This window comes from Escherichia sp. MOD1-EC5189 (genome assembly GCF_002966045.1).
Taxonomy (GTDB): Bacteria; Pseudomonadota; Gammaproteobacteria; order Enterobacterales; family Enterobacteriaceae; genus Escherichia; species Escherichia coli_F.
On the sequence record NZ_PTRX01000010.1, the window covers coordinates 115,343 to 163,283 of the forward strand.

The 47,941-nt window shown below is 50.5% G+C and carries 44 protein-coding genes (1 of these 44 only partly in view); 26 read left to right on the forward strand and 18 right to left on the reverse strand.

Annotated features, from left to right (window positions below; translation table 11 throughout):
* Together ATB02_RS11190 and yeiP are read right to left on the reverse strand one after the other, a co-directional pair.
* A protein-coding gene (locus ATB02_RS11190) for a mannitol dehydrogenase family protein (RefSeq protein ID WP_105271578.1) crosses the window boundary here: on the reverse strand, positions 1-730 show its 5' portion. It extends 737 nt beyond the left edge of the window; only the first 730 of its 1,467 coding nucleotides appear in the window; it begins with the start codon at positions 728-730; its stop codon lies off the left edge, out of view.
* Between the two features lie 222 nt (positions 731-952).
* A complete protein-coding gene (yeiP, locus tag ATB02_RS11195) occupies positions 953-1,525 on the reverse strand; it encodes an elongation factor P-like protein YeiP (RefSeq protein WP_001136827.1) in 573 nt (190 codons plus the stop codon).
* 154 nt (positions 1,526-1,679) lie between these two features.
* On the opposite strand from yeiP, the gene ATB02_RS11200 reads away from it, so the two are divergent.
* Positions 1,680-1,934: a YkgJ family cysteine cluster protein gene (locus ATB02_RS11200; RefSeq protein WP_001354771.1), complete on the forward strand. Its 255-nt coding sequence runs from the start codon at positions 1,680-1,682 to the stop codon at positions 1,932-1,934.
* Here the strand turns inward: ATB02_RS11200 and setB are convergent.
* The gene (gene setB / locus ATB02_RS11205; protein ID WP_000551973.1) at positions 1,931-3,112 is read right to left on the reverse strand and encodes a sugar efflux transporter SetB; all 1,182 of its coding nucleotides are present in this window, start codon (positions 3,110-3,112) and stop codon (positions 1,931-1,933) included. The genes ATB02_RS11200 and setB overlap by 4 nt on opposite strands.
* A 367-nt stretch (positions 3,113-3,479) precedes the next feature.
* On the opposite strand from setB, the gene fruB reads away from it, so the two are divergent.
* The 6 genes from fruB to ATB02_RS11240 all read left to right on the forward strand — a co-directional run bounded on the left by fruB (position 3,480) and on the right by ATB02_RS11240 (position 10,891).
* The gene (gene fruB, locus ATB02_RS11215) at positions 3,480-4,610 is read left to right on the forward strand and encodes a fused PTS fructose transporter subunit IIA/HPr protein (protein ID WP_105271579.1); all 1,131 of its coding nucleotides are present in this window, start codon (positions 3,480-3,482) and stop codon (positions 4,608-4,610) included.
* Positions 4,610-5,548, forward strand: coding sequence for a 1-phosphofructokinase (gene fruK, locus ATB02_RS11220; protein WP_000091263.1), 939 nt, complete (start codon positions 4,610-4,612; stop codon positions 5,546-5,548). Before fruB ends, fruK begins: the two co-directional genes overlap by 1 nt.
* A gap of 16 nt (positions 5,549-5,564) precedes the next feature.
* Positions 5,565-7,256, forward strand: coding sequence for a PTS fructose transporter subunit IIBC (fruA, locus tag ATB02_RS11225; protein WP_000854458.1), 1,692 nt, complete (start codon positions 5,565-5,567; stop codon positions 7,254-7,256).
* Positions 7,257-7,679: 423 nt separating this feature from the next.
* Positions 7,680-8,621, forward strand: a complete 942-nt coding sequence (locus ATB02_RS11230) for a pseudouridine kinase (protein ID WP_032171598.1) — start codon at positions 7,680-7,682, stop codon at positions 8,619-8,621.
* On the forward strand, positions 8,609-9,547 hold the full coding sequence (gene psuG / locus ATB02_RS11235) for a pseudouridine-5'-phosphate glycosidase (protein WP_001292440.1): 939 nt from the start codon (positions 8,609-8,611) through the stop codon (positions 9,545-9,547). The genes ATB02_RS11230 and psuG overlap by 13 nt, the downstream gene beginning before the upstream one ends.
* 93 nt (positions 9,548-9,640) lie before the next feature.
* Positions 9,641-10,891 (forward strand): NupC/NupG family nucleoside CNT transporter, encoded by a 1,251-nt coding sequence (locus ATB02_RS11240; RefSeq protein WP_105271580.1) that lies wholly within the window; start codon positions 9,641-9,643, stop codon positions 10,889-10,891.
* Between the two features lie 68 nt (positions 10,892-10,959).
* On the opposite strand, the gene ATB02_RS11245 is transcribed toward ATB02_RS11240, so the two are convergent.
* A complete protein-coding gene (locus ATB02_RS11245; protein WP_000658615.1) occupies positions 10,960-11,658 on the reverse strand; it encodes a transcriptional regulator YeiL in 699 nt (232 codons plus the stop codon).
* Between the two features lie 129 nt (positions 11,659-11,787).
* Between ATB02_RS11245 and rihB the strand changes: the two genes are divergently transcribed.
* Entirely contained in the window at positions 11,788-12,729 is a 942-nt protein-coding gene (gene rihB, locus ATB02_RS11250; protein ID WP_105271581.1) for a ribosylpyrimidine nucleosidase, read from the forward strand.
* Between the two features lie 99 nt (positions 12,730-12,828).
* Entirely contained in the window at positions 12,829-14,079 is a 1,251-nt protein-coding gene (locus ATB02_RS11255; protein ID WP_032171594.1) for a NupC/NupG family nucleoside CNT transporter, read from the forward strand.
* 55 nt (positions 14,080-14,134) lie between these two features.
* On the opposite strand, the gene ATB02_RS11260 is transcribed toward ATB02_RS11255, so the two are convergent.
* The 3 genes from ATB02_RS11260 to ATB02_RS11270 all read right to left on the reverse strand — a co-directional run bounded on the left by ATB02_RS11260 (position 14,135) and on the right by ATB02_RS11270 (position 17,206).
* The gene (locus ATB02_RS11260) at positions 14,135-15,223 is read right to left on the reverse strand and encodes a sugar kinase (RefSeq protein WP_001064991.1); all 1,089 of its coding nucleotides are present in this window, start codon (positions 15,221-15,223) and stop codon (positions 14,135-14,137) included.
* A gap of 2 nt (positions 15,224-15,225) precedes the next feature.
* Positions 15,226-16,083, reverse strand: a complete 858-nt coding sequence (gene nfo / locus ATB02_RS11265) for a deoxyribonuclease IV (RefSeq protein WP_032303368.1) — start codon at positions 16,081-16,083, stop codon at positions 15,226-15,228.
* A 73-nt stretch (positions 16,084-16,156) separates the two neighbouring features.
* A complete protein-coding gene (locus ATB02_RS11270) occupies positions 16,157-17,206 on the reverse strand; it encodes a YeiH family protein (RefSeq protein ID WP_032303367.1) in 1,050 nt (349 codons plus the stop codon).
* A gap of 98 nt (positions 17,207-17,304) precedes the next feature.
* Between ATB02_RS11270 and yieE the strand changes: the two genes are divergently transcribed.
* From yieE to cirA, 3 genes are all read left to right on the forward strand, one after another.
* Entirely contained in the window at positions 17,305-18,186 is an 882-nt protein-coding gene (yieE, locus tag ATB02_RS11275) for a DNA-binding transcriptional regulator YeiE (protein WP_000548286.1), read from the forward strand.
* A 204-nt stretch (positions 18,187-18,390) separates the two neighbouring features.
* Positions 18,391-19,860: a lysine-specific permease gene (lysP, locus tag ATB02_RS11285; RefSeq protein ID WP_000253276.1), complete on the forward strand. Its 1,470-nt coding sequence runs from the start codon at positions 18,391-18,393 to the stop codon at positions 19,858-19,860.
* A 292-nt stretch (positions 19,861-20,152) separates the two neighbouring features.
* Entirely contained in the window at positions 20,153-22,132 is a 1,980-nt protein-coding gene (cirA, locus tag ATB02_RS11295) for a catecholate siderophore receptor CirA (RefSeq protein WP_105271582.1), read from the forward strand.
* A 58-nt stretch (positions 22,133-22,190) separates the two neighbouring features.
* Here the strand turns inward: cirA and ATB02_RS11300 are convergent, their stop codons facing one another.
* Together ATB02_RS11300 and serB are read right to left on the reverse strand one after the other, a co-directional pair.
* Positions 22,191-23,513, reverse strand: coding sequence for an MFS transporter (locus ATB02_RS11300; RefSeq protein WP_000053687.1), 1,323 nt, complete (start codon positions 23,511-23,513; stop codon positions 22,191-22,193).
* Positions 23,514-23,545: 32 nt separating this feature from the next.
* Positions 23,546-24,433, reverse strand: a complete 888-nt coding sequence (gene serB, locus ATB02_RS11305; RefSeq protein WP_000152722.1) for a phosphoserine phosphatase SerB — start codon at positions 24,431-24,433, stop codon at positions 23,546-23,548.
* Between the two features lie 210 nt (positions 24,434-24,643).
* On the opposite strand from serB, the gene ATB02_RS11310 reads away from it, so the two are divergent.
* On the forward strand, positions 24,644-25,996 hold the full coding sequence (locus tag ATB02_RS11310) for an L-serine ammonia-lyase (protein ID WP_105271583.1): 1,353 nt from the start codon (positions 24,644-24,646) through the stop codon (positions 25,994-25,996).
* A 1-nt stretch (position 25,997) separates the two neighbouring features.
* A complete protein-coding gene (locus ATB02_RS11315; protein ID WP_001353094.1) occupies positions 25,998-26,387 on the forward strand; it encodes a helix-turn-helix domain-containing protein in 390 nt (129 codons plus the stop codon).
* Here ATB02_RS11315 and yeiG read toward each other — a convergent pair whose 3' ends face one another.
* Positions 26,388-27,224: an S-formylglutathione hydrolase gene (yeiG, locus tag ATB02_RS11320; RefSeq protein WP_105271584.1), complete on the reverse strand. Its 837-nt coding sequence runs from the start codon at positions 27,222-27,224 to the stop codon at positions 26,388-26,390.
* 257 nt (positions 27,225-27,481) lie between these two features.
* Between yeiG and folE the strand changes: the two genes are divergently transcribed.
* The 6 genes from folE to mglC all read left to right on the forward strand — a co-directional run bounded on the left by folE (position 27,482) and on the right by mglC (position 34,391).
* Positions 27,482-28,150 (forward strand): GTP cyclohydrolase I FolE, encoded by a 669-nt coding sequence (gene folE / locus ATB02_RS11335; protein WP_001139613.1) that lies wholly within the window; start codon positions 27,482-27,484, stop codon positions 28,148-28,150.
* Positions 28,151-28,166: 16 nt separating this feature from the next.
* A complete protein-coding gene (gene yeiB, locus ATB02_RS11340; RefSeq protein ID WP_105271585.1) occupies positions 28,167-29,324 on the forward strand; it encodes a DUF418 domain-containing protein YeiB in 1,158 nt (385 codons plus the stop codon).
* 141 nt (positions 29,325-29,465) lie between these two features.
* Complete coding sequence (galS, locus tag ATB02_RS11350) at positions 29,466-30,506, forward strand: HTH-type transcriptional regulator GalS (RefSeq protein ID WP_105271587.1); 1,041 nt, start codon at positions 29,466-29,468, stop codon at positions 30,504-30,506.
* Between the two features lie 279 nt (positions 30,507-30,785).
* Positions 30,786-31,784 (forward strand): galactose/glucose ABC transporter substrate-binding protein MglB, encoded by a 999-nt coding sequence (gene mglB / locus ATB02_RS11355; protein ID WP_001036981.1) that lies wholly within the window; start codon positions 30,786-30,788, stop codon positions 31,782-31,784.
* Positions 31,785-31,844: 60 nt separating this feature from the next.
* Positions 31,845-33,365: a galactose/methyl galactoside ABC transporter ATP-binding protein MglA gene (gene mglA / locus ATB02_RS11360; protein WP_000255032.1), complete on the forward strand. Its 1,521-nt coding sequence runs from the start codon at positions 31,845-31,847 to the stop codon at positions 33,363-33,365.
* Between the two features lie 15 nt (positions 33,366-33,380).
* Complete coding sequence (gene mglC, locus ATB02_RS11365) at positions 33,381-34,391, forward strand: galactose/methyl galactoside ABC transporter permease MglC (protein ID WP_001275118.1); 1,011 nt, start codon at positions 33,381-33,383, stop codon at positions 34,389-34,391.
* A gap of 70 nt (positions 34,392-34,461) precedes the next feature.
* On the opposite strand, the gene preA is transcribed toward mglC, so the two are convergent.
* The 8 genes from preA to ATB02_RS11405 form a co-directional block, all read right to left on the reverse strand.
* A complete protein-coding gene (preA, locus tag ATB02_RS11370; protein WP_105271588.1) occupies positions 34,462-35,697 on the reverse strand; it encodes an NAD-dependent dihydropyrimidine dehydrogenase subunit PreA in 1,236 nt (411 codons plus the stop codon).
* Positions 35,691-36,929, reverse strand: coding sequence for an NAD-dependent dihydropyrimidine dehydrogenase subunit PreT (preT, locus tag ATB02_RS11375; protein ID WP_105271589.1), 1,239 nt, complete (start codon positions 36,927-36,929; stop codon positions 35,691-35,693). The genes preA and preT overlap by 7 nt, the downstream gene beginning before the upstream one ends.
* A 286-nt stretch (positions 36,930-37,215) precedes the next feature.
* Positions 37,216-37,455 carry a DUF2542 family protein gene (locus tag ATB02_RS11380; RefSeq protein WP_105271590.1) on the reverse strand — a complete coding sequence of 80 codons (240 nt, stop codon included), beginning with the start codon at positions 37,453-37,455 and terminating at the stop codon, positions 37,216-37,218.
* A gap of 2 nt (positions 37,456-37,457) precedes the next feature.
* Positions 37,458-38,177, reverse strand: a complete 720-nt coding sequence (sanA, locus tag ATB02_RS11385; RefSeq protein ID WP_105271591.1) for an outer membrane permeability protein SanA — start codon at positions 38,175-38,177, stop codon at positions 37,458-37,460.
* Between the two features lie 189 nt (positions 38,178-38,366).
* Positions 38,367-39,251 (reverse strand): cytidine deaminase, encoded by an 885-nt coding sequence (gene cdd, locus ATB02_RS11390; protein ID WP_032161724.1) that lies wholly within the window; start codon positions 39,249-39,251, stop codon positions 38,367-38,369.
* A gap of 129 nt (positions 39,252-39,380) precedes the next feature.
* Entirely contained in the window at positions 39,381-40,076 is a 696-nt protein-coding gene (locus ATB02_RS11395) for a CidB/LrgB family autolysis modulator (RefSeq protein ID WP_000968208.1), read from the reverse strand.
* Positions 40,073-40,471 carry a CidA/LrgA family protein gene (locus ATB02_RS11400; protein WP_001353095.1) on the reverse strand — a complete coding sequence of 133 codons (399 nt, stop codon included), beginning with the start codon at positions 40,469-40,471 and terminating at the stop codon, positions 40,073-40,075. The genes ATB02_RS11395 and ATB02_RS11400 overlap by 4 nt, the downstream gene beginning before the upstream one ends.
* Positions 40,472-40,601: 130 nt before the next feature.
* A complete protein-coding gene (locus tag ATB02_RS11405) occupies positions 40,602-41,510 on the reverse strand; it encodes a LysR substrate-binding domain-containing protein (protein WP_105271592.1) in 909 nt (302 codons plus the stop codon).
* Between the two features lie 126 nt (positions 41,511-41,636).
* Here ATB02_RS11405 and mhbT point away from each other — a divergent pair, with 126 nt between their 5' ends.
* The 6 genes from mhbT (at position 41,637) to dusC (ending at position 47,720) form a co-directional block, all read left to right on the forward strand.
* Positions 41,637-42,995: a 3-hydroxybenzoate transporter MhbT gene (gene mhbT / locus ATB02_RS11410; protein WP_105271593.1), complete on the forward strand. Its 1,359-nt coding sequence runs from the start codon at positions 41,637-41,639 to the stop codon at positions 42,993-42,995.
* An 11-nt stretch (positions 42,996-43,006) separates the two neighbouring features.
* The gene (gene gtdA / locus ATB02_RS11415; RefSeq protein WP_105271594.1) at positions 43,007-44,035 is read left to right on the forward strand and encodes a gentisate 1,2-dioxygenase; all 1,029 of its coding nucleotides are present in this window, start codon (positions 43,007-43,009) and stop codon (positions 44,033-44,035) included.
* Between the two features lie 15 nt (positions 44,036-44,050).
* Complete coding sequence (locus ATB02_RS11420) at positions 44,051-44,752, forward strand: fumarylacetoacetate hydrolase family protein (protein WP_105271595.1); 702 nt, start codon at positions 44,051-44,053, stop codon at positions 44,750-44,752.
* An 8-nt stretch (positions 44,753-44,760) separates the two neighbouring features.
* Positions 44,761-45,405 carry a maleylacetoacetate isomerase gene (gene maiA / locus ATB02_RS11425; RefSeq protein ID WP_000781197.1) on the forward strand — a complete coding sequence of 215 codons (645 nt, stop codon included), beginning with the start codon at positions 44,761-44,763 and terminating at the stop codon, positions 45,403-45,405.
* A 14-nt stretch (positions 45,406-45,419) separates the two neighbouring features.
* Entirely contained in the window at positions 45,420-46,613 is a 1,194-nt protein-coding gene (locus ATB02_RS11430; RefSeq protein WP_105271596.1) for a 3-hydroxybenzoate 6-monooxygenase, read from the forward strand.
* A gap of 159 nt (positions 46,614-46,772) precedes the next feature.
* Positions 46,773-47,720 (forward strand): tRNA dihydrouridine(16) synthase DusC, encoded by a 948-nt coding sequence (dusC, locus tag ATB02_RS11435; RefSeq protein WP_001264874.1) that lies wholly within the window; start codon positions 46,773-46,775, stop codon positions 47,718-47,720.
* The last annotated feature ends 221 nt before the right edge of the window (positions 47,721-47,941 follow it).

Sequence of the window (47,941 nt, forward strand, 5' to 3'; positions counted from 1 at the left end):
GATGTTGGCTGATTTCCGCCAGTGATTCGTCGGTTGCTGCCGGAACAATACGGTCGACCATGGTTCCCGGAAAACTGACGTGTTCTTTTATCCACCCGGCGAGTTCTGGTGAACGTTTTTCCGCCATCCCCTGCACCGCGTTTTTCACCACATGGCCATTGTCGGGAATATTGTCGCAGGAGAGTACGGTAAACGGTGCAAGGCCGCGTTCACGGCGTCGTTTCAGTGCTTCGACGAGAATACCCGGCGCGGAGTGAGGTTCTTCAGGATTTTGAAGATCGTGAATAATCCGCGGATTGCTGGTGTCGAGTGCACCGGTGGCCGGGTCAATACAATAGCCTTTTTCGGTAATCGTCAGGGAAACAATTGCCACCTGTGGCTCGCAAAATTTCTCAATAATTGCCGCTAAGGAATCCAGTTTTGCATTCAGGCATTCGTGAACGGCACCGACAATTATCGCCTGATTGCCGTCCGCACCTTTCTCCAGCACGGTATATAAATGGTTCTGTGCGCGGAGCTGGCTCATCAGTTGATCGCCGCTGAACAAGCTGATCTCACAGATCCCCCAGTCGCCGCCCTGGGCATTCAGCACACGATCGGTCAGTAACGCCTGATGTGCGCGGTGAAAGGCTCCGAAGCCAAAATGAACGATACGTGATTGCAACTGCTGGCGATCGTAGCGTGGAGCGTGTACCTGAGGCGGGAGCGTAGCGGAGGCGATTGTATTCATAGGAGTCACGTCTTAGTAACGATTGATTAACAATGACAGTGTAAAGTTATATGACAGAAATTGAAATTGGTCTGGATTGTTAATGCGATGAAGTGTGAGGGCGATCAATGAACTGGTGAATATTACGGGAGAACTATATTCAGGAAGCGCAAAATAGAAGATTGGTATAATAAATTAAAAAAGGGACAGCCTGAGCTATCCCTTTTCTGCATGCGGCTGAAGTTAGTCAGCACGACCCATATAACGGCGTTCTTCGATATGGATACGAATTTTTTCGCCCGGGCTTAAGTATTCTGGTACCTGAATCACCAGACCAGTGCTCAATGTCGCCGGTTTGTTACGGGCGCTGGCAGATGCCCCTTTGATGCCTGGTGCGGTTTCAACGATTTCCAGATCAACGGTCTGCGGCAGCTCAAGTGCCAGCAGTTGACCGTCCCAGGTCAGCACCTGCATGTCCGGCATGCCGCCCTCAGGCATAAACAGCAACTCTTCTTCAATCTGATCTTTGGTGAAGGTATACGGGGTATAGTCTTCTTTATCCATAAAGACATATTCGTTGCCATCGACATAGGAGAAGTCAACGTAACGGCGGGTCAGCGTCACGGTGTCAACGATATCATCTCCTTTGAAACGCTCTTCTACTTTCAGCCCGGTACGGACATCAGAAAAACGCATTTTGTACAGCGTAGCGGCACCACGGGCAGTGGGCGACTGAATATCAATGTCCTTAACCAGCAGCAGTTTGCCGTTGTAATTCAGTACCATACCCTTTTTAATTTCGTTCGCTCTTGGCATCGAAGAATTCCTGTAGTCGAAAATGTCAAAAATATCGCGACAAAGTACTCGCGACGGGCCTTTCGGGCAAGTGGTATTCGCACTTTTGCTGGTGCAAAAAAGGTGGTACTGTGCGCGCTCATCAATCCGGTGGTTAACCTTAAGAGAACAACGTATGGAATGCCGTCCGGGTTGCGGGGCGTGTTGCACTGCCCCCTCAATCTCCAGCCCTATTCCCGGTATGCCAGATGGCAAGCCCGCCAATACGCCCTGCATTCAGCTAGATGAGTATCAGCGCTGTAAAATTTTCACCTCGCCACTACGACCGAAAGTCTGTGCAGGGTTACAAGCCAGCGCTGAAATGTGCGGTAACTCGCGTCAGCAGGCAATGACCTGGCTTATCGATCTGGAAATGCTGACCGCGCCTTAAACATCTTTAATCCGCAGTAAGCAAAACAGAGTGGCGATAATCATCACCATCGCAAACCAGAACACAGCGTGATAATTCCAGATCTCGGCGACGATGCCCGCCACAGATCCTGCGATGATCCAGCCCACGCGCGACGTGTTGGTATAGAGCGTGGTGGCTGAACCTGCCTGACCGGGCATCAAATCCTGAAAATAGAGCATCCCGATGCCGCCCAGAATGCCAATAAAAATAGCATTTAGCAGCTGCAAGCCCAACAGAATGGCAGGTGAATGCGCCATCAGCATTCCTGCGTAAAAACAGACGCCACCCACGGCAGCAACGCGCATTAAGAAACGCTTACCCAGACGTTTGGCAAAATATCCGGCAATCAACATGGTCGGGATTTCCAGCCCGGCGGCGGTCCCCATCATCACGCCGGCCAGTTTCTCGGGAAGATGCAGTTCGTTGATAATAAATAGCGGCATGTTGATGATGTACAGGCTGTTCGAGCCCCACATCAATGTACAAATGACAAACAGCAGAAGCGTATCGCGACGGTTACGGCGCGGCGCTTCAACCGTGCCGGTCGCCAGCGGAAGCTCTTTTTGCATCGACGGTAAAAACAGCCACACCATCACGCCGCAAACAATAAACGCTACCGCTGCGCTCAGATACATTACCGTAAAGCTGAAACCCATCGCTAAGGCATAAGCCAGCGGCGGGCCAATGACCCATGCCAGTGAAACCTGAGCGCGTAAAAAAGAGCTGAACATCACCGCCTCACGTCCGGTTTTGTCGGCATGTTCACGTGCAAGGGCAAACATTTGCGGGTTAGCGGTCGAGCCAAAGCTGCTAAGAAAGACGCCAACGAATAGCAAAACAAAGTAGTTGCGATTCCAGGCAAAAAGGGTGCAGGCCAGCACGCCTAACAGGCAGCAAAAGACAATCAGCGATTTGCGATCGCCGCGCTTATCAGAGCGCCCGGCGAGAAACTGACTGACCAGAATCCCAATGACAGCGCTGCCGGTAAAGAAGAATCCCACCATCGCCGGACGGGCATGTACTTCATCGGTAAGGAAAATACTGAGTGTCGGGGTTTGCAGAGCGCCCGCAATACCGGTGAGAAAGGCAACGATTAAAAACGCCGTCGAGGTCAGGTCAAACGATTTCGCGCTGGAGACTGCGGGGGAGTTATGCATGCTGGTCGATCACTGGAAGATGAAGACGCGGAGTTTACGCTGCTTGTCAGTAAATAAACAGACAGCAAAATCAAAAGCGCCACGAATAATCAAAATGCCATTTCACTCTTGCTGATTGTCTGCTGACGCTGCTGAATTGAAATTACTGACCACGGATTTTCCCATCAGCAATTAGGAAAAATGACAAAAAATTGTGCAGCACATCAAACTTTTGCTCATTACTTTACGGCTTTCCTTGCGTGCTGAAACAGAAGTATTATGCTTTCTTGAAACGTTTCAGCGCGATCTTGTCTTTAACCCTAAGCCAGGTTGGCGCTTTTTTTCTCATAGAAGCTGAATCGTTTCAATTCAGCAAGAGAGGAGAACTATGTTCCAGTTATCCGTACAGGACATCCATCCGGGCGAAAAGGCCGGAGACAAAGAAGAGGCGATTCGCCAGGTCGCTGCGGCGCTGGTGCAGGCCGGTAATGTAGCTGAAGGCTACGTCAATGGCATGCTGGCGCGCGAACAGCAAACCTCTACGTTCCTCGGCAATGGTATTGCTATTCCACATGGCACTACCGACACCCGCGATCAGGTGCTGAAAACCGGCGTTCAGGTATTTCAGTTCCCGGAAGGCGTCACCTGGGGTGACGGCCAGGTAGCGTACGTGGCGATCGGTATTGCTGCCAGCTCGGATGAACATCTGGGTCTGTTACGCCAGCTGACCCACGTACTGAGCGATGATTCCGTTGCTGAACAGCTGAAGTCAGCAACGACAGCAGAAGAACTTCGCGCATTGCTGATGGGCGAAAAGCAGAGTGAGCAGCTGAAGCTCGATAACGAAATGCTGACGCTGGATATTGTCGCCAGCGATCTACTGACGCTTCAGGCGCTTAACGCTGCGCGTCTGAAAGAAGCAGGGGCAGTTGACGCCACCTTCGTCACTAAAGCCATCAATGAACAACCGCTGAACCTCGGACAGGGCATCTGGCTGAGCGATAGCGCTGAAGGCAATTTGCGTAGCGCGATTGCGGTAAGCCGTGCGGCAAATGCTTTAGATGTGGACGGCGAAACGGCAGCCATGCTGGTGAGTGTGGCGATGAATGACGATCAGCCCGTCGCGGTTCTTAAGCGTCTCGCTGATTTGTTGCTCGACAATAAAGCTGACCGTTTGCTGAAAGCGGATGCGGCAACGTTGCTGGCGCTGCTGACCAGCGATGATGCGCCGACCGACGACGTGTTAAGCGCGGAGTTTGTGGTGCGCAATGAACACGGCCTGCATGCTCGTCCAGGTACCATGCTGGTCAATACTATTAAACAATTTAACAGTGATATTACCGTGACAAACCTTGATGGCACCGGCAAACCGGCAAACGGACGTAGTCTGATGAAAGTTGTGGCACTTGGCGTTAAGAAAGGTCATCGCCTACGCTTTACCGCCCAGGGTGCAGATGCTGAGCAGGCGCTGAAAGCCATTGGCGACGCTATCGCTGCTGGTCTTGGGGAGGGCGCATAATGAGCAGACGTGTTGCTACTATCACCCTTAATCCGGCTTATGACCTTGTTGGTTTCTGCCCGGAAATTGAACGCGGCGAAGTGAACCTGGTGAAAACCACCGGTCTGCATGCGGCGGGTAAAGGCATCAACGTGGCCAAAGTATTAAAAGACCTGGGAATTGATGTCACCGTTGGCGGCTTCCTCGGTAAAGACAATCAGGATGGTTTTCAGCAACTGTTCAGCGAGCTGGGCATTGCCAACCGTTTCCAGGTTGTACAGGGGCGCACCCGAATTAACGTTAAGCTGACGGAAAAAGACGGCGAAGTGACCGACTTCAACTTCTCGGGTTTTGAAGTTACCCCCGCCGACTGGGAACGCTTTGTGACTGATTCTCTGAGCTGGCTCGGTCAGTTCGATATGGTCTGTGTCAGCGGAAGCTTACCGTCAGGCGTCAGCCCGGAAGCGTTCACCGACTGGATGACTCGCCTGCGTAGTCAGTGTCCTTGCATTATCTTTGATAGTAGCCGTGAAGCGTTAGTGGCAGGTTTGAAAGCGGCACCGTGGCTGGTGAAACCTAACCGCCGCGAGCTGGAAATCTGGGCGGGCCGTAAACTGCCTGAAATGAAAGATGTGATTGAAGCTGCGCATGCGCTGCGTGAACAAGGTATCGCGCATGTCGTTATTTCACTGGGTGCCGAAGGCGCGCTTTGGGTTAATGCCTCCGGCGAATGGATCGCCAAACCACCGTCAGTCGATGTCGTAAGCACCGTTGGCGCAGGGGATTCTATGGTTGGTGGCCTGATTTATGGCTTGCTGATGCGTGAATCCAGTGAACACACACTGCGTCTGGCGACAGCTGTTGCAGCCCTGGCGGTAAGTCAAAGCAATGTGGGTATTACCGATCGTCCGCAGTTGGCCGCAATGATGGCGCGCGTCGACTTACAACCTTTTAACTGACAGCAGGAGAGGCATAATGAAAACGCTGCTGATTATTGACGCTAATCTCGGTCAGGCACGCGCCTATATGGCGAAGACCCTGCTGGGCGCGGCGGCGCGAAAAGCAAAACTGGAAATCATCGACAATCCGAACGACGCTGAAATGGCGATTGTTCTCGGTGATTCCATCCCGAACGACAGCGCGCTGAACGGTAAAAATGTCTGGCTGGGCGATATTTCCCGGGCAGTTGCGCACCCTGAGCTGTTCCTGAGTGAAGCCAAAGGCCATGCGAAACCTTACACTGCACCGGTCGCTGCGACAGCACCAGTTGCCACCAGCGGTCCGAAACGCGTAGTTGCGGTGACAGCTTGCCCGACTGGCGTAGCACACACATTTATGGCGGCTGAAGCCATTGAAACCGAAGCGAAAAAACGTGGCTGGTGGGTGAAAGTTGAAACCCGTGGTTCTGTTGGCGCGGGTAATGCGATCACCCCTGAAGAAGTAGCCGCAGCGGATCTGGTGATTGTGGCGGCAGATATCGAAGTGGATCTGGCGAAATTTGCTGGTAAACCGATGTATCGCACCTCTACCGGTCTGGCGCTGAAGAAAACCGCGCAGGAACTGGATAAAGCGGTTGCTGAAGCAACGCCGTATGAACCGGCGGGCAAAGCTCAAACAGCGACCACTGAAGGTAAGAAAGAGGGGGCAGGCGCTTACCGTCACTTGCTGACGGGCGTCTCTTACATGCTGCCGATGGTCGTTGCAGGTGGTCTGTGTATCGCGCTTTCTTTTGCTTTTGGTATCGAAGCGTTTAAAGAGCCGGGTACGTTGGCAGCGGCGCTGATGCAGATTGGTGGTGGTTCAGCCTTTGCGCTGATGGTGCCGGTACTGGCAGGTTACATTGCCTTCTCCATTGCCGATCGTCCGGGTCTCACGCCGGGTCTGATTGGCGGTATGCTGGCGGTCAGCACCGGTTCTGGCTTCATTGGGGGTATTATTGCGGGCTTCCTGGCTGGTTACATTGCGAAGTTAATCAGTACGCAACTGAAACTGCCACAGAGTATGGAGGCGCTGAAACCGATCCTGATCATTCCGCTAATTTCCAGTCTGGTGGTCGGTCTGGCGATGATCTATCTGATCGGTAAACCGGTTGCTGGCATTCTCGAAGGGTTGACTCACTGGCTGCAGACCATGGGGACTGCGAATGCGGTTCTGCTGGGGGCGATCCTCGGTGGCATGATGTGTACTGACATGGGCGGTCCGGTAAATAAAGCAGCGTACGCATTCGGTGTGGGTCTGCTGAGTACTCAAACCTATGGCCCGATGGCGGCGATTATGGCGGCAGGTATGGTGCCACCGCTGGCAATGGGTCTGGCAACAATGGTGGCGCGTCGCAAATTCGACAAAGCGCAGCAGGAAGGTGGCAAAGCCGCTCTGGTTCTTGGTCTGTGCTTTATTTCGGAAGGTGCAATTCCGTTTGCTGCTCGTGATCCGATGCGTGTGCTGCCGTGTTGTATCGTTGGTGGGGCGCTGACTGGCGCAATCTCAATGGCGATTGGTGCGAAACTGATGGCACCGCACGGTGGTCTGTTTGTTCTGCTGATCCCTGGCGCTATTACGCCGGTACTGGGTTACCTGGTAGCAATTATTGCCGGTACGCTGGTGGCGGGTTTGGCCTATGCCTTCCTGAAACGTCCGGAAGTGGACGCAGTAGCGAAAGCAGCGTAATAAAAGGTGTGTTACAGGGCAGAAATTTCCTGCCCTGTAACATTTGATGAGCGCAAAGGGAATGACCAGTTTGTGAATGTAATTTTATGAATTTAAATGGTTTTATCTTTCAGTAGAAACCTGAAATGTTCATCAAACACTAAGGTTATTTCCTCAAGGGCAGATTATTTTCTGCCCTTTTTTAGTGTTCCTGTTCTGTGCATCCCGTCACAAATTCCTCACTTTTGTAATTCAGGCATTTAATCGCATTTTGTGAGCCTGCTCAAATCTGCCCATTTTGCCTCTCTGGCGGCAATTTACTTTACGTAGAACATGCATACTATGAGCACATGTTTAAATATGAACACATGTTTAAACCGTCTTTGCAGCATCTATTTTCTTGTGGATTGACAGGGTTGGTAATTTTTTACCAGAGGACGTGCTATGCGCGAAAAGGATTATGTCGTAATTATAGGCTCGGCGAATATTGATGTCGCCGGATATTCACATGAATCATTAAATTATGCGGATTCAAATCCAGGTAAAATAAAATTTACGCCTGGTGGGGTAGGGCGCAATATTGCACAAAACCTGGCGTTGCTGGGTAATAAAGCCTGGCTACTGAGCGCCGTAGGCAGTGATTTTTATGGTCAATCGCTGCTAACGCAAACCAATCAATCTGGCGTTTATGTCGATAAATGCCTGATTGTGCCGGGAGAAAATACGTCGAGCTATTTATCATTACTCGATAATACCGGTGAAATGCTGGTTGCTATAAATGACATGAATATTAGCAACGCTATTACAGCTGAATATCTCGCACAGCACCGTGAATTTATTCAGAGGGCAAAGGTCATTGTCGCGGACTGTAATATCAGTGAAGAGGCACTGGCATGGATTCTGGATAATGCCGCCAACGTACCCGTATTTGTCGATCCTGTTTCTGCGTGGAAATGTGTCAAAGTGCGCGACCGTCTAAATCTGATCCACACTCTCAAGCCAAACCGCCTTGAAGCGGAAACCCTGAGTGGGATTGCGTTGTCAGGGCGTGAAGATGTGGCAAAGGTTGCCGCCTGGTTCCATCAACATGGCCTGAACCGACTGGTATTGAGCATGGGCGGCGACGGCGTTTATTACAGTGATATCAGCGGTGAAAGTGGTTGGTCTGCGCCGATTAAAACCAATGTCATTAATGTTACCGGAGCGGGCGATGCCATGATGGCGGGACTTGCTTCGTGTTGGGTAGACGGAATGCCGTTTGCCGAATCTGTTCGTTTCGCACAGGGATGTTCGTCAATGGCGCTCTCCTGTGAATACACCAATAACCCCGATTTATCGATTGCCAACGTTATATCGTTAGTGGAGAACGCAGAATGTCTGAATTAAAAATTTCCCCTGAATTATTACAAATTTCTCCGGAAGTGCAGGACGCTTTAAAAAACAAAAAACCGGTTGTGGCACTGGAATCGACCATTATTTCTCACGGGATGCCATTCCCGCAAAATGCTGAGACGGCAATTGAAGTAGAAGACACAATTCGTAAGCACGGTGCTGTACCTGCAACAATCGCCATTATTGGTGGTGTCATGAAAGTAGGTTTGAGCAAAGAAGAAATTGAATTGTTAGGCCGTGAAGGACATAACGTGACGAAAGTCAGTCGCCGTGATTTACCTTTTGTCGTTGCCGCAGGAAAAAATGGCGCGACCACCGTTGCTTCAACGATGATTATCGCGGCACTGGCAGGAATTAAAGTATTTGCAACGGGGGGTATTGGTGGTGTGCATCGCGGTGCGGAACATACATTCGATATTTCTGCCGATTTACAGGAACTGGCAAATACTAATGTCACCGTTGTTTGTGCCGGTGCAAAATCTATTCTCGATTTAGGATTAACAACAGAATATTTAGAAACCTTCGGTGTGCCGTTAATTGGCTATCAGACAAAAGCGCTGCCTGCGTTTTTCTGCCGTACCAGCCCATTTGAAGTCAGTATTCGCCTTGATAGTGCCACGGAAATCGCTCGTGCAATGGCAGTGAAATGGCAAACCGGTTTGAACGGCGGCCTGGTAGTGGCGAATCCGATCCCGGAGCAGTTTGCGATGCCGGAGGAATCTATCAATGCAGCCATAGATCAAGCTGTCGCCGAAGCCGAAGAGCAGGGCGTTATTGGTAAAGAAAGTACACCGTTCCTGCTGGCTCGTGTTGCTGAACTGACCGGTGGTGACAGCCTGAAATCCAACATCCAACTGGTGTTCAACAACGCCATTCTGGCGAGCGAAATTGCCAAAGAATACCAGCGTCTCGCGGGTTAATTTCTGACGGGCAGAAAGCCGTCGCCCGTACTGATCATACATACCGAAACCTGGCGCTTGCGCCGGGTTTACTGGCATGAAAGGAAAATCATTATGGATATAATGAGAAGTTTGGTGGGTATGGTGGTATTGCTGGCAATTGCATTCTTATTGTCAGTGAATAAAAAGCGTATCAGCGTACGCACGGTCGGGGCTGCATTGCTGCTGCAAATCGCTATTGGTGGCATTATGCTCTACTTCCCACCGGGAAAATGGGCTGTAGAGCAGGCGGCATTAGGCGTGCATAAAGTGATGTCTTACAGTGATGCCGGTAGCGCCTTCATTTTTGGTTCGCTGGTTGGGCCGAAAATGGATGACCTGTTTGATGGCGCGGGCTTTATCTTCGCCTTTCGCGTACTTCCGGCAATTATTTTCGTCACAGCGCTCATCAGCCTGCTGTACTACATTGGCGTGATGGGGCTGCTAATCCGCATTCTTGGCAGTATTTTTCAGAAAGCCCTCAACATCAGCAAAATCGAATCTTTTGTTGCGGTTACCACTATTTTCCTCGGGCAAAATGAGATCCCGGCGATCGTTAAACCGTTTATCGATCGCATGAATCGCAACGAGCTATTTACGGCAATTTGTAGCGGGATGGCGTCCATTGCCGGTTCGATGATGATTGGTTATGCCGGAATGGGCGTACCAATTGACTACCTGTTAGCGGCATCGCTGATGGCGATCCCCGGTGGTATTCTGTTTGCGCGTATTCTTAGCCCAGCCACCGAACCTTCGCAGGTGACATTTGAAAATCTGTCGTTCAGCGAAACGCCGCCAAAAAGCTTTATCGAAGCGGCGGCGAGCGGTGCGATGACCGGGTTGAAAATCGCCGCTGGTGTGGCGACGGTGGTAATGGCGTTTGTGGCAATTATTGCGCTGATCAACGGCATTATCGGCGGAATTGGCGGCTGGTTTGGTTTTTCCAATGCCTCTCTGGAAAGTATTTTTGGCTATGTGCTGGCACCGCTGGCGTGGATCATGGGCGTGGACTGGAGTGATGCCAACCTTGCGGGTAGCCTGATTGGGCAGAAACTGGCGATTAACGAATTCGTCGCTTACCTGAGTTTCTCCCCATACCTGCAAACGGGCGGCACGCTGGAAGTGAAAACCATTGCGATTATCTCCTTTGCGCTTTGTGGTTTTGCTAACTTTGGTTCTATCGGTGTTGTCGTTGGGGCGTTTTCGGCTATTTCGCCAAAACGCGCGCCGGAAATCGCTCAGCTTGGGTTACGGGCGTTGGCAGCAGCAACGCTTTCCAACCTGATGAGCGCGACCATTGCCGGGTTCTTTATTGGTTTAGCTTGAGTTTCATTACCGGATGTACGCGCTTATTAAGCGTTGCATCCGGCAATCGCGCTATTCCAGATTATTTTTTACTGCATCATCCCGGAGAATTTATTCTCCGGATCCATCTCCAGCGCCAGCCCTAACAACTGCTTTCTGTTTTTAATTAAATACCCTTTCTTACTTTTAATTAATAAACCGTCGTGAATGAGTTGAGCGATCACATATAGCAAGTGACGATAAGTAACACCTAAATACTCTGCCGCCTGGGTATGTTTTTCGTGATAAAGATCACCTTCCTGCGAGAGTAATATAAATGCTGCCAGGCGATTCACTAACGGAAATGATTGATTCTGAGTTAAAGAAACAATATTACGATAATTTTTATGACTTAAGGTGACGCAGAGTTTTCGTAAAAATAGCGTATCGTTTAATAACAGCGGGCGGTAATGTTTCATAGGGAGCGCAAGGCACCAACACTCTTCAATCGCCTGTACCGCTCGTGGTTCATGATCTTTATCGATTAACTCAATCTCGCCAATAAAACAGGGTGCAGCAAAGAAATCAATCAGCGACACGCGACCATTGGCAAGCGTGGCGTAAAGCCTGGCGCGGCCTCGCGTCAGGTAAAACAGCCATGACGGCTGTTGCCCTTCCTGCACAATGTAGTCACGCGCTAAAAAATGAAACAGCCGTGTATCGGCTGAAACATCCGTTGAAAAGCAATCCTTATACGCGGACTCACTCATCAATTGCTGCTTAAGATCATTATTGTGGATTTCTTTCACGATGTTTATCCGCTATGAGATTTCTCATATTTAGCATACGTACGCTGTTGTTAAGATTCAATCATCGGCCCGGTCGAATTTTCTTTGCTGTAGAAAAAATAACGCAACTGGAAACAGAGGAAATAAACAATGGAAAAGAGAAAAATTATTCTGGATTGTGATCCGGGTCATGATGATGCTATTGCCATAATGATGGCTGCGAAACATCCGGCGATTGATTTATTAGGTATCACTATTGTGGCGGGGAATCAAACCCTCGATAAAACATTAATTAATGGCCTGAATGTTTGCCAGAAACTGGAGATTAATGTTCCGGTTTATGCGGGGATGCCGCAACCCATTATGCGTCAACAAATCGTTGCCGATAATATTCACGGTGAAACCGGACTTTATGGTCCGGTATTCGAGCCGCTGACCCGCCAGGCAGAAAGTACCCATGCGGTGAAATATATCATCGATACCCTGATGGCAAGCGATGGCGATATCACTCTGGTGCCGGTTGGTCCGCTTTCAAATATCGCGGTGGCAATGCGTATGCAACCCGCAATCCTGCCAAAAATCCGTGAAATTGTGCTAATGGGCGGCGCTTACGGTACTGGCAACTTCACCCCATCTGCCGAGTTCAACATCTTTGCTGACCCGGAAGCGGCGCGAGTGGTGTTCACCTCCGGCGTTCCATTAGTGATGATGGGCCTCGATCTCACCAACCAGACCGTTTGCACTCCGGACGTGATTGCTCGGATGGAAAGGGCAGGCGGCCCTGCCGGAGAGTTGTTCAGCGACATCATGAACTTCACTCTGAAAACCCAGTTCGAAAACTACGGTCTGGCTGGCGGCCCGGTACATGACGCCACCTGTATCGGTTATCTGATTAACCCTGATGGCATTAAAACCCAGGAGATGTACGTCGAAGTGGACGTCAACAGTGGCCCTTGTTACGGACGTACCGTCTGCGACGAGCTGGGCGTTCTTGGCAAGCCCGCCAATACCAAAGTCGGCATCACTATTGATACCGACTGGTTCTGGGGATTAGTCGAAGAGTGCGTGCGCGGCTACATCAAAACCCATTAAGTGTTGATAACAAGCCGGGACAGTATCGCAAGATGCAGGCCCGGCTATTTCTGATGGGCAGAAAGCCGTCGCCCAAAATGACATGAAGAGATAATAACTATGGATGTCATGAGAAGTGTTCTGGGAATGGTGGTATTGCTGGCAATTGCGTTTTTGCTGTCAGTAAACAAGAAGAAGATCAGCCTGCGTACCGTTGGCGCGGCGTTAGTGTTACAGGTCGTGATTGGCGGCATTATGCTTTGGTTACCACCAGGGCGTTGGGTCGCAGAAAAAGTCGCTTTTGGCGTGCATAAAGTGATGGCGTACAGCGATGCAGGTAGCGCTTTTATCTTCGGTTCTCTGGTCGGACCGAAAATGGACACCTTATTTGATGGTGCAGGATTTATCTTTGGTTTCAGGGTATTACCGGCAATTATCTTCGTCACTGCACTGGTGAGTATTCTCTACTACATCGGTGTGATGGGGATCTTAATTCGCATTCTCGGCGGTATATTCCAGAAAGCTTTAAATATCAGCAAGATCGAGTCATTCGTCGCGGTCACTACCATTTTCCTCGGGCAAAACGAAATTCCGGCAATCGTCAAACCCTTTATCGATCGTCTGAATCGCAATGAATTATTTACAGCGATTTGTAGCGGGATGGCCTCGATTGCTGGTTCGACAATGATTGGTTACGCCGCACTGGGCGTGCCTGTGGAATATCTGCTGGCGGCATCGTTAATGGCGATCCCTGGCGGGATCTTGTTTGCCCGCCTGTTAAGCCCGGCTACCGAATCTTCGCAGGTTTCCTTTAATAACCTCTCTTTCACCGAAACACCGCCAAAAAGCATTATTGAAGCCGCCGCTACAGGGGCAATGACCGGGCTGAAAATCGCTGCGGGTGTGGCGACAGTGGTGATGGCATTTGTCGCCATCATTGCGTTGATCAACGGTGTTATCGGCGGCGTTGGTGGCTGGTTTGGTTTTGAACATGCCTCGCTGGAGTCCATTTTAGGTTACCTGCTGGCCCCGCTGGCGTGGGTGATGGGTGTTGACTGGAGTGATGCGAATCTTGCCGGAAGTTTGATTGGACAGAAGCTGGCGATTAATGAATTTGTCGCTTACCTCAATTTCTCACCCTATCTGCAAACGGCTGGCACTCTCGATGCTAAAACCGTGGCGATTATTTCCTTCGCGTTGTGCGGTTTCGCTAACTTTGGTTCTATCGGGGTGGTGGTTGGCGCATTTTCTGCGGTTGCGCCACACCGTGCGCCGGAAATCGCCCAGCTTGGTTTACGCGCGCTGGCGGCGGCGACACTTTCTAACCTGATGAGTGCCACCATTGCAGGATTCTTTATTGGCTTAGCGTAGTGCGCGAGTTATGAGCCGGATAAGACGCGGTCAAGCGTCGAATCCGGCAAGATTGTTACACCATCGGCACTAATGAAAGCGCGTTATCGGCAGACAGGGTAGGGTTGTTTAAGCTGCCGCTGGCGCGTGAAATTGCCGCGCAGGCCATCGCAAAACGGGCACTATCACGGAAACTGCTTCCTTCCAGAAAGCTATACACCAGGCCCGCCATAAAACCATCGTCAGCACCAAAACTGTCTACCGTCGTATGCGCTGGCGCAGTCAGCAAAAATTGTTCGCCATCCTTTTGGCTGCAATAAACAGACTCATCGGGCAAATAAACAAACAGTTGCTGAACGCCTTGCTGATGCAACGCATTCACTGCGGCATTACGATCAGCATCGCGGGTTATCGGCTGGCCCCATAAAATTTCCAGCTCCGGCAAAGTGGGTTTCAGAGTGTGAATATGCGCCAGCCAGTGTTTGATTTTGCCCGCTTTGAATTCTGAAACAGTATCGACAAACACCGGGATTTCATCAGCGAGGGTAAAGACCCACTCCAGCGCCTCGGCTGTCAGGTTGCAATCAGCCAGTACCACGCCCGCATGACGAAGTAAATCGCGCGACCCGTTCAGTAGTTGCGGTGTCAACTGATCCAGCAGATGGGTATCGTTAATCGCCAGCACGGTTTGATCGTCTCGATTGGCAATTGCCAGATACGTCGATGTGCTTTGACCATGTAAACGAACGCAGCCGGAGACATTCACGCCGGCGCGGCGCGTTTCTTCCAGGAGCATTTCGCCATAAAAGTCATCGCCAATCACTGAAAGCAAATGGACGTCGCGGCCTAACAGCGCCAGATTGTGGGCGATATTGCGTCCAACGCCGCCTGCCGAGCAATGAATTGTACCGGGATGAGAAGCCGCTTGCGGGTAACGGATATCCGCCATCCCGCGAATATCCATATTGATTGTCCCCACCACTACGCAGTATTCCTGCTCGGTGAGAATGTAACCTTTGCCTTTAATCCGACCTTTGCGCATTAAATCCATAATATGCGCTGCAACACGCGAACGGCTGATTTGCAGCATATCCGCAATTTCGTTCTGCTGAATCAGCGGGTTACGCCTTAATATTGCAAGGATCTCCTTCTCCCGGTTATTCATCTTCAGGCCACCGCTTTTTCAGTTTGTTGCGCTTTCAGCCAGGCGATCTCTTCTGCCCAGATATCCGGGTTGATGGTTTCAAGGATCAGCGGAATTCCGTCGAAACGGTTGTCCTGCATGATCCAGCGGAACGCATCATGACCGATATTGCCTTCACCGAGGCTATGATGGCGGTCAACGCGGCTGCCAAAGGTGCTTTTCGCATCGTTAAGGTGCATCCCGCGCAGATACTTAAAGCCGACAATACGGGCAAAATCCGCGAACGTTTTCTCGCATTCGGCTGGAGTACGCAAATCATACCCGGCAGCGAAAGCATGGCAGGTATCAATGCAGACGCCGACGCGGGATTTATCTTCCACGCCGTCGATAATCGCCGCGAGATGTTCGAATTTAAACCCTAAGTTGCTGCCCTGACCGGCGGTATTTTCAATCACCGCTGTCACACCTTGAGTTTTATCCAGCGCAATGTTGATGGATTCGGCAATACGCGCAAGGCAATCCTCTTCTGAAATCTGCATCAGATGGCTGCCAGGGTGGAAGTTGAGCAAAGAAAGCCCCAGCTGTTCGCAACGCTGCATTTCATCTATAAACGCATCGCGCGATTTTTCCAGAGCTTCAGCGACCGGATGTCCGAGGTTAATCAGATAACTGTCGTGGGGAAGAATTTGCGCCGATGTGTAGTGATATTTTTCACAGGCGGCTTTGAATTCATTGATGGTTTGCGTCGTGAGCGGTGCGGCACGCCACTGACGTTGGTTTTTGGTGAACAAGGCAAACGCGGTTGCGTCGATTTCGGCGGCGCGAATTGCGGCATTTGCCAGACCGCCAGCAGCACTAACGTGCGCTCCAATGTATTTCATGCGAGGACTCCTGTTAAACCCGCTGGAGGAAAACGGTAATGATAGCGGGTTAACAGGAGCAAGATGTAGTGGTTTATGCGATGACGCTTTGAATCACATAGTTAATCGCACCACCACCAACAATCAGCCAGGCAAACAGTACCAGAGCCATCAGCAGAGGTTTCGCCCCGGCTTTTTTCAGCGCGCTGACGTGAGTGGTCAGACCCAGCGCCGCCATCGCCATTGCCAGCAGGAAGGTATCCAGCGTTACCAGCATATTCACTACGCTCTGCGGTAACAGGTGGAACGAGTTAAAGATGGCAACGACGATGAACAAGATGGCAAACCACGGAATAGTGATTTTGCTTTTCTCGCCGCTGTTCGCCCCAGACAGCTGTTTAACACGCGCCGCCAGCAGGATGAGGAACGGAGCCAGCATCATCACGCGCAGCATTTTGGAAATAACTGCTGCGTTTTCTGCATCCGGGCTGATGGCATGACCTGCCGCCACCACCTGCGCCACTTCGTGCACAGTAGAACCAATGTAGATACCGAAAGTTTCCGGACTAAACCATTGAGACATCAGCGGATATATCGCCGGGTAGAGGAAAATCGCGACGGTCCCGAAGATAACAACGGTTGCAACAGCCACGGTTACTTTACTGGCTTCCGCTTTCACTACCGGCTCAGTCGCCAGTACCGCGGCAGCACCACAGATACTGCTACCGGCACCGATCAACCAGCTGGTGTGCTTATCCAGACCAAACACTTTCTGCCCCAGGAAACAAGCCAGCAGGAAGGTACTGGACAGCGTCAGCACGTCAATGATGATCCCACTGATACCGACATCGGCAATTTGCGAGAACGTCAGACGGAAGCCATAAAGAATGATACCCAGACGTAATAAATATTGCTTGGCAAACAGCACGCCACCGTCACAGCTTTTCCATATGCGCGGATAGATGGTGTTGCCTAAAACCATCCCCAACAAGATTGCGAGGGTGAGGGCACTAAACCCGGCACCCGCAACCGCGGGAATGGAACCACCCCACAGGGCGACCCCGGTGATAACTGCACTCAGGGCTAACCCCGGAATAAAATGCCACAGTGTACGATGTTGTTTCTGTAAGGTGATATTCGTCATAACCCTCTCCTTTAACCGGGCATAAGGTTACGACTAACTGGTTTAAAAATAAAATTGATTATATATTTATAATCAATCTTTATAAGTGGTAAGCGACTATGCACATCACCCTCCGGCAGTTGGAAGTTTTTGCAGAAGTATTGAAAAGTGGATCAACCACCCAGGCGTCGGTGATGCTGGCGTTGTCGCAATCAGCAGTGAGCGCAGCCTTGACTGACCTGGAAGGGCAGCTTGGCGTGCAACTGTTTGATCGCGTGGGGAAAAGACTGGTTGTTAATGAACACGGGCGGCTGCTCTATCCGCGTGCGTTGGCACTGCTTGAACAGGCGATTGAAATCGAACAACTGTTTCGCGAAGACAACGGCGCGATTCGTATCTATGCCAGTAGTACTATCGGTAACTACATTCTGCCTGCAGTCATTGCCCGTTATCGCCATGATTATCCGCAGTTGCCGATTGAACTTAGCGTTGGGAACAGCCAGGACGTGATGCAAGCGGTGCTGGATTTCCGCGTTGATATTGGCTTTATTGAAGGACCGTGCCACAGCACTGAAATCATCTCTGAACCGTGGCTGGAAGACGAGCTGGTGGTTTTCGCCGCGCCGACTTCGCCGTTGGCTCGTGGTCCGGTCACCTTAGAGCAGCTGGCTGCCGCGCCGTGGATCCTGCGTGAACGCGGTTCCGGCACGCGGGAGATTGTCGATTATCTGTTGCTGTCACATTTACCGAAGTTTGAGATGGCAATGGAATTAGGTAACTCCGAGGCAATCAAACATGCGGTGCGTCATGGATTGGGAATTAGTTGCCTGTCGCGACGGGTCATTGAAGATCAATTGCAGGCAGGCACATTAAGTGAAGTTGCGGTCCCTCTGCCGCGCCTGATGCGTACGTTGTGGCGTATACATCATCGGCAAAAACACCTTTCCAACGCGCTACGGCGCTTTCTGGACTATTGCGATCCCGCGAATGTACCGCGTTAAGTTGCTGTACAAGAACATGCTGGTGCTGTGTCGATTTCGTGACGCAGCGCCCGCAGCATGCATTCGCCAGAAAAGAGATTGGCTGCTTTACTTATAATCCCGGGGCGATCATGAAGGTGTCTTATAACCGTGTATTTCTGCCGGAAGGATTGCCAATCGTCTGCTACAATCGCGCCTCATTTTTAAGATGGATAGCATTTTTGTATGGTTTCCGAAACTAAAACCACAGAAGCGCCGGGCTTACGCCGTGAATTAAAGGCGCGTCACCTGACGATGATTGCCATTGGCGGTTCCATCGGTACAGGTCTTTTTGTTGCCTCTGGCGCAACGATTTCTCAGGCAGGTCCGGGCGGGGCATTGCTCTCGTATATGTTGATTGGCCTGATGGTTTACTTCCTGATGACCAGTCTCGGTGAACTGGCTGCTTACATGCCGGTTTCCGGTTCGTTTGCCACTTACGGTCAGAACTATGTTGAAGAAGGCTTTGGCTTCGCGCTGGGCTGGAACTACTGGTACAACTGGGCTGTGACTATTGCCGTTGACCTGGTTGCTGCGCAGCTGGTTATGAGCTGGTGGTTCCCGGATACACCCGGTTGGATCTGGAGTGCGCTGTTCCTCGGCGTTATCTTCCTGCTGAACTACATTTCGGTCCGTGGCTTTGGTGAAGCAGAATACTGGTTCTCACTGATCAAGGTTACGACGGTTATTGTCTTTATTGTTGTCGGCGTGCTGATGATTATCGGTATCTTCAAAGGCGCACAGCCTGCGGGCTGGAGCAACTGGACAATCGGCGAAGCACCGTTTGCTGGTGGTTTTGCGGCAATGATCGGCGTGGCAATGATTGTCGGCTTCTCTTTCCAGGGTACCGAGCTGATCGGTATTGCTGCAGGCGAGTCCGAAGATCCGGCGAAAAACATTCCACGCGCGGTACGTCAGGTGTTCTGGCGAATCCTGTTGTTCTATGTATTCGCGATCCTGATCATCAGCCTGATTATTCCGTACACCGATCCGAGCCTGCTGCGTAATGATGTGAAAGACATCAGCGTCAGTCCGTTCACCCTGGTATTCCAACACGCGGGTCTGCTCTCTGCGGCGGCGGTGATGAACGCTGTTATTCTGACGGCGGTGCTGTCAGCGGGTAACTCCGGTATGTATGCGTCTACTCGTATGCTGTACACCCTGGCGTGTGACGGTAAAGCGCCGCGCATTTTCGCTAAATTGTCGCGTGGTGGCGTGCCGCGTAACGCGCTGTATGCGACGACGGTGATTGCCGGTCTGTGCTTCCTGACCTCCATGTTTGGCAACCAGACGGTATACCTGTGGCTGCTGAACACCTCCGGGATGACGGGTTTTATCGCCTGGCTGGGGATTGCCATTAGCCACTACCGCTTCCGTCGCGGTTACGTATTGCAGGGACACGACATTAACGATCTGCCGTACCGTTCAGGCTTCTTCCCACTGGGGCCGATCTTCGCATTCATTCTGTGTCTGATTATCACACTGGGCCAGAACTACGAAGCGTTCCTGAAAGACACCATTGACTGGGGCGGCGTAGCGGCAACATATATTGGTATCCCGCTGTTCCTGATTATCTGGTTCGGATACAAGCTGATTAAAGGAACTCACTTCGTACGCTACAGCGAAATGAAGTTCCCGCAGAACGATAAGAAATAAGTTTCCTCCCTTCCTTGCTAAGCCCTCTCAACCGAGAGGGCTTTTTCAATTCTATTTCCCTGACAAATCATGTGGATATAAATTTTAACATTTGGATTGATAATTGTTATCGTTTGCATTATCGTTACGCCGAAATCAAAAAAGGCTGACAAATCAGGGGCTGTTCCGGCTTTCTGGAATGATCACCTGCATACAAATAAGTCCACCGCGATGCTGCCGTACGCAAGGGGACGTGAAAAAGATGTGAGCGATAACCCATTTTATTTTCGTAGTTACCTCATGGAGATATGGAATGTTTAGGTTGAACCCTTTCGTACGGGTCGGGCTGTGTTTGTCCGCTATTTCTTGTGCATGGCCTGTGTTAGCGGTCGATGATGATGGCGAAACGATGGTTGTCACTGCATCTTCCGTTGAGCAAAACCTTAAAGATGCACCCGCCAGTATCAGCGTCATTACCCAGGAAGACCTGCAGCGAAAACCGGTACAGAATCTGAAGGATGTCCTCAAAGAAGTGCCTGGCGTACAACTGACGAACGAAGGGGATAACCGTAAGGGCGTTAGTATTCGTGGTCTGGACAGCAGCTACACCCTGATTCTCGTCGACGGTAAACGCGTTAACTCCCGCAATGCCGTCTTCCGCCACAATGATTTCGATCTGAACTGGATCCCGGTCGATTCCATCGAACGTATTGAAGTGGTCCGTGGCCCGATGTCGTCGCTGTACGGTTCCGATGCGCTCGGCGGTGTCGTGAATATCATCACCAAAAAAATCGGTCAGAAATGGTCGGGTACCGTTACTGTCGATACCACCATTCAGGAACATCGCGATCGCGGTGATACCTATAACGGTCAGTTCTTTACCAGCGGGCCATTAATTGACGGTGTGCTTGGAATGAAAGCTTACGGCAGCCTGGCAAAACGTGAAAAGGATAACCCGCAAAACTCAACCACCACCGATACCGGAGAAACGCCGCGTATTGAAGGATTCTCCAGCCGCGACGGCAATGTTGAATTTGCCTGGACACCGAATCAAAATCACGATTTTACTGCCGGATACGGTTTTGACCGTCAGGATCGTGATTCCGACTCGCTGGACAAAAACCGCCTGGAACGTCAGAACTACTCCGTCAGCCATAATGGGCGTTGGGATTACGGCACCAGCGAACTGAAATACTACGGTGAGAAAGTCGAAAACAAAAACCCTGGCAACAGCAGCCCGATTACTTCCGAAAGCAATACGGTCGATGGTAAATACACGTTGCCACTGACGGCGATTAATCAGTTTCTCACGGTTGGCGGTGAATGGCGTCACGACAAACTTAGCGATGCGGTGAACCTGACCGGGGGAACCAGCTCCAAAACGTCTGCCAGCCAGTACGCGCTGTTTGTGGAAGATGAATGGCGGATCTTCGAGCCGCTGGCGCTGACGACCGGCGTGCGTATGGACGATCACGAAACCTACGGTGAACACTGGAGTCCTCGTGCCTACCTGGTTTATAACGCCACCGACACCGTAACGGTGAAAGGGGGCTGGGCGACGGCATTTAAAGCGCCTTCTCTGTTGCAACTTAGCCCTGACTGGACGAGCAATTCCTGCCGTGGCGCATGCAAGATTGTGGGTAGCCCGGATCTGAAACCTGAAACCAGCGAAAGTTGGGAGCTCGGGCTTTACTACATGGGTGAAGAAGGTTGGCTGGAAGGGGTTGAATCCAGCGTGACCGTTTTCCGCAACGATGTAAAAGATCGTATCAGCATCAGCCGTACGTCTGACGTCAATGCTGCTCCGGGCTACCAAAACTTTGTCGGTTTTACAGCGGACGGTGTGCCAGTATTCAGCTACTACAACGTTAACAAAGCACGTATTCAGGGCGTGGAAACCGAACTGAAAATTCCGTTCAACGATGAATGGAAACTGTCGATCAACTACACCTACAACGATGGTCGTGATGTCAGCAACGGCGAAAACAAACCGTTGTCCGATCTGCCGTTCCATACCGCTAACGGTACGCTGGACTGGAAACCGCTGGCGCTGGAAGACTGGTCATTCTATGTTTCTGGTCATTATACCGGGCAGAAACGCGCCGACAGCGCGACGGCTAAAACACCGGGCGGTTATACCATCTGGAATACCGGCGCGGCCTGGCAGGTGACTAAAGACGTCAAACTGCGCGCAGGCGTGCTGAACCTTGGCGACAAGGATCTCAGTCGTGACGACTACAGCTATAACGAAGACGGACGTCGTTACTTTATGGCAGTGGATTATCGCTTCTGATGCGAAGATGCCCGGCGTCGATCCCGCCGGGCATAATCCCAGAAATTCGCTTCTGGCTTTATAACCGATGAAATTTTGCCAGTAAGGCCAGTGAAAATGTTGTCAGCAAAATGGTAATGACTGCGTAAATATACACTCCTGACCATTCCCAACTGTTTTTCACCATAATAACTGGAAGCCCTGCCATTGCCGCGCCTAAATAACTAAACAAGCCCCTGAATCCAGTAATGGAACCTGCCGCATCTTTATGCGTAACATCAAGACACCCGACAGCGAATAACATATGCGGTCCATACAATGCAAACCCCATGATTGTAAACAGAATAGCCGTTAATGTGTAGGAGACGTCCTGCACCAGCGGTACGAGAACGATGCAAATACATAAAGCGATGGCAAAGATTAATCCGGTCATCCAGCGGTTACTTTTAAACATGAAATCGGACAAGTACCCCGCCAGTAATCCCCCAGCAAGTCCACCTGCTTCAAACCAGGATATAATGGAGTTCGCTTTAATCAGGCTCCAGTTATGAACCTGAGAATAATAAATTTGTGGCCAGTCATTGAGGATGGTGCGTGCAATATAGACCGACATATCCCCGAGGATAATGAGCCAAACTAATGGGTTGGTAAGAATATATTTAACGAATATTTGCCAAAAACTGAGATCAACCGGACTTGCTTTAACTTGTGCAAGTTCTGTCGGGTCGTTGCGCCACTTACCGACGTTAGGCAAACCGAGCGTGCCGGGACGATCTTTTATCGTAAACAAGGCAACAATCCCCATAATCAGTGAGATTACACCCGGAACATAAAAGCCCATCTTCCAGCTGCCACTAAAAGCAATAGCAAAGCTTGTCAGGAGAGGCGCAAGACTACCGCCAATATTATGCGCAGCTTCAACAACTGCCCACCAGCGTCCGCGTTCATTTTTCGAGAACCACGAGGCCATAATTTTTGCCATTGGCGGAAAACTGGTACCCTGGAGAATAGCATTAAGGCTATACAGGATATAGAACGCAGCAACGCTGTCTGAAAAACCGAAAAGAATGTTAACAATACCGACGCCAATAAGTACGGGGCCAGTCATCGCTCGTGGGTTAATTTTATCGACTAACATGCCACCTACAAACTTCATAGAGCCATAAAGAATGTAAAAGACCGACGACATGATAGCGAAATCTTGTGCGGTTAATGACGTATCCGTTAACATCGCTGGCATGGCCGCAGAGAAATTCTTGCGGGTTAAGTAAAATACGGCATAAGAGATAAATACAGAGGTGATGATTTCAATGCGAAATTTTTTATAAGTATGATCAACTTCTTCTTTTGGTTTGACCACCGGTTGGTCGGCCTGGCTGAAAATAAATTTTTTCAAACTCATTGTGAGTTTCCTTTTCTGTGAACCTTATGGCGCTATAATTTTTCTTCTATAAAAAAGAGAAGCGACTCAAAACCATTAAAATTAATCTGGTCAGCAATTTTTTCCCGGGTTTTAGGTTTTGCTTTCCATGCCACGCCATTCCCGGCATGCAAAAGCATAGGAATATCATTGGCACCATCTCCACAGGCAATGATGTTTTCACGGCAGATAGCTAACTCTGTCGCTAAATTTATCAGGGTTTGCTTTTTCTTTTCTGCATTCATAATAGGTAAGGTAATTGTATCAGTTAACAGATCTTCCTTAATGCGCACAGAGTTAGAAAATGCAAAATCAAGTTGATATTTTTCCTTCAATCGCTCAGTAAAAATATCCAAACCTCCAGATATAATTGCCGTCTTGAATCCTTTTTCTTTTAGTATGGGAAGAATAGTTTCAAGACCTGGTGAAAGAGTCATCTGTTCACAAACTTGATGCAATATATCTTTATGCGTTCCTTTAAGCATGGCAATTCGCCGGGTAAAACTGGTATCAAAATCGATTTTCCCTTCCATCGCTTCACGGGTCAGTGCGGTGATTTTTTCAGAGATGCCGAGTCTACGGGCTATTTCATCGACACCTTCTTCTTCAACAAAGGTGGAATCCATATCAAAGGCAATAATTCCCTGATCCGGTAAGACCCTGGGTTTACGGAAAAAATCAAACTGATGATTATCAGCACGGTGACGTAAACCAGCATAAAAAGCAGGGTTGGTAACATCATCTGGTAATACTAGCTTTAGATACTCTTTATTTATTTGCCCACTGTAATTCGTTGTTAGCGAAAACACCGAGGGGGAAATCTTTAAATGTTGCAGATAATCTTCCAGACATTTTTGGGTGATGTCGATGCCTGTTGGCGACAAGAAATAAATAATCGTCATTTACCGCTCCTTTTTATCTGCAATGATTATAATAAGATTTCATAGAGGCTGATGTATCTGACAATCACAGTTGTGAATGTTAAATAAAAGATAAAAAAGTACTTTTTTTGATACTTTGAAATAATAAGATACTAAAAGTACCATTTTTGATATCTTTACCAGGATATAAAGAATAACTATTTTTCAACGTTGAAGGAATCATTTAAAAATATGGAAAGCTGCATAGATATATTCAAGATAGTTATTGGTCCATCCAGTTCCCGCACAGTCGGGCCAATGCGTGCGGCTTATAATTTTGTGTCACAATTGAAACAGCAAGAAATGTTACCTTTGTTGCGGAAACTTGATGTCGAACTTTATGGTGCGCTGTCATTAAGCCGCAAGTGCCATAATGTTGATGTGGCGATTTATCTCGGTTTGCAAGGACACTTACCTGACAGCGTTGACATTCGCATGGAAATGTCCGCCATCAGGCGTGCAGAAACTGAGGCGACGCTGGAAGTTATGCCTGGTGTCAACGTCAGTGTATCCATTCTTTCTAATCTACAAGCGCATCCGGGGCACCCTTATGCGATGACATTTCGTGCCAGAGATGACTGGTTTACACTTTATGAAGAAACCTGGTTTTCTATCGGCGACGGTCAAGTGATAAAAGCAGGAGAGGCGATTATTCCTCCATCAGTCACTCCACATCCTTTTGAATTCCAGAACGCAAACGAATTATTAAAACTTTGTCAGCAAAACGGATTATCTGTCGCGGCATTAATGATGAAAAACGAACTGCACTGCCAGACAGCAGCTTTTTTGCATGACGATCTTCATAAAAAATGGGAAGTAATGAAGGATGCGGTTTATCGCGGGATGCATACAGAAGGATTACTTCCAGGTCCGTTTCAGGTTAACCGTCGTGCCTGTGCTTTATATAAATCGTTGCAGTCAAAGGGGTTTTCCAATGACTTCCTGACTACGCTCAATTGGGTCAATACTTTTGCCATTGCGGTGAGCGAAGAAAATGCTGCGGGTGGACGTGTCGTGACAGCACCCACCAACGGCGCGAGCGGTATTATCCCGGCTGTACTGTGCTGGTATGATAAATTCATTCACGAGCTTGATACATACTCCGTTACCCGCTTTTTACTGACCGCTGGTGCCATCGCCATTCTGTTCAAAAAAAATGCCTCTATTCTGGGTTCTGAAGTTGGATGTCAGGGGGAAATAGGTGTTGCCAGTTCAATGGCGGCAGCAGGATTAGCAGAACTTATGGGCGGGTCAGTGGCTCAGGTACTTAGCGCGGCAGAAATTGCGATGGAGCATCATTTAGGTTTGACCTGTGATCCAGTTGGCGGGCAGGTACAAATTCCTTGTATTGAACGAAATGCTATTTCAGCTGTGAAAGCTATCAACGCAACGACGATGGCGTTGAGTCGCATAAGCGAGCCGTGCATTACGCTGGATGAGATAATTTCCGCGATGTATGAAACCGGAAAGGATATGAGCGCTAAATACCGTGAAACTTATCATGGCTGTCTGAGCAAATTGCAGCCAAGAAAAAAGGATGCGTAAGATGAAATATAATACGATGAATAACAACGAAATTATTTTATCACTGTGCGCTCGCATTAAAGAAACGCGTATCTCATTATCATTGACCCAACAGCAGTTAGCCGAGCGTGCATTGGTGGGCATAGCAACGGTCAAGCGGATTGAAAAGGGGGGAAGTTTAAATCTTGATACTCTCATTTCTCTTCTGCGCGCGCTGAATAAATTGCAAAATCTCGATGCCATATTGTTCGAAGCAGAAATGCGTAATTTCAACGAAAATAGTTCCAGCGGCGAAGGGGCAGGGCGACTACAGGTACGCCAGCAACTGACAGATTTAAACCAGAAGTCTCCAGCCCCGCACGCAGATGACCATAATTTTAGTACGGCGCTGGAAAATACCCTCTGCTGGTGATTATTTCTGTAAATACTGCGCATGGAAGCGCAGATGATCCTCTATAAAAGAGGCAATAAAGTAGTAACTGTGATCATATCCCGGCTGAATACGCAGCGTCATCGGCCACGCTTTTTGACGCGCGGCTTCTGCCAGCACTGCGGGTTGTAGCTGGTCGGCAAGAAACTGATCATTATCGCCCTGATCAATCAGTGTCGGGATCGCATCCTGCGCATTACTCGCATACATCAGCGCGCAACTGTCCCATTCCATCCAGTCATTTTTATCCTCACCCAGATAAGTGCTAAACGCTTTTATTCCCCACGGGACGCTGCACGGATTCACAATCGGCGCAAAGGCGGAAACACTGGTGTATTTGCCAGGATTTTTCAGCGCCATAATCAATGCGCCGTGACCACCCATGGAATGACCGCTAATAGCGCAGCGATCGCTGACGTTAAATTGCGATTGAATGAGAGTCGGTAATTCATCGCGCAGATAATCGTACATCCTGTAATGCGTCGCCCACGGTTTTTGTGTTGCGTTGAGATAAAACCCCGCGCCCTGACCTAAATCGTAGCCGTCGTCGTTGGCTACTTGTTCGCCGCGCGGACTGGTGTCTGGCATCACCAGTACAATCCCCAGTTCCGCCGCTACGCGTTGGGCCCCCGCTTTGGTGGTGAAGTTCTCGTCATTGCAGGTTAATCCGGAGAGCCAGTACAGCACCGGCGGCGGGGTGTGATCGCGAGGCGGTGGAAGAAAGATGCTGAACGTCATCGGGCAATTTAAGGTACTGGAGTCGTGCCGCCAGCGTTGTTGCCAGCCTTCAAAACAGCGGTGCTCTTCGAGCATTTCCATGCGTGGCTCCTTGTTGTGTTGTTTGCAATTTCTTCATCATACCGTTTATTCAATGTGCTGTGAGTAACTTTCACTTCCGTATATACATAACGATGTTTTAACATCTGCTGATGAAAGGCAGCGGCAATTACAATAATTATCGCTGTGAATACTGGATTATGTGCGCCGCCTCACGCACAATAATCAGGCTGTAAATCAGCTTAATAACTTTGCCCCCACGCAGGGCGGAGGCGTCACACCTGCAGGAGAAATCATAAATGCCATCACTCAGTAAAGAAGCGGCCCTGGTTCATGAAGCGTTAGTTGCGCGAGGACTGGAAACACCGCTGCGCCCGCCCGTGCATGAAATGGATAACGAAACGCGCAAAAGTCTTATTGCTGGTCATATGACCGAAATCATGCAGTTGCTGAATCTCGACCTGGCTGATGACAGTTTGATGGAAACGCCGCATCGCATCGCTAAAATGTATGTCGATGAAATTTTCTCCGGTCTGGATTACGCCAATTTCCCGAAAATCACCCTCATTGAAAACAAAATGAAGGTCGATGAAATGGTTACCGTGCGCGATATCACCCTGACCAGTACCTGTGAACACCATTTTGTTACCATCGATGGCAAAGCGACGGTGGCCTATATTCCGAAAGATTCGGTGATCGGTCTGTCAAAAATTAACCGTATCGTGCAGTTCTTTGCCCAGCGTCCGCAGGTGCAGGAACGTCTGACGCAGCAAATTCTCATTGCGCTACAAACGCTGCTGGGCACCAATAACGTGGCTGTCTCTATCGATGCGGTACATTACTGCGTGAAGGCGCGTGGCATCCGCGATGCAACCAGTGCCACGACAACGACCTCTCTTGGTGGATTGTTCAAATCCAGTCAGAATACGCGCCACGAGTTTCTGCGCGCTGTGCGTCATCACAACTGATTAAAAGGCAGGAACCATGGAGCGCAACGTCACGCTCGATTTTGTTCGCGGCGTCGCCATTCTGGGGATCCTGCTATTAAACATCAGCGCCTTTGGGTTACCAAAGGCGGCTTATCTCAATCCCGCCTGGTACGGCGCTATTACGCCGCAGGATGCATGGACCTGGGCATTACACGATCTCATCGGTCAGGTGAAATTCCTCACGCTTTTTGCGTTGCTGTTTGGTGCTGGCCTGCAAATGTTGCTACCCCGTGGCAAACGCTGGATCCAGTCGCGGTTAACACTGTTAGTCTTGTTGGGCTTTATTCACGGTTTATTGTTCTGGGACGGCGATATTCTGTTGGCTTACGGGCTGGTGGGCTTAATCTGTTGGCGGCTGGTGCGCGATGCGCCATCGGTAAAAAGCCTGTTTAATACCGGCGTCATGCTTTATCTGGTGGGGCTTGGCGTTTTGCTGTTGTTGGGGTTGATTTCAGACAGTCAGACCAGCCGCGCCTGGACGCCGGATGCATCGGCTATTTTGTATGAAAAATACTGGAAGCTTCATGGCGGCGTTGAAGCGATCGGTAACCGTGCCGATGGAGTTGGGAACAGTTTACTGGCACTGGGCGCACAGTATGGCTGGCAACTGGCAGGAATGATGCTAATTGGCGCGGCGCTGATGCGCAGTGGCTGGCTGAAAGGGCAGTTTAGCTTGCGCCATTATCGGCGTACCGGTTTTGTGCTGGTGGCGATTGGGGTGATCATTAACCTTCCAGCGATCGCCCTGCAATGGCGGCTGGACTGGGCATATCGCTGGTGCGCCTTCTTACTTCAGATGCCGCGGGAACTGAGTGCGCCGTTTCAGGCGGTTGGCTATGCGTCGCTGTTTTATGGTTTCTGGCCGCAATTGAGCCGCTTTAAGCTGGTGCTCGCGATCGCCTGCGTCGGACGGATGGCGCTGACCAACTATCTATTGCAAACGCTGATTTGTACCACGCTTTTTTATCACCTCGGTTTGTTTATGCAGTTTGACCGTCTGGAATTGCTGGCGTTTGTTATTCCGGTATGGCTGGCGAATATTCTCTTCTCTGTTATCTGGCTGCGTTACTTCCGTCAGGGGCCGGTGGAATGGCTCTGGCGTCAGTTAACTTTGCGTGCTGCCGGACCTGCATTATCTAAAACATCGAGATAACGATCTGGATCACATTCATTAACAAAATGGTTGTAACCGTTTCCATTGCTGTGACTCGATTCACGAAGTCCTGTATTCAGTGCTGACAAAATAGCCGCCAGCAAGCAGGCATTTACTGCAATCTCATAACAGGTAGTGAATATGATCACCATTCGTGATGTAGCGCGTCAGGCTGGCGTCTCTGTGGCAACGGTTTCCCGGGTACTCAATAACAGCACGCTGGTCAGTGCCGACACGCGTGAAGCAGTAATGAAAGCAGTGAGCGAGCTGGATTATCGGCCAAACGCCAATGCCCAGGCGCTGGCAACTCAGGTTAGCGATACCATTGGCGTGGTGGTAATGGACGTTTCTGATGCGTTTTTTGGCGCGCTGGTAAAAGCGGTGGATCTCGTCGCCCAGCAGCACCAGAAATATGTGCTAATAGGTAATAGCTATCATGAAGCGGAAAAAGAGCGTCATGCCATTGAGGTGTTAATTCGCCAGCGTTGTAACGCGTTGATTGTTCATTCAAAAGCGTTAAGCGATGATGAATTAGCGCAGTTTATGGATAACATTCCCGGTATGGTGTTAATCAACCGCGTTGTGCCGGGGTACGCCCATCGTTGCGTTTGCCTGGATAATCTCAGTGGTGCCCGAATGGCGACGCGCATGTTGCTGAATAACGGGCATCAACGTATTGGTTATCTTTCTTCCAGCCACGGCATTGAAGATGATGCCATGCGCAAAGCAGGCTGGATGAGTGCGTTGAAAGAGCAGGATATTATTCCGCCGGAAAGCTGGATTGGCACTGGCACCCCGGACATGCCAGGCGGTGAGGCGGCGATGGTTGAACTGCTGGGGCGCAATCTACAACTTACCGCTGTATTTGCATACAACGACAATATGGCCGCTGGCGCACTGACGGCATTAAAAGATAATGGTATTGCGATTCCGTTACATCTCTCAATCATCGGTTTCGATGATATTCCCATCGCTCGTTACACCGACCCACAATTAACGACCGTGCGTTATCCTATTGCTTCGATGGCAAAATTAGCTACCGAACTGGCCTTACAAGGGGCTGCAGGCAACATTGATCCTCACGCCAGCCACTGTTTTATGCCGACGTTAGTGCGTCGCCATTCTGTCGCAACGCGCCAGAATGCGGCAGCGATCACTAACTCAACAAATCAGTCGATGTAACCGCTTTCAATCTGTGAGTGATTTCACAGTATATTAACAATGTGATAGCTATGATTGCACCGTTTTAACGCTGTAACCTGTATGTAACAGTGAATCATCACTTTCACCGAGGTAATAGCGTCATAACAACAATTAAAGCCGTTTTCTGGAGCGTTACCGGGCATGGAAGAACGAATTTTAAAAAGTGAGCTTCGGCGTTCAGTAACACTTCATTAACTCTACTGCCCCGCCGAGCATTTATCTCAAGCACTACCCTGCATAAGAAAAACCGGAGATACCATGAATAAGAAGGTGTTAACCCTGTCTGCTGTAATGGCCAGTATGTTATTCGGTGCCACTGCACACGCTGCTGATACCCGTATTGGTGTAACAATCTATAAGTACGACGATAACTTTATGTCTGTTGTGCGCAAGGCTATCGAACAAGATGCGAAAGCCGCGCCAGATGTTCAGCTGCTGATGAATGATTCTCAGAATGACCAGTCCAAGCAGAACGATCAGATCGACGTATTGCTGGCGAAAGGGGTGAAGGCACTGGCAATCAACCTGGTTGACCCGGCAGCTGCGGGTACGGTGATTGAGAAAGCGCGTGGGCAAAACGTGCCGGTGGTTTTCTTTAACAAAGAACCGTCTCGTAAGGCGCTGGATAGCTACGATAAAGCCTACTATGTTGGCACTGACTCCAAAGAGTCCGGCATTATTCAGGGCGATTTGATTGCTAAGCATTGGGCGGCAAACCAGGGTTGGGATCTCAACAAAGACGGTCAGATTCAATTCGTACTGCTGAAAGGTGAACCGGGCCATCCGGATGCAGAAGCACGCACCACTTACGTGATTAAAGAGCTGAACGACAAAGGCATCAAAACTGAACAGTTACAGTTAGATACCGCAATGTGGGATACCGCTCAGGCGAAAGATAAGATGGACGCCTGGCTGTCTGGCCCGAACGCCAACAAAATCGAAGTTGTTATCGCCAACAACGATGCGATGGCAATGGGCGCAGTAGAAGCACTGAAAGCACACAACAAGTCCAGCATTCCAGTGTTTGGTGTCGATGCGCTGCCAGAAGCTCTGGCACTGGTGAAATCCGGTGCACTGGCGGGCACCGTATTGAACGACGCTAACAACCAGGCGAAAGCGACTTTTGATCTGGCGAAAAACCTGGCCGATGGCAAAGGTGCGGCTGATGGTACCAACTGGAAAATCGACAACAAAGTGGTCCGCGTACCTTACGTTGGCGTAGATAAAGACAACCTGGCTGAATTCAGCAAGAAATAAGACTGATTGGGCGCAGTCATTTACTGCGCCCTTATTGTATGGCCAACAAGGTAAAATTATATGGTCAGCTCAACGACTCCGTCTTCCGGGGAATACTTGTTGGAAATGAGCGGTATCAACAAGTCTTTTCCGGGTGTTAAGGCACTTGATAACGTTAATTTAAAAGTCCGGCCACATTCTATCCATGCATTAATGGGGGAAAACGGCGCAGGAAAATCAACATTATTAAAATGCCTGTTTGGTATTTATCAAAAAGACTCCGGCACCATTTTGTTCCAGGGTAAAGAGATCGATTTCCATTCTGCCAAAGAAGCACTGGAAAATGGTATTTCGATGGTACACCAGGAATTAAACCTGGTATTGCAACGTTCGGTGATGGACAACATGTGGCTGGGGCGGTATCCCACCAAAGGCATGTTTGTCGATCAGGACAAAATGTACCGCGAAACCAAAGCGATTTTTGATGAGCTGGATATTGATATCGATCCGCGTGCGCGCGTCGGCACATTATCCGTTTCGCAAATGCAGATGATCGAAATCGCCAAAGCGTTTTCCTATAACGCGAAAATTGTGATTATGGATGAACCGACATCTTCGTTAACTGAAAAAGAGGTCAATCATCTTTTCACTATTATTCGTAAATTAAAAGAGCGCGGCTGCGGTATTGTTTATATCTCGCATAAAATGGAAGAAATCTTCCAGTTATGTGATGAAGTCACCGTATTGCGCGACGGTCAGTGGATCGCTACCGAACCGCTGGCAGGGCTAACGATGGACAAGATCATCGCCATGATGGTTGGACGCTCTCTTAACCAGCGTTTCCCTGACAAAGAAAACAAGCCGGGCGAAGTGATTCTGGAAGTGCGTAATCTGACGTCGCTGCGCCAGCCGTCGATTCGCGATGTCTCGTTTGATCTGCATAAAGGGGAGATCCTCGGTATTGCCGGTCTGGTGGGGGCGAAACGTACCGATATTGTTGAGACGTTATTTGGTATTCGCGAGAAATCGGCTGGCACCATTACGTTGCACGGTAAAAAGATCAATAACCATAACGCTAACGAAGCCATAAACCACGGATTTGCACTGGTAACTGAAGAGCGCCGCTCAACGGGAATTTATGCCTATCTGGATATTGGCTTTAACTCGTTAATTTCTAATATCCGCAACTACAAAAATAAAGTTGGCTTGCTGGATAACTCGCGGATGAAAAGCGATACCCAGTGGGTAATTGATTCGATGCGGGTAAAAACGCCGGGACATCGTACGCAAATTGGTTCACTCTCCGGCGGTAATCAGCAAAAGGTAATTATTGGGCGCTGGCTGCTTACGCAACCAGAAATATTAATGCTCGATGAACCAACGCGCGGTATTGATGTCGGAGCGAAGTTCGAAATTTATCAGTTAATTGCCGAACTGGCGAAGAAAGGCAAGGGGATTATTATTATTTCCTCCGAAATGCCAGAGTTGTTAGGGATAACAGACCGTATTCTGGTCATGAGCAATGGTCTCGTTTCCGGAATTGTCGATACAAAAACAACAACGCAAAACGAAATTCTGCGTCTTGCGTCTTTGCACCTTTAAGATTAGGGGCCTCCCATGAGTGCGTTAAATAAGAAAAGTTTTCTTACTTACCTGAAAGAGGGCGGTATTTACGTCGTTCTTTTAGTTTTGCTGGCGATTATTATTTTCCAGGACCCAACTTTTTTAAGTCTGTTGAACTTAAGTAATATTCTCACCCAGTCATCGGTGCGTATTATTATCGCGCTTGGTGTGGCAGGATTAATTGTCACCCAGGGGACCGACCTATCTGCGGGACGTCAGGTAGGGCTGGCAGCCGTGGTGGCAGCGACGTTATTGCAGTCCATGGATAACGCTAACAAAGTATTCCCGGAAATGGCGACGATGCCGATTGCGCTGGTAATTCTGATTGTCTGTGCCATTGGCGCGGTGATCGGTTTGATCAACGGCCTGATTATCGCTTATCTCAACGTGACGCCATTCATTACCACGCTCGGCACGATGATTATCGTCTACGGCATCAACTCGCTCTATTACGACTTTGTCGGGGCGTCGCCAATTTCTGGTTTTGACAGTGGCTTCTCTACCTTTGCTCAGGGCTTTGTTGCGCTGGGGAGCTTCCGTCTCTCTTACATCACTTTCTACGCGTTGATTGCGGTGGCATTCGTCTGGGTGTTGTGGAACAAAACCCGTTTCGGTAAGAACATTTTTGCCATTGGCGGTAACCCGGAAGCGGCGAAAGTTTCTGGTGTCAACGTTGGCCTGAACCTGCTGATGATCTACGCGTTGTCTGGTGTGTTCTATGCCTTTGGCGGGATGTTAGAAGCCGGACGTATCGGCTCTGCCACCAACAACCTCGGCTTTATGTATGAGCTGGATGCTATCGCAGCGTGCGTGGTGGGCGGCGTATCGTTTAGCGGCGGTGTGGGGACGGTGATTGGTGTAGTGACCGGGGTAATTATCTTTACCGTTATCAACTATGGCCTGACGTACATCGGCGTAAACCCGTACTGGCAGTACATCATCAAAGGGGCGATTATTATCTTCGCCGTGGCGCTGGATTCACTGAAATACGCGCGTAAGAAATGATGTGAATGTGGGTATTGCCGGATGCGCCGCATCCGGCAATCGGTGCCAAATGCCGGATGCGACGCTGGTTCTACAACGTTACCGGGTGTTCTTTCTCTCCCTTCTTAAACTTCACTTCCCCGAGATCAATACAACCAACCGGGCAAACATGACCACAAAGCAGACAACCCACGCACTTCTCGGTATTACAATGCGGTGTGCGCGTTTTCTCGCTCCATTCCATCGCCTGGTGACCGCCGTCGTAACAGGAAATATAACAGCGTCCACAGCCAACACATTTATCGAGATTGATATGGGGATAGACGATATAGCTACGGTCTAAATCTTCCGCCGGGACAATATTGTGATTCGCCAGACCTACCATCTCCTGCAACGAATCAAATCCCTGATCGGCGAGATAATGCGATAACCCGCTTGCCATATCTTCCACTATCCGATAGCCGTACTGCATAATGCCGGTGGTCACCTGCAATGTCGCTGCACCGAGCAATAAAAACTCTGCCGCATCTTCCCAGGTTTCAATACCGCCGATACCGCTGATCGGGAAATCGCGCAGCTCTGGATGGGTGCGCATTTGCTGAATAAAGCGTAGGGCGATCGGTTTTACCGCTTTACCTGAATATCCGGAAATACTCGATTTACCGTTAACGATCGGCATACCAATTTTCTGATTAAGATCGATATTGGTGATGGATTTAACGGTATTAATCGCCGCAATGCCATCTGCGCCGCCGCGCTTCGCAGCCAGCGCCACTTCGCACATATCACCGATATTCGGCGTCATCTTCGCCAGCATCGGCAGCTTAGAACCGCGTTTCACCGCCCGACAATATTTTTCTACCAGTTCCGGGCTTTGCCCGACATCACTACCCATCGCATGAGAAGTCATTTGCGGACAGGAGAAGTTACACTCGATCATATCGGCGCCAGCTTCTTGCACTAGCCGCGCCAGATCCTCCCACTGCTGTTCATTTTCGCCCATGATCGAAGCGATCAATACTTTGTCCGGATAATCTTCTTTCAGCCGATGCAGGGCGGCCAGATTCTCCTCCAGAGGATGTTCGGCAATCTGCTCCATATTTTTGAAGCCGATAAAACCGGTATCTTCTTTCACCAGATGATCAAAACGTGGTGAGACTTCGTTGGCGATAAAAAAGCCGATCGTTTTAAATACCACGCCACCCCAGCCCGTGTCGTAGGCTTTGGCGCACATCTCATAGCAATTGCCTACCGGCGAAGAAGAGAGGCAGAACGGGTTGGGAAACTTCACGCCGCAAAAGGTAATCGAAAGATCTTTCGTTAACATGAGCAAGCTCCCTCTAAATAGTGATGAATTGCCTCAGCGGCTTCTTTCCCGGTTTTCACGGCATAAACCACGGTTTTGTAACCCTCAACAATATCGCCAGCAGCAAAGACTTGCGGGTCGCGGGTCTGGTAATTTTTTGTTTTGATGGTGTTACGCTGCGGCTCTAACTCCGCAAAGGCATCCAGTCTGGCATGCTGACCGACGGCGAGAATAATTTTATCTGCCGCCATCGTTAGTTCGCCCGGTAAGCGTACATGCTTAAACGTGACTTTATTGCCTTCCACGGCCACTGGTGTGAATCCATCGATGATCGAAACGCCCAACTCCCGGGCGCTGGCAAACTCTTTTTCGCTTGCCGGAAACTCATCTAACTCTTCACGTGCTACGCAGGTTACCGCCTGACAGCCGAGAACTTTCAGCGTGCTGGCAACGTCCATCGCGACATCACCGCCGCCGATAATTAATGCGCTTTGTGGAATGCTGATATCGCCCTGCGCCTGCCGTGCACGTTGCAAGAAGTCGACGGCAATCTCAACGTCGCTATGCTCAAACAGCGGTAGCCCGGAACCGCCCGACAACCCTACGGTGACAAGTACTGCGCGGTTTTCCGCTTTCAGTTGCTCCAGGGTGAGTACTTTACCGATTTCGTTATTGCACTTAATGGTCACCCCCATTTTTTCGATACGGGCGATCTCTGCATCCAGCACGGTTTGCGGCAAACGAAATTGCGGAATACCGTTACACAGCCAGCCACCGGGTTGCGCTTCTTTTTCATAAATAGTGACGTCGTACCCCATATTTGTCAGCGTCACGCTGGCCTGCAATCCAGCAGGACCTGCGCCAATAATGGCGACTTTGCCGAGCGTTTTAGTACCAGGCTGATAAATTTCCATCCCGGTTTGTTGTTCAAAATCAGTGATAAAACGCTGTAAGCGACCGATATCAATGGGAGCATCAACACCGGCACGGGTACAACCGCTTTGACATAATTTCTCCGTTGGGCAAACTCTGGCGCATACAGCACCTAAGGCATTATTTTCGCGAATTGTCTCGGCAGCGCCTTTAAAATTACGAAAGTAGATTGAGCGTATAAATTTCCCCGGATCGGTTTGTGCCGGGCAAGCCTGACTACAGGGCGCGTCGTGACATAATAAACAGCGAGAGGCTTCTTTAATCGCCAGTAAAGGCGTAAAAGCCGGAGTGAGTTCATCCAGATAATTTTGTTGCGGCATGTGATCTTCCTTAATGCTATGAGTAATTAAGGCGAACGCTAAATATACTCGTCATACTTCAAGTTGCATGTGCTGCGTCTGCGTTAGCTCACCCCAGTCACTTGTCGTCTTCCTGCAACTCGAATTATTTAGAGCATAAATATTGCTTGCTGATATTAAGGCTAAGCGTGTGGGGAAATTTAAACTGTGAAAGAATTCACAAATAGCTGCGGTTCAGAATGTTATATCCGCAGCTTATTGACTGAAGTAATAATTATTCTCAATAATTAACAGGGGAGGGACAATATTAACGATAGAAAATAAGATAAATAATCATACCAATAGATAAAATTCCGAAGCCACTATATGCTACTAAATAAGCGAAGAAGAGTCCGGGATTTTTTGCTCGCCAGACATACACCGGTTCCGGTGCATTTTTAACCCGTTTATCAATCGCGCCTGCGCGCCAGCCTTTCCATGCTTCGCGGAAACAAAATATCGGGATAAGGAAAAAAACGGCAACGACAAAAAACTGCTGTACATCCATAACTACTTTCCTTGTTTCTTTTGCAATTCAAGTAACTGTTCGGGCGTGACGGCGGGATACCCCTGCGCATCTTCCGGCACCTGGTGCATAGCCGGAATAGGCACAAGCGGCCCTAAATAACGCGGTTCACGTTTAAAAATATAAAGGTCAGCCAGCGCACCGAAACGGGCGGCAAATTCGCGAATACGTACTGACAGCATATCTTTCGGTGACGGTACGGCATAACACTGAGCCTGAATCCCCATATGCAGCGCAATAAATAATGCCCGCTCACAGTGGAAACGTTGGGTGATAATAATGAAATCATTAGTATCGAAAACTTTGCGTGTACGCACGATGGAATCCAGCGTACGAAAACCTGCGTAATCGAGGACAATATCTGATGGGTCGACACCTGCGGCGATTAAATCTTTGCGCATGGTCTTTGGCTCATTATAACTTTGCAAAGCATTATCGCCGCTCAGTAATAGATAATTTACCTTGCCGCTGTTATAGGCATTAATCGCTCCTTGAATGCGGTAGCGATAATACTGATTAATTACGCCAGTACGATAATATTTTGCTGTGCCGAGCACCACACCGACCTGGCGGTAGGGGAGATCCTGCAATTCGTCGTAGATATAAGGCGCGGTTTTCCAGCTCATCCAGCGATCGAGGCCGAGCACAGTCAACAGCAGCAAGCCGATCAGGACTAACAGGCTGAGGAACACGCGCTTTAACATGCAGGAGACTCGATCTAAGGAAAATTTCCATCAGGCTACTTTACCCGCTGGTTTTGCGCAAGAAACGGCAAACTGTTTGCCGGGATTTTCGACACCGGGAGAGAGCAGGCAAGTATGATGCGACGTTTATCAGTGTGTCAGACCTGAAGGCGGCCGGATAAGGCGTTCACGCCACATCCGGCACCAGTCTTAAGCGAGAAGCACGCGGTCGATACTGTGACAGCCGAGAGCTTTCAGCGTTGCGGAGGTTGCATCCCACTGAATCAACGGCGCATCGGCTTTTTCTGCCAGAACCGCGCGCTGGATATCCGGGTAATCATAACCCTTGAGATTCAACAAAATTAACGCCCCCTGCAACGGTGGTAGAGTCGGGTTAAATGCGGCGTTTTCAGCGTAGCTGCCGCTGAAAATACGACCGTCTTTACATTCCAGCGCTACACCGCTTGGCGACTTACTGTAAGGCATGTGTGAACGATTTGCCGCTGCAATCGCCGCCTGAGAAAGCGCATCACCAGTCAGCGCATAGCCGTGATCCTGCTCGTCCATCAGCAGCGTTTTAATCTCCAGATCCTTCGGCCCAAAGGCATCCGGCAGATAGTCACGCAGCGCGTGTGCCTCGCGGCCCGGCAGATGAATACGCAGATCCAGACCGCTGTTCAGTTCATTCATAAACTGACGGCAGTGACCACAAGGCGTGTAGTTAACGGTGATGGCTGCGAGCGCTTTTTCACCACTCAACCAGGCGTGGCTGATCGCGCTTTGTTCGGCATGAACGGTTTGCTGCATTGTCGCACCAATAAATTCCATATTGGCACCGAAATACCAGGTTCCGCTCACACCGCGCGCAATTGCGCCAACATTAAAATTCGACAATGGCGTACGCGCACAGGCCGCCGCCAGCGGGAGTAGTGCGAATGCCAGCGCGTCTTCGTCCAGCCCCGTTGCGCTCTTCAGCAATGAGACTTGCTCCCCGGTCAACAAAGCGGGGAAGTACTTGTCTGCCAGAATAGGTTCCAGTGCAGATTGCAAGTTATCCGCAAGTTGGGCAAAAGCGGTTTGAAAACGTGGATGCATGGCGTTGCCTCATAATCATGTAATGGGATAACAGTTTACGAACCCGTTATGGCTTTATATGTGATCTGAATCTCATTAATTGTGCAACGAATGAAACTTACATCAAAAATGCGCGACGCATCGCAAATTTTAGCCCATTACTGCCAGAATAATCGGGAAAAGGAACGGTGCGATCAGCGAAGTAATAATCCCGCATAACACCAGCGCCAGCGAACTAAATGCACCTTCCTGATAATCCAGCTCAGCACAGCGTGCCGTACCGAGGGCGTGCGAGGCTGTCCCCATCGCCAGACCGCGCGCTGCTTTGGTGCGAATACGCATCGCATTAAGTAACGTATGACCAAACACTGCGCCCAGAATACCGACGAAAATCACGCAAACTGCGCTGATTGCCGGAATACCGCCAATACTGCCGCCAACCGCCATTGCAATAGGCGTGGTGACTGATTTCGGCAGGATTGACGCGGCGATTTCCGGTGAAGCGCCCATCAACAATGCCACGGAAGTCCCCGTCACCATCGCAACCACGCTGCCGATAAAACAGATGGTGATGATCGATTTCCAGCGCGCGCGGATCTGGTGCAGCTGCTCATATAAAGGATAGGCCAGCGCGACGACCGCCGGTTGCAGCAGATCGTTTAGCACTTCGCTACCTTTAAAGTAGCTGTCGTAAGAGATGCCGGTCAGCATTAAAAAAGGAATGATCACCACCATTGCAACCAGCAATGGGTTAAGCAAGGGAAACTTATACCGCGCCGCCAGTTTGCGGGCGGCAAAAAAGACAATTAACGTTAGCGGCAATGACCACCAGATATTTGCCATCATTCTTCTGATCCTTTCTGACCTACGACTTTACGTTCACCGTGCACCAGTTGCGAACTCCAGCTCACCACCAGAAAAACCACCAGCGTACTGACTGCACAGGAAACCACTACCGGACCAAACTGTGCGCGGAGCAAATCAAAATATTGCATGACGCCTACGCCAATCGGCACAAACAATAGCGCCATATAGCGAATCAGTACGTAGCACCCCGGATTGACCCACTTTGCCGGAAGAATTTGCAAGGCCAGCAGGACAAACAAGATCAGCATCCCGATGATGCTGCCCGGAATGGTTACCGGTAGCAGGGAAGCAATGAAAATGCCTGCATACAGGCAGGCATAAATCAGGATAAAAGCGCGTAAATATTGCCAGATAATGTTCAGTGTCTTACTCATAATCAACACCCCAGATGAGATGGATTCATCATACAATTAATTCGTAAAACGTGCTACCGATCACATTAAGAATTCTCAGCATAGTTGAATTACAGGGAAGTAACATCGGGCGAGTGCCCAGTTCAGCACACTAATTCTGCTGTAAAAAGTGCAGAAACTGACTTAAAGCATAAGAAGGCGTTTCGTTATTACGCCAAAACACACCGACGCTGCCTTTCTGTTCAATCTTTGGCAGGTTGAGGATCACCAGTTGCCCCTGGCTGGCATAACGTTGCGCCAGGCGTAATGACAAAATAGAGATCATATTGCTGCTTTGTAACAGGTTGGTACTGACGTTCATCGACGCCGACTCAATCGTGTTTTCTGGCAGCATCACGCCGTGGTCTACCAGCGCATTATCAATGCTGATGCGGATGGGGGTACCTGTCGGCCAGACTATCCACCGCCAGTTAGCAAGATCATTCCAGCTGAGGGTGGCGTATTTCGCCAGTGGATGCTCAGGACGGGCGACAAAGCATACCGGCTCGGTGTAGAGCACGCGATAATTCAGCGGCAGCTGCAACGCGCGACCGCCAATTCGCCCAACCACCACATCGACAGAACCTGCCAACAGATCTTGCAGCAATGGGGTCATCACCTTCTCTTCGATATTCAGGTGTAGAGTTGGCATCTCCTTGAGCAAATGCAAAATCGCCTGGGATACGCAGTCAGTGGCGACGGGAGAACAGCCAATTTTCAGACTGCCGACCAGTCCACCTTGTTTAAAGCGAGCCAGTTCATATTGCGATCTTTTCATGTCATTGATTAACCGTTGGGCATGTTGCAATAACAATTTGCCGCCTTCAGTCGGACGAAGCCCTTTGCTGTGCCGCTCAAAAAGTGTGAGTCCGATCTCATCTTCCAGTTGTGACAACCATTTCGAAAGCGCGGGTTGGGTGATATTCATCATCCGTGCGACATGGGTCAGATTACCCTGTTCACCCAGCGCCACCAGCATTTGCAGGTGATGTAGTTTTAGTTTTTGCGCCCAGTTCGCCATTTGCCATAACCTCCAGGTTATCTCTCTGCCCGAAATGCCATTGTACATCTCATCTCTTTAATCACATTATCGCAACATATACAAAACAAAAGAAACATCTACCTTACCTGCACTGAGGCATTTACTATGACTCAACGACGTGATTTACAAGCACTTATCGATGCCGCTCCGGTCGGCAAGATGCAGTGGCGCGTTATCATCTGCTGTTTTCTGGTGGTAATGCTCGATGGTTTTGACACCGCGGCTATCGGCTTTATCGCCCCTGATATCCGTACTTACTGGCAGCTCACCGCAGGCGATCTTGCCCCGCTTTTTGGTGCGGGTCTGCTGGGTTTAACGGCAGGCGCACTGCTTTGTGGCCCGTTGTCTGACCGCTTTGGCCGCAAACGGGTGATAGAGCTATGCGTCTTTTTATTTGGCGCGTTAAGTCTCGCCTCTGCGTTTTCACCAGATCTGCAAACGCTGGTATTACTGCGTTTTCTCACAGGGCTTGGGCTTGGCGGGGCGATGCCGAACACCATCACCATGACCTCGGAATATCTGCCTGCCCGCCGCCGAGGCGCGCTGGTGACGCTGATGTTTTGCGGCTTTACGCTGGGTTCGGCGTTTGGCGGGATTGTCAGCGCACAGCTGGTGCCGGTGATTGGCTGGCACGGGATCCTGGTGTTGGGGGGCGTGTTACCGCTGATGCTGTTTGTCGCACTGCTGGTAGTTCTGCCGGAATCGCCACGCTGGCAGGTGCGCCGCCAGCTACCGCAGGCGGTGATTGCGAAAACCGTCAGCGCCATCACCCGCGAGCGTTATGTCGATACCCACTTTTATCTCATTGAATCAGCCTCCGTTACAAAAGGCAGCATTCGTCAACTGTTTATGGGACGTCAGTTACCCATTACGTTGATGTTGTGGGTAGTGTTCTTTATGAGCCTGCTGATTATTTACCTGCTCTCAAGCTGGATGCCAACGCTACTGAACCATCGCGGCATAGACCTGCAACACGCGTCCTGGGTCACCGCCGCGTTCCAGATTGGCGGTACGTTGGGCGCGCTGGCGCTGGGCGTGCTGATGGATAAGTTCAATCCTTTCCGCGTGCTGGCGCTGAGCTATGCCGTAGGCGCTGTATGCATCGTGATGATTGGCTTAAGCCAGGATGGATTATGGCTGATGGCGCTGGCGATTTTCGGCACCGGCATTGGCATTAGCGGATCGCAGGTGGGGCTGAATGCGCTGACCGCAACACTTTATCCAACACAAAGTCGCGCCACGGGCGTGAGCTGGTCAAATGCTATCGGCCGCTGCGGCGCGATTGTCGGCTCGCTTTCTGGCGGCCTGATGATGGCGATGAATTTCTCTTTCGACACCCTGTTTTTCATTATCGCTGTGCCCGCGGCGATCAGTGCGGTGATGTTAAGCCTGCTGATCACCGTGGTTCGCCAGTCGACCTCTGTCCCTGACTCACTGCCTCGCGCAGGCGTTGTGAACGAATAAGGAGCATCCTAATGACTGATAACAATCAAAAAAGCCGCGAGCAATTTTATCAGCATATTTCCGGGCAAAACCTGACCCCGCTGTGGGAGTCACTGCACCATCTGGTGCCGAAAACGCCCAACGCCAACTGTGCGCCAGCGTACTGGAATTATCAGGAGATCCGCCCGCTGCTGCTGGAGAGCGGCAGCCTGATTGGCGCGAAAGAAGCTGTGCGTCGTGTGCTGGTACTGGAAAACCCGGCGCTGCGCGGGCAGTCTTCCATCACCGCGACTTTGTATGCTGGTTTGCAACTGATCATGCCGGGCGAAGTGGCACCGAGTCATCGTCATAACCAATCGGCGCTGCGTTTTATTGTTGAAGGCAAAGGGGCATTTACCGCCGTTGATGGCGAACGCACGCCAATGAATGAGGGCGATTTTATCCTGACCCCACAATGGCGCTGGCACGATCACGGTAACCCTGGCGACGAACCGGTTATCTGGCTCGATGGACTGGATCTGCCATTAGTGAACACTCTGGGCTGCGGTTTTGCCGAAGATTACCCGGAAGAGCAACAACCGGTCACGCGTAAAGAGGGGGATTATCTGCCGCGTTATGCCGCCAATATGTTGCCGCTGCGCCATCAGACGGGGAACTCCTCACCGATCTTTAACTATCGTTATGACCGTAGCCGCGAAGTGCTGCACGATTTAACCCGCCTGGGCGATGCCGATGAGTGGGATGGCTACAAAATGCGCTACGTCAACCCGGTCACCGGCGGCTATCCGATGCCGTCGATGGGCGCTTTCCTGCAACTGCTGCCGAAAGGGTTCGCCTCACGCGTGGCGCGTACTACTGACAGCACCATCTATCACGTGGTGGAAGGCGACGGGCAGGTCACTATCGGCAATGAAACCTTCAGCTTTAGTGCAAAAGATATCTTCGTGGTGCCGACCTGGCACGGCGTGTCGTTCCAGACCACGCAAGATACCGTTTTATTTAGTTTTTCGGACAGACCGGTACAAGAAGCCCTGGGGCTGTTCCGCGAAGCGCGTTATTAATTTGGGAGAGAGAAAATGACTCAATATGTATTCGAACCACAAGCGCCCGTTACCGTACCGGTTGTTGGCAGTGATGAACAATTCCCCGTGCGCCGCGTTTACTGCGTTGGGCGTAACTATGCCGCCCACGCCCGCGAAATGGGCTTTGATCCGGATCGTGAACCCCCCTTCTTCTTCTGCAAACCAGCAGATGCCGTTGTTCCGGTCGCCGCTGGCGAAACGCTGGCGCTGCCGTATCCGGCGCAGACCGATAACTATCATTACGAAATTGAACTGGTGGTGGCGATTGGTAAAAAGGGCAGCGATATCCCACTGGAAAAGGCCCATGAATATGTCTGGGGTTATGCCACAGGCCTTGATATGACGCGCCGTGACCGTCAAATGGAAATGCGTCAGATGGGCCGCCCGTGGGAAATCGGCAAAGCATTTGATCTCTCGGCCCCCATCGCACCGCTGCACAAAGCCAGCGAAACCGGCGGTATTGATAACGCACCAATCTGGTTACAGGTAAACGGTGAAGATCACCAGCGCAGCGATATTCGGCATTTGATCTGGTCGGTGAATGAAACCATCAGCTGCCTGTCAGGCTTCTTTGAGCTGCAACCGGGCGATCTGATCTTCACTGGTACGCCAGAAGGGGTGGGCCCGGTAGTGAAAGGTGATGTGATCACGGGCAACGTCGAGGGCTTAACCCCTATCGCGGTGAAGATTGTCTGAGGTGCATGATGAAGCTGTACAGTTTTTTTAATAGTTCAGCATCGTACCGGGTACGCATTGCGCTGGCGCTGAAAGGCATTAATTACCAGACCGAAGGGGTGAATATCCGTATTGGTCAGCAAAATGAACTGGCCTATCGGCGGATGAATCCTGTCGGGCTGGTGCCGACGCTGCTGACTGACGAGGGCGAGTCACTCGGTCAGTCGCTGGCGATTATTGACTGGCTGGATCGTCACTACCCGCAAGTTCCGCTGGTGCCGCAGGAAGAACCGGCCCGCAACAAGGTGCTGGAAATTGTCTATGCCATCGCCTGTGATATTCATCCATTGAATAACCTGCGCGTGCTGCGCTACCTGACCGAAGAGCTGAACGTCAGTGAAGAAGAGAAAAAACGCTGGTATGCGCACTGGATCCAGCAAGGTTTAAGCGCGGTGGAACAGCTACTGCGCCAGAGCCAGTCGGGGCAATTTTGTGTGGGTGAGACGCCGACGCTGGCAGACTGCTGCCTTGTTCCGCAGTGGGCGAACGCGCTACGTATGAACTGCGATCTGAGTGGATATCCGCGCTGCAAAGCGGTGTACGACGCCTGCACACAACTGCCAGCGTTCATTGCCGCAGCGCCAGAAAATCAACAAGATAAAATTTCAGCCTGACCAGGAGAACCATAATGACTAAAGTGACACGCGCAGTAATTGTGGGAGGCGGGATCGGCGGTGCGGCAACTGCGCTGTCACTGGCCCGCCAGGGGATCAAAGTGGTGCTGCTGGAAAAGGCGCATGAGATCGGTGAGATTGGCGCAGGCATCCAGTTGGGGCCAAACGCGTTTTCGGCGTTGGATAGTCTTGGTGTTGGCGAAATCGCCCGCCAACGTGCGGTATTCACCGATCACATCACCATGATGGACGCGGTGAACGCCGAAGAAGTGGTGCGTATTGAAACCGGGCAGGCCTTTCGTGACCATTTCGGCGGCCCTTACGCGGTGATCCACCGGGTTGATATTCATGCCTCGGTGTGGGAAGCGGTACTGACGCATCCGGACGTGGAGTATCACACCTCCACAAACGTCGTTGATATTCGCGAGACGCCGGACGATGTCACCGTTTTCGACGATCGCGGCAATAGCTGGAGCGGCGATATTTTGATTGGCTGTGATGGCGTGAAGTCAGTGGTGCGCCAGAGCTTATTAGGCGATGCGCCGCGCGTCACCGGTCATGTGGTCTACCGTGCGGTTATCGATTGTGCGGATATGCCGGAAGATTTACGTATTAATGCGCCGGTATTGTGGGCGGGTCCGCACTCTCACCTGGCGCATTATCCTTTGCGCGGCGGCAAGCAGTATAACCTGGTGGTGACATTCCACAGCCGCCACCAGGAAGAGTGGGGCGTGAAGGATGGCAGTAAAGAGGAAGTGCTTTCCTATTTTGAAGGCATTCACCCGCGTCCTCGCCAGATGCTGGATAAACCGACGTCATGGCGACGCTGGTCAACTGCCGATCGTGAACCGGTAGGGAAATGGGGGACTAACCGCATTACGCTGGTGGGCGATGCGGCCCATCCGGTGGCGCAGTATATGGCACAAGGTGCCTGTATGGCGCTGGAAGATGCAGTAACGCTGGGTAAGGCGCTGGCGCAGTGTGAGGGTGATGCGGCGCAAGCCTTTGCGCTGTATGAGTCGGTACGTATTCCGCGTACCGCGCGCATCGTCTGGTCGACCCGTGAAATGGGGCGGGTTTATCACGCCGCAGGGGTAGAACGTCAGGTACGTAACCTGCTGTGGAAAGGGAAATCGCAGGCAGAGTTTTATCGCGGCATGGAGTGGCTGTACGGCTGGAAAGAAGATAACTGTCTGCAACCACGCTGAGTACTTCTTACCCAATCAGGTGCACGGACGGTCCCCTCGCCCCTTTGGGGAGAGGGTTAGGGTGAGGGGAAAAATCTTGCCCGAATTAATCAGTAAGTCAGTTTGTCTGCAAACACCAGAGGCGCTAACATAGCGCCTCATTTTTTTGCGGGTGATGATATGCGTGTGTTACTGGCGCCGATGGAGGGTGTACTCGACTCTCTGGTGCGTGAATTGCTGACCGAAGTTAACGACTACGATCTGTGCATCACCGAGTTTGTCCGCGTGGTGGATCAACTGCTGCCGGTAAAAGTTTTTCATCGCATTTGCCCGGAGCTACAAAACGCCAGCCGAACGCCATCCGGTACGCTGGTGCGCGTGCAATTGCTGGGTCAGTTCCCACAATGGCTGGCAGAGAACGCCGCCCGTGCGGTGGAGTTAGGTTCCTGGGGTGTGGATCTTAATTGCGGCTGTCCGTCGAAAACGGTTAACGGTAGCGGCGGCGGGGCGACACTACTCAAAGATCCTGAACTCATCTACCAGGGTGCAAAAGCGATGCGTGAAGCTGTACCGGCGCATTTGCCCGTCAGTGTGAAAGTGCGTCTGGGCTGGGACAGCGGTGAGAAGAAATTTGAAATCGCCGATGCGGTTCAACAGGCTGGCGCTACGGAGTTGGTGGTGCATGGGCGGACAAAAGAGCAGGGGTACCGCGCGGAGCATATTGACTGGCAGGCGATTGGCGAGATTCGCCAACGGCTGAATATTCCGGTGATTGCCAACGGTGAAATCTGGGACTGGCAGAGCGCGCAACAGTGTATGGCGATCAGCGGCTGTGACGCGGTGATGATTGGTCGCGGAGCGCTCAATATTCCCAATCTGAGCCGAGTGGTAAAATATAACGAACCGCGAATGCCGTGGCCGGAGGTGGTTGCTTTGCTACAAAAATATACCCGTCTGGAAAAGCAGGGTGATACCGGGTTATATCACGTTGCGCGGATTAAACAGTGGTTGAGTTATTTGCGTAAAGAATACGATGAAGCAACAGAATTATTTCAGCATGTTCGGGTGTTGAATAATTCCCCTGATATTGCAAGGGCTATTCAGACCATTGATATCGAGAAACTCTAAGAAACCATAGTGATGTTTTTTGACAATGTGTTAGCTCTTTATCAATAGGCCGCACGGTTGTTTGGTGGCGTCAAAATCGCCGAGGCGTTCCCTGAAGGCCGGGGCAGCCCACATGGATGTGGGCTGAGGGCGCGTTTTACAGGGATAATGAGATGGACGCTCCAGATTTTACGGTATCAAAGTACCAGACTGGATCGTTGCAATACGTCCTGAAAAATTAG

Coding starts and splice junctions, on each gene's coding strand:
- ATB02_RS11400 (WP_001353095.1), bottom strand. CDS start 40,471: ATGAGTAAGACACTGAACATTATCTGGCAATATTTACGCGCTTTTATC.
- ATB02_RS11380 (WP_105271590.1), bottom strand. CDS start 37,455: ATGGATGTACAGCAGTTTTTTGTCGTTGCCGTTTTTTTCCTTATCCCG.
- galS (WP_105271587.1), top strand. CDS start 29,466: ATGATCACCATTCGTGATGTAGCGCGTCAGGCTGGCGTCTCTGTGGCA.
- yeiB (WP_105271585.1), top strand. CDS start 28,167: ATGGAGCGCAACGTCACGCTCGATTTTGTTCGCGGCGTCGCCATTCTG.
- mhbT (WP_105271593.1), top strand. CDS start 41,637: ATGACTCAACGACGTGATTTACAAGCACTTATCGATGCCGCTCCGGTC.
- psuG (WP_001292440.1), top strand. CDS start 8,609: ATGTCTGAATTAAAAATTTCCCCTGAATTATTACAAATTTCTCCGGAA.
- folE (WP_001139613.1), top strand. CDS start 27,482: ATGCCATCACTCAGTAAAGAAGCGGCCCTGGTTCATGAAGCGTTAGTT.
- ATB02_RS11260 (WP_001064991.1), bottom strand. CDS start 15,223: ATGAATAACCGGGAGAAGGAGATCCTTGCAATATTAAGGCGTAACCCG.
- ATB02_RS11395 (WP_000968208.1), bottom strand. CDS start 40,076: ATGATGGCAAATATCTGGTGGTCATTGCCGCTAACGTTAATTGTCTTT.
- yeiG (WP_105271584.1), bottom strand. CDS start 27,224: ATGGAAATGCTCGAAGAGCACCGCTGTTTTGAAGGCTGGCAACAACGC.
- cirA (WP_105271582.1), top strand. CDS start 20,153: ATGTTTAGGTTGAACCCTTTCGTACGGGTCGGGCTGTGTTTGTCCGCT.
- cdd (WP_032161724.1), bottom strand. CDS start 39,251: ATGCATCCACGTTTTCAAACCGCTTTTGCCCAACTTGCGGATAACTTG.
- fruA (WP_000854458.1), top strand. CDS start 5,565: ATGAAAACGCTGCTGATTATTGACGCTAATCTCGGTCAGGCACGCGCC.
- sanA (WP_105271591.1), bottom strand. CDS start 38,177: ATGTTAAAGCGCGTGTTCCTCAGCCTGTTAGTCCTGATCGGCTTGCTG.
- lysP (WP_000253276.1), top strand. CDS start 18,391: ATGGTTTCCGAAACTAAAACCACAGAAGCGCCGGGCTTACGCCGTGAA.
- ATB02_RS11240 (WP_105271580.1), top strand. CDS start 9,641: ATGGATATAATGAGAAGTTTGGTGGGTATGGTGGTATTGCTGGCAATT.
- ATB02_RS11255 (WP_032171594.1), top strand. CDS start 12,829: ATGGATGTCATGAGAAGTGTTCTGGGAATGGTGGTATTGCTGGCAATT.
- ATB02_RS11200 (WP_001354771.1), top strand. CDS start 1,680: ATGGAATGCCGTCCGGGTTGCGGGGCGTGTTGCACTGCCCCCTCAATC.
- ATB02_RS11315 (WP_001353094.1), top strand. CDS start 25,998: ATGAAATATAATACGATGAATAACAACGAAATTATTTTATCACTGTGC.
- gtdA (WP_105271594.1), top strand. CDS start 43,007: ATGACTGATAACAATCAAAAAAGCCGCGAGCAATTTTATCAGCATATT.
- mglC (WP_001275118.1), top strand. CDS start 33,381: ATGAGTGCGTTAAATAAGAAAAGTTTTCTTACTTACCTGAAAGAGGGC.
- ATB02_RS11230 (WP_032171598.1), top strand. CDS start 7,680: ATGCGCGAAAAGGATTATGTCGTAATTATAGGCTCGGCGAATATTGAT.
- maiA (WP_000781197.1), top strand. CDS start 44,761: ATGAAGCTGTACAGTTTTTTTAATAGTTCAGCATCGTACCGGGTACGC.
- yeiP (WP_001136827.1), bottom strand. CDS start 1,525: ATGCCAAGAGCGAACGAAATTAAAAAGGGTATGGTACTGAATTACAAC.
- mglA (WP_000255032.1), top strand. CDS start 31,845: ATGGTCAGCTCAACGACTCCGTCTTCCGGGGAATACTTGTTGGAAATG.
- ATB02_RS11300 (WP_000053687.1), bottom strand. CDS start 23,513: ATGAGTTTGAAAAAATTTATTTTCAGCCAGGCCGACCAACCGGTGGTC.
- setB (WP_000551973.1), bottom strand. CDS start 3,112: ATGCATAACTCCCCCGCAGTCTCCAGCGCGAAATCGTTTGACCTGACC.
- fruB (WP_105271579.1), top strand. CDS start 3,480: ATGTTCCAGTTATCCGTACAGGACATCCATCCGGGCGAAAAGGCCGGA.
- ATB02_RS11420 (WP_105271595.1), top strand. CDS start 44,051: ATGACTCAATATGTATTCGAACCACAAGCGCCCGTTACCGTACCGGTT.
- dusC (WP_001264874.1), top strand. CDS start 46,773: ATGCGTGTGTTACTGGCGCCGATGGAGGGTGTACTCGACTCTCTGGTG.
- ATB02_RS11430 (WP_105271596.1), top strand. CDS start 45,420: ATGACTAAAGTGACACGCGCAGTAATTGTGGGAGGCGGGATCGGCGGT.
- preT (WP_105271589.1), bottom strand. CDS start 36,929: ATGCCGCAACAAAATTATCTGGATGAACTCACTCCGGCTTTTACGCCT.
- preA (WP_105271588.1), bottom strand. CDS start 35,697: ATGTTAACGAAAGATCTTTCGATTACCTTTTGCGGCGTGAAGTTTCCC.
- ATB02_RS11310 (WP_105271583.1), top strand. CDS start 24,644: ATGGAAAGCTGCATAGATATATTCAAGATAGTTATTGGTCCATCCAGT.
- fruK (WP_000091263.1), top strand. CDS start 4,610: ATGAGCAGACGTGTTGCTACTATCACCCTTAATCCGGCTTATGACCTT.
- nfo (WP_032303368.1), bottom strand. CDS start 16,083: ATGAAATACATTGGAGCGCACGTTAGTGCTGCTGGCGGTCTGGCAAAT.
- ATB02_RS11405 (WP_105271592.1), bottom strand. CDS start 41,510: ATGGCGAACTGGGCGCAAAAACTAAAACTACATCACCTGCAAATGCTG.
- ATB02_RS11270 (WP_032303367.1), bottom strand. CDS start 17,206: ATGACGAATATCACCTTACAGAAACAACATCGTACACTGTGGCATTTT.
- serB (WP_000152722.1), bottom strand. CDS start 24,433: ATGACGATTATTTATTTCTTGTCGCCAACAGGCATCGACATCACCCAA.
- yieE (WP_000548286.1), top strand. CDS start 17,305: ATGCACATCACCCTCCGGCAGTTGGAAGTTTTTGCAGAAGTATTGAAA.
- rihB (WP_105271581.1), top strand. CDS start 11,788: ATGGAAAAGAGAAAAATTATTCTGGATTGTGATCCGGGTCATGATGAT.
- mglB (WP_001036981.1), top strand. CDS start 30,786: ATGAATAAGAAGGTGTTAACCCTGTCTGCTGTAATGGCCAGTATGTTA.